The organism is Streptomyces sp. NBC_00663 (assembly GCF_036226885.1).
Lineage (GTDB): Bacteria > Actinomycetota > Actinomycetes > Streptomycetales > Streptomycetaceae > Streptomyces.
Genome location: NZ_CP109028.1, coordinates 55,353 through 113,023 on the forward strand (window position 1 = coordinate 55,353; position 57,671 = coordinate 113,023).

A 57,671-nucleotide genomic window follows, 5' to 3' on the forward strand; every position below is an offset into this window, starting at 1 on the left:
CTGCTCGACCGCAGTGCGGCGAGCGCGCGCTCGGTGCGCCGGGTGATGTCGCGCTCCACGTGGTCCACCGCGCCGACGTCGGTGATGACGGCGCGCATCGCGGTGAGCTCGTCGTCGGTGATCGGGGTACCGATCTTCGTGCGGAGGAACTTCGCGGCGTCCGGGTCGCGCTGGTCGGCGTACTTCAGCGCCGCCGCGAACAGCACGGTGCGCTTGCCCTGGATGAGGTCGCCGCCGGACGGCTTGCCGGTCTCCTCGGGGGTGCCGAACACACCGAGCAGGTCGTCGCGCAGCTGGAAGGCGATGCCGATGTCGCTTCCGAACGCGCGGTAGGCGGCGATGAGTTCGGCGTCCGCGCCGGCGATGGCGGCGCCGATGTGCAGCGGGCGTTCCACCGTGTACGAGGCCGTCTTGTACTGGTTGACGCGCTGGGGCGTGTCGATGTCCTCCTCGCCCGCCGCCTCGGCCGTGACGTCGAGCAGCTGGCCGCACAGCACCTCGGTGCGCAGGGCCGACCAGACCGGGACGACCCGGGCCAGCGCCGGTGCTGGCAGCCCGGAGGTGTGGACGAGGTCCTCGGCCCAGCCCTGGGCGAGGTCTCCGGTCAGGATCGCGGCGCCCGTGCCGAAGAGTTCCGCGTCGCCGTTCCAGCAGCGGTCCCGGTGCAGGCCCGCGAACATCACGTGGGCGGCGGGCGCGCCGCGGCGGGTGGGGGCGGCATCGACGACGTCGTCGTGGATCAGGGCGGCGGCGTGGAACAGCTCCAGGGCGGCGCCGACACGGGCCACCGACGCGGCCGTGGCACCGCCCGCCGTGCCGTCGGCGTTCTCGTCGCCTCCGGCGCCGAGCCAGCCGAGCCAGGCGAAGGTCGGGCGGACGCGCTTGCCGCCGCGCAGTACATACGTCTCCAGCTCGGTGACCGCGTCGACGCAGGCCGGGCCGATCGCCGCGGCCTCGTCCCTGCGGTCGGCGAAGAACCGGCGGAGCGCGTCCTCGACGGCCTGAACGGGGCTGGTTCGAGTGCTCGTCATTGCGTCAACTTCCCTGAGTGCCATTGGAGTTTGAATCCCGAGTATTGGTGGATTCCCTTGAAATGCGGTCGAGTCCCATTGACACGAATGCCGTACGCCCTCCGACAGTGGATCCTCACTGCATTTGAACTCGAACTTCCGCTGCCGGTAGAGAAATCGGCGGTCGGCGGCTCTTACAGTGGGCTGGGATCCCCCCTCCCCCGAGGCGTGCCCGTCCGTCGCTCCCCCCTGACGGCGGGCACGCCCCCCCGGGGCCATTGCCGAGGAGCCGCTGTGCGCAGAGCCGACGAGTTCACGAAGCTGCGGCCCCTGCTGTACGCGATCGCCTACCGGATCCTGGGCGACACACGTGCCGCCCAGTACGCGGTGCAGGCGGCCTGGCTGCGCTGGATGGCCGCGCCGGCCGAGCCCGCCTCCGTCGAGGGGCATCTGGCGGCCGAGGTCACCCGGATCGCGGTCAGGTCCCTTCAGTCGGCGCGTGTGGCGCGCGGCGAGGTCGTCGGGCCGTTGCTCGCCGACAGCGGGCTGGCGGACCCGGACCGGCCGGCGGAGCTGGCGGACTCGCTGTCGCTGTCGGCGCTGATGGTGCTGGAGCGGCTGTCCCCGCTGGAGCGCGCGGTGTTCGTGCTGCGGGAGGCGTTCGGGTGCGGTGACGAGCGGATCGCGGCGGCCCTCGGGTGTTCCGAGGAGGCCTGCCGTCAGCTGCTCGCCGCGGTCGCGACGGTCAGCGACGGGGGGCGTGAACCGCTGCCGTGGCCCACGTGTGTGGCGGGTGCCGAGAACGTGGCGCGGATACTCGCGGCGATCGTGCCGCCGCTCGGGCGGGTGGGCATCACCCTGGACGAGTCCCTGGTGGGCGACCGGGCCGGCTGGGTCTTCCGCGACCGGGACGGCACCGTGCTGCACGCGCTGGTGCTCGACGTCCAGGACGGGCGGGCGCAGCGTCTCCATCTGGTCGTGCACCCCGGTGGGCATGCCGATCCGGTGGCCGAGGCCTGCGCGATCCTCCGCGAGGCCGACCGGGCACGCTGAGCGGTTGCGACCCGGGCATGCGCCGGGCCGGACACCTTCCTGAAGGTGTCCGGCCCGGCGCTTTTCGTGTGTCGGGGCTCAGGCCGCCGTGTTCTGTTCCGGTGGCAGGACCAGGGTGGGTTCGAGGACGACCCGGGGCGCGGGTTCGGTGACGGGGCGGACCAGTTCGGGCCGTACGCCCCGCTGCTGGCGCCAGCCGGCCTGCGCGGCGACGACCGCGACGTACGGGATGAGGACCCCGCCGGCCAGGGCGCAGACCGCGACGGCCGGCCAGCGGTTCCAGGTGAGTGCCATCACGACGACGCACGCGGTGCGCACCAGCATGGCGGTGACGTAGCGGCGCTGACGGCCGCGCAGGTCCTGGGACAGGCCGGGGCGGGCCCGGGTGATGGACTCGGCCCGGGGCTCGTCCCGGTGCCGCGGCGTTCGGCTCATCGGGCCTCCGTGGATGCTCCGGCACGGCGGCCGGAGGACAAGGGCGGGAAAACAGCGGCGGCGCGGGTGATCCGTCCCCTGATCACCCGCGCCGCCATCTCGTACCGACCCGGTGCTCCGCTCGTGCGCCGGGTCAGTGGACCTGTTGGTTCTGGTGCCGGTCCTGGTCGCGCTCTTCCAGGGCGGCGTGACCGTTGGGTGAGGGGGCGTGGTCGGGGTCGAGGTGTTCCAGGGCGTGCCGCATCTCCTCGCGGGTCGGCTTGGCGATCTGGCCGCCGAACAGCCAGCGGCTGAGCAGATGGCGCCGCTTCTCCTCGCGGACGTTGGGGTTGGGCACGCCGTCGGCGTCGGTGGCCTCGGGAGCCGGCAGGATCTCGGGCATCTCCCGGGACAGCAGGGTGTACTCGGTCTCGCGGTCGAGCCGCTCGTGGACCTCGACGAACTCGCCGTGCGGCAGCCGCTTGATGCGCCCGGTCTCACGGCCGTGGAGCAGCTTGTCGCGGTCGCGGCGCTGGAGGCCGAGGCAGATCCGCCTGGTGATGATGTACGTCAGTGCCGGGACGGCGAAGAGGCCGATCCGTACCGCCCAGGTGATCTGGTTCAGGGACAGATGGAAGTGCTCGGCCAGGACGTCGTTGGCGCCGCCGAAGAACAGCACCAGGTAGAAGCTGACGAAGGCGAGGCCGAACGCGGTGCGGGTGGGCTGTTCGCGGGGCCGGTCCAGCAGGTGGTGTTCCCGTTTGTCGCCGGTGATCCAGGCTTCCAGGAACGGCCACGCGGCGAAGACCTTGATCATGACGGTGGGCAGGATGACCGCCGGCAGCAGGACGCCCATGTTGACGGTGTAGCCGCCGGGCAGCACGAACTCCCAGGCGGGCATGGCACGTAGGGCGCCTTCGAGGAAGCCCATGTACCAGTCGGGCTGGGAGCCCTGGGAGATCTGGTCGGCGCGGTAGGGGCCGTAGGTCCAGATCGGGTTGATCTGGGCGATGCCCGCCAGCAGCGCGAGCACACCGGAGACGAGGAAGAAGAACCCGCCCGCCTTGGCCGTGTAGTGCGGCATCAGGGGCTGGCCGACGACGTTGTTCTCGGTGCGGCCGGGGCCTCGGAACTGGGTGTGCTTGTGGTAGAAGACCAGGATCAGGTGGGCCGCGGTGAGCGCCAGCACGATGCCCGGGATCAGCAGGATGTGGATGCTGTAGAACCGCGGGATGATGTCGGTTCCCGGGTATTCGCCGCCGAACAGGAACAGCGTCAGATAGGTGCCGACCACCGGGATGGCGAGCGTGACGCCTTCGGCGATGCGCAGGCCGGTGCCGGAGAGCAGGTCGTCGGGGAGTGAGTAGCCGACGAAGCCTTCCAGGGTGACCAGGACCAGGATGATGAAGCCGATCAGCCAGTTCAGCTCGCGGGGCTTGCGGAACGAGCCGGTCAGGAAGTGCCGCAGTGTGTGTGCGCACAGCGCGGCGATCATGATCAGGGCCGACCAGTGGTGCAGCTGCCGGATGAACAGGCCGCCGCGGATCTCGTAGCTGATGTCGAGGGTGGAGGCGTACGCCTGGGACATCGGGATGCCCTGGAGCGGGACGTACGACCCGTGGTAGACGGTCTCGCTCATGCTCGGGTCGAAGAACATGGTGAGCCAGGCGCCGGTGAGGATCAGCACGATGAAGCTGTAGAGCGCGATCTCACCGAACATGAACGACCAGTGGTCGGGAAACACCTTGCGGAGCAGGAACCGGAGGCTGTAGATCCCGAGCCGCCCGTCTGCCCAGTCGGCTATCCGTTCGCCCTTGGCTGGTGTGGTGCGCACACTGTGTGGCGCCCTCTCGGTCGTGCTCATACCCGCGCGCCCTCCCGTCGCCGCTCGGCCGTCACAGGCACACCCGGTACGGCCGGCGACCGGCCGTTCATGGAGGTGGCCTGCCGCGGCGCAAGCGGGCCCGTGCCCTGGAGCTGGTGAAACGCTATCGACGCGCGGCAAGGGCGAACAACCGCGCTCAAGTGATACTCAAGTGGCAACTCAAGGGATCCTTGAGAGAGTTGACGGATCTGTGGCCGCAAGTGCTCTGCGTGGTCGGCTGGTTGCTCCGCCTCAGTCACCTCAGTCATGAGGCCGAGCGTATGAGTGCGCGATGTCGTCCGCGACGGCATTGAACGCGCCAAGTGGCTTGAATCCAGGCCCAGTTCACGGTCGCCGCCGCTCTCCCGCCGGGGCCACGGCGGGCCAGTGGGCGGAGGAGCCGGTGGGCCGGGGCCGTACGGAGCCGGTGGCGACGCCGATGACGGGTGCCGTCGGGGCGGCGGGGCGGCGTCGGCGGGCGTCGGGGCCGTGGGTGGCGGTGGGCGGCGGCGGTGCGGCGGTCTCGCTCCGGGGGCGCAGTGTGGCCCACAGGGCGCGGGCGGCGGGTGGGGCGAGGGTCTCGTGCGCGGTGAGCAGTTCGGTCGCGGCCTGCCGGTCGGTGGTCGCGGCGACGGCGAGCCGGGAGCCGTACCGGCTGCCGAGCCGGGCGCGCGGGCCGTCCGGCGGATCGAGCGGGCCGGTGGCCGGCCGCCAGGCGGGGGCGAGGCGGTGGGCCAGCGCGCGGCGCAGCCGGCGGCTGATCCCGACGGCGGTGCCGTGTGCGGTGAGCACCTGCTCCAGGACGAGGGCGCACTCCACGGCGAGGGTCATGCCCTGGCCGTGGGCCGGGTCGAGGGTGGCGAGGGCGTCACCGACGACGAGTAACTGGTCGGGGAACCGGCGCAGTTGCTCGTAGTGCCGTCGGCTGCTGCGGGTGCGGCAGGTGTAGACGGGGCCGAGCGGGGTGGCGTTGGCGATGAGGTCGCGCAGCAGCGGGTCGCGCAGCGAACCGGCAGCGTCGAGGAGTTCGGCGTGGTCGGTGGGCGGGGCGCTGCTGTCGCCGGTGCTGATCGTGACCGACCAGCGGCCGCCCTCGACGGGGCTGAGCACGGCCCGGCGGGGGTCGCCGGGTGCGGGCATGAGCAGCACGCCCTCGAAGTCGGCGACATGGCCGACGGGTGGGGCGTAGAGGGTGGTGGCGTGGGTCGTCGCGGCGGCCGACACGGTCTCGCGCGGTGGTTCGTAGCCGAGTTCGGTGAGCCACTCGGGGACGCGGGAGCCGCGGCCGGAGGCGTCCACCACGAACTCGGCGGACAGCAGCCGCCGGGGTGCGAAGCCGTCCGGTGAGCGCCGGTCCCGGGCGCGGACCCACACGCCGGCGACGGTGTCCTGGGGGCCGGCCTCAAGGGCGACGGCCTCCTGGTCGGGCAGGAAGGTCACCTTGGGGTCGGCGCGCACCCGGTCCCGTACCACCGCGTCGATCAGGTCGCGGCCAGCGCTGAGCCGGGACAGGCCCGTGTCGAAGCGGGGCAGCCAGCCGGCCGGGCCGAGTGTCAGCAGGTCGGCGGGGACGCGGACACGGACCGCGCCGGCCCGCACGAGCTCGTGGCGGACACCGGGGAACAGCCGCTCCAGGCCTTCGTGGGCGGTGGTGGTCAGGGTGTGGGTGTGGCGTGCCTGGGGCACACCCCGGCGGCGGCCGGGGCCGCGGGGCAGCCAGTCGCGTTCGATGAGGGTGACCCGGTCCATGAGGTTCGCCAGTGCCCGCGCCGCGGTGAGCCCGGCGAGGCCGGAGCCGATCACCACGGCGTGGCCGTGGCCGCCGCCCCTGTCGACAACACGCGCGTCCAGACTCAACTCGGCCGCCTCCCCTGTGCGTTGTGTTTGCATCATGCGCCGCGCGGGAGCCGACGCGACCAGGTTCGACGGCGGCTCAAGTCGCATTCAAGGGGGGCTTGAGGCGGGACGCTGATATCGCGGTGCACCGATGGTGCGTACGGCGTCGCCCGCGCCGTACGCACCATCTCGTTCCCGCCGTCAGGGCGACGGGGTCGGGGCGTGGGCCGGGGTCGTCAGGGCCCGGTCCACGAGGGGGCCGGCGAGGCCGGTGTAGCCGGCCGGGTCGAGGAGGGCGGTCGCCTCCTCCCGGGTGAGGAGGCCGGCGAGCTGGGGCAGGTCGGCCAGGACATCGGCCAGGGGAAGGCCGGTGCGGGAGGCCAGCATCGAGGCCTGGGTGAGCAGTTCCTTCGCCGCCGTCTTGCCCAGGCGCGGCGCGAGGACGGCCGAGACGCGTTCGGAGACGAGCTGTCCGCCGGTCGCAGCGAGGTTGGCCCGCATCCGCTCCGGGCGCACCATGAGCCCGCGGGCGAGTTCGACGGCCGTGTGCGCGGCGCCTCCGGTCAACCGCAGGGCCTCGCGCAGGGGCTGCCATTCCGCGTGCCACATCCCGGCCGACCGTTCGTCCTCGGTGGGCAGGGCCTGGAGCAATACGGTGGCCAGCGCGGGGACTTGGAGCGCGGCCGAGCGGATCAGGGTGGCGAGCACGGGGTTGCGTTTGTGCGGCATCGCCGAGGAGACGCCGCGTCCGGTGACCGCGGGTTCGGCGACCTCGCCGACCTCGGTGCGGGTCAGGATCAGCACATCGGCGGCGATCTTGCCGAGGGCGCCAGTGGTGTGGGCGAGCGCCGCGCCGAGGTCGGCGACCGGGGTGCGCAGGGCGTGCCAGGGCAGGGCGGGTACGGCCAGACCGGTCTCGTCGGCGAAGGCGGCGCCGAGTTCGTCGAGCAGCGTCGCGGGGTCGGCGCCCTCACCGGCGTACTGGAGGTAGCCGGCGAGGGTGCCGGCCGCGCCACCCAGCGCGACCGGCAGCTCGATCCGTTCCAGGCGCTCGACGGAGTCGAGGACCAGTTGCCGCCAGCCGGCCGCCTTGAGCCCGAAGGTGGTGGGTACGGCGTGCAGGGCCAGGGTGCGGCCCGCGGTCACCGTGTCCCGGTGGGCGGCGGCGAGGCGGCCCAGGGCGTCGGCGACCGACCGCAGATCGCGGACGATCAGCCGCAGTGCCCGTTGGGCCACCAGCATCGCGCCGGTGTCGAAGACGTCCTGGCTGGTGGAGCCGCGGTGCACGTACTCCGCGGCCTGCGGGGAGTGTTCGGCGACGACCGCGGTGAGCGCCTTGACCAGGCCCACGACCGGGTTCGCGGTCTCCCGCGCGGCCAGGGCGAGTTCGCGTACGTCGAGCAGGTCGGCGCGGGCCGCGGCGGTGATGGCCGCGGCGGCCTGGGCGGGGACGGTGCCGCAGCGGGCCTGGGCGCGGGCCAGGCCCGCCTCCGCGTCGAGCATCGCCTGTAGCCAGGCGCCGTCCCCGACGGCCGCCTCGGCCTCGGTGCCCGCCCGGACCGGGGAGAGGAGCCCCGCGTCCAGGTGGGCGGAGAGGGTGTGCGCGCGTGAGGTCTCATAGGGGGGCGTCATGCGATCGCCTTTGTGTGAGGTGCGGAGGCCAGGGTCACCGTGGCTGACTCCCCTGTGTGCGCGGGCAGTTCGGGCTGGGCCAGGACGGCTGCCGCGATGGCGTCCGAGTCCTCCAGGGTGACCGAGCCGACGCCCGGCCGGATGCCCGCGGCGGTCACCCAGTGCACCGACTCGGTGGGCACGCCGTAGGCGAACCGCCGTGGGTGCGGGGTGCCTTGGGCGTCGAGGAGGTGGTAGGGCCGCTCGGACACCGCCAGGCCGCCGGTCTCATAGGCTCCACCGGGGCCGGGGACACGGAACGACTGACACTGGCCGGTGTCCAGCAGCCGGCTCATCAGCGGGTCCGCGGTGCGCCGCAGGTCGATCTCGGGCAGCCGTGCCTCGATGAGGACGGTGGCCCGGATCGACACGTCCGGTATCGCGGTCGACGTGGCGGTGAAGCAGGGGCCCAGCGGGTCGTCCGCGTCGGCGGTGACACGCAGGCCGGGGCCGGTCACGTCGAGGATGCCGGCGTCCATGAGCGCGGCCATCTCCTCGATGCGGGAGGCGGGCGGGCCGATGGAGAGATAGGCGTTGAGTGGGGTGTACCAGCCGTCGAGGTGGTCCCGGTGGGACTCGGCGGTCAGGCCCGCGTGGTCGACGGCGAGCCGCAGTTCATTGCGCAAGTCCCGCAGGACGTCGAGGGCGGCCTTGACGGGTCCGCTGACGTTGCCCTGGCGGGCCAGGCGCACATCGTCGTCGAGGTGCCCGCGCAGCCAGGCCCGGAAGGCGGACCGGTCGGTGAAGACACGGTCGCCGTAGGGGCGGGCGACGCGCTCCCAGTCCCAGCGTTCGGCGGCCGCGATCCCGGTGGCGTCGAGGAGGTGGTCCTCCTCGGGGCCGGGTTCGGCGTGCAGATAGGCCTCGACGAAGGTGTCGACGGCGGCCGTTGCCTCGCCGCGTGCGGTGAGCAGTGCCGCGTAGTAGACGCCGCACACCTCCTTGGACACCAGCGGCCACAGGTCGGCGGCGAAGTCGATGGCGCCGCTGTGCGGGGCGCGGGCGCGCAGCTCGGCGATGTAGCCGGTGGTCAGCAGCCGGGGGTGGTGGCGGCCGTGGGCGCCCTTCTCGTTCTCGCCGCGCGCCTGGTAGGGCACGCCGCGCCGGGAGCCGGCGTACAGCCGGGGTTCGCGGCCGGAGGGCCGGTAGACCAGGCGGCCGTCGACGCGGGTGAAGACGCCGCCCCTGCCGTAGGTGAACAGGGCGAGGTAGTCGAAGAAGTTGAGCCCGAGTCCGCGCAGCAGTACGGGTTCGCCGGGGCCGATGCCGGACAGGTCGACGTCGGCCGGGTTGGAGGGGGCGAGGTAGATCAGGCCGTTGTGTTCGGCGTAGGCCGACAGCCCGGCTTCCGTGTCGGAGAGCCGGACCGGCACATGGCCCTGGGCGAGGACGACGGCGGACAGGCCGGTGAGCCGGGTGCCGTCCTCCAGGACGACGGTCTGCGGGCCGGTCCGGACGGTCTCGTCCTCAAGGGCGACGGCGCGCACCGGGTGCGTCAGCACCGTCACATGGGCGGCGGCGTCGGCGACGACCTGCTGGAACGCCCAGGTGAGATAGGAGCCGTAGAGGGCCCGGGTGGGGTAGCTGTCGGGGCCGAGGCGGCCGGCCTCGGCGAGGGCGGCCTCGTCGTAGCCGCACTCCGCGCCGGGCTCCAGGGTGCTGGAGGCCAGGGCCTTGGCCCATTCGTACAGGCTCGGCCCCTCGTCCAGCGGGCCGTCGATGCGGACGCTGGCGTCGGTGTAGACCGTGACCTGCGAGGCGACGGTGTTCATCAGCAGGTGCCGGGACTGCGTCGGGCGCCACACCCGTCCCGCGCCCGGTGGGTCCGGGTCGACGACGTGGACGGTGACGGCGTCCCAGCGCGGCGACTTCCGCTCCTGGGCGCAGAGCCGTTCCAGTACGGAAAGGCCACGCGGCCCGGCTCCGACGAGACAGACCTTCAAGTGACCGGTACCTCCGCTCTCGACGGGCAGGACAGGGTCGCGCTGGTCCAGGCGGCCGGCCGGGACCGGGTCCCCCGGAACCCTCGGACCGGCCACCGATGTGCGCGGCCTTGCGGTGAGTCCGACGCTTACTGCGCGTTCGCCTGCATGCGTACCGTCCACAGCGCCTCCTTTCTCCGCAACGGTCGGGGCAGCCGCTCAACCAATGCTTAGATCCGGGTTGAACCCCGCTTGAGAAAACGGAAGCCGGTCTCCTGATCAGGTCTGTCCTGGCTCCCTGGCGAGCCGCGAAGAGGGCTGTATCGGGACTCCAGCAGGCCTCGGTCAGCCCTCGGTACGTTCGTCGAAAAGCGTCACCGATTCCGCTTCGGACGGAATCGCACCGACTCTCCGGGGATATGGATGGGAATCTGGAGTTCCCCTGAAGAAACGATGGTCCGTGAGCGCCCCACGCGCACGCGGGAGTTGGGAAATCGACGGGGGTACGGGACATGGAAAACACATGGAATTTCACGGAGGCCGCGGACGGCGAGCCGCCTCGTGAGGGAGATTCGATGAATACCGACCCGTGCCCCAGGAGCCATGACCACGAGCGGCGCGCCTGCACCGGGTCGCTGCTGTGCGCCGACTGCCTGGGTCAGGTGGAGCGCGATCTGCGCGCGTTGCCCGGGCTGCACCAGGAGAGCCTGCACCATGTGTCGCCGATGCCCCGGCGCACCAACCCGACGAAGGTGTCGGGCAGTTCGCGGCGGGACTACCTGAACATCTCGGTGCTGGACGCCCGGCACAACCTCCTCGAGACTCTCGTTTCCTGGTCGGAGATCGTCGTGGAGCAGCGGGGAGTCCCGGCTCCGGCGCAGTCCGTTCCGCAGCTGTCGAGGTTTCTGGCACGGCATCTGGAGTGGCTCGCGGCACAGCCGCCGGCCGCCGATTTCGTGGACGAGATCGAGGGCCTGGTCGCCGAGTTGCGCGGCACGATCGACCCGGATCCCAGCAGTGTGAACGGCCTCGTCCGAAAGTGCGCCATGGACGACTGCGAAGGAACGATGAGGCCCGCGCTGAATGGCGGGGTCACCGGTAACGGCAGCATCGAATGCTCGGCCGGACATTCCTGGGAAATGCACGAATGGCTGAACCTGAGGCGGCTCATGGAGCAGCAGCGAAAGGGTGTCACCGCATGATGAAACCGCCGCGTCACCGGCTCGTCCCCACGAATGTGGCGGCGCTCGCCGTGGGGGTGTCCGAGGCGACCATCCGTAAATGGGTGAGCCGCGGGAAGATCACCCGCTACGGCGCGCCGAACTGCCGCTCGGAGTTCGACATCGACGAGCTGACGGAGATCGCCTTGCAGCGCCGTCCGCGCACCTGCCCATGAATGCCGCACCGGTTGACGGGCGGCCCGGCGCCGCCCTTCGCACGTCCTGTTCGTCCAGCCGTTCTTCCAGCAGAAACGACAAGGGGAGCTGAGTGGGTTGACACTACCGACCTCATTGGAAGGAGTGCCGGGAAGCCGCCGGGCTCGCTCCGTGGGCATCGGCCGCGCCCATGCCAAGGCCATCCTGCTGGGAGAGCACGCGGTCGTGTACGGGGCGCCGGCGCTGGCGCTGCCGATTCCGCAGCTCACGGCCACGGCGAGTGCCGGATGGTCGACGCCGGCCGGTGAGGTGCAGGGCGAGTTGTCCTTCACCATGACCGGTTCCGCGTCCCGCGCGGTGGTGACGTGGGCCTCGGACGGTCTGCGTCAGCTGACCCATGCCTTCAAGGAGCGCATGGGCATCACCGGCACCCGGCACCTTGACGTGATTCTCGACGGTGCCATCCCGCTCGGTCGCGGGCTCGGTTCCAGCGCCGCGCACTCGCGGGCGATCGTCCTGGCCCTGGCCGACCTCTTCGACCGCGAACTGGACGGCAGCACGGCGTTCGAGCTGGTGCAGACGGCCGAGAACGTGGCGCACGGCCGGGCCAGCGGCGTGGACGCCATGGCCGTCGGCGCGGCGGCCCCGCTGCGCTTCCAGGCGGGCCGGGCCCGGGATCTGGCCGTGGGCTGCGAGGGCCTGTTCATCCTCGCGGACAGCGGCACGGCCGGCAGCACCAAGGAGGCCGTGGAGTTGCTGCGGTCCGGGTTCCAGCGTGAGTCCGGGGCCCAGGAGCGGTTCCTGGGCCGGGCGACCCGGCTCGTCGACGACGCCGAACTGGCGCTCGCCGAGGGCGAGTCGGAGCGGCTCGGGACCGTGATGACGGACTACCACGAGCTGATGCGGGCCGCCGGTCTGAGCACCGACCGGATCGACGCGATGGTCGAGGGCGCGCTGAAGGCGGGCAGCCTCGGCGCCAAGATCACCGGCGGTGGTCTGGGCGGCTGTGTCCTCGCCCTGACCCAGCCGGAGCAGGCCCGTGAGGTCGCCCGGCAACTGCACGAGGCCGGCGCCGTCCAGACGTGGGTCGTACCGCTGAGGAGGCTCGCCGACCATGCCGGCTGAACGAACGGACCAGCAGACCGTGCGGGCCAAACAGGCGACCGCACTGGTGGACGTACAAGAGACCGCCACCGCTGTCGCGCACCCGAACATCGCGCTCATCAAGTACTGGGGCAAGAGCGACGAGCGGCTGTTCCTGCCCCGCACGGACAGCCTGTCGATGACCCTGTCCGTCTTCCCCACGACCACCCGCGTCCGGCTCGCCCCCGAGGCGGAGCAGGACACGGTCGTCTTCAACGGGCAGCCCGCGACCGGTGAGGCCGAGCGCCGCATCGTGGCGTTCCTGGACCTGGTGCGGGAGCGGGCGGGCAGCCCGGTGCGGGCCGTCGTCGACACCGAGAACACGGTGCCCACCGGGGCGGGTCTGGCGTCCTCGGCCAGCGGGTTCGCCGCGCTGGCCGTCGCCGCGTCCGCCGCCTACGGGCTCGGTCTGGACGCGCGGGGCCTGTCCCGGCTGGCCCGGCGCGGTTCCGGCTCGGCCTCGCGGTCGATCTTCGGCGGCTTCGCCGTCTGGCACGCGGGCACACCCACCGGCACCCCGGAGGAGGCGGACGCCAGCTCGTACGCCGAACCGGTGGACGCCGCCCGCCTCGACCCGGCGCTGGTCGTCGCCGTCGTCAACGCGGGCCCCAAGGAGGTGTCCAGCCGTACGGCGATGCGCCGCACCATGGACACCTCCCCGCTGTTCGAGCCGTGGGCGGAGTCCAGCAAGGCCGACCTCGTCGACATGCGGGCGGCACTGGGGCGCGGCGACCTGGAGGCGGTCGGCGAGATCGCCGAACGCAACGCGCTCGGCATGCACGCCACGATGCTGGCGGCGCGCCCCGCGGTCCGGTACATGTCGCCGGCCTCGCTCACGGTCATCGACAGCGTGCTGCGGCTGCGCCGGGACGGGGTTCCGGCGTACGTGACGATGGACGCCGGTCCGAACGTCAAGGTGCTGTGCCGGCGCGCGGACACCGACCGGGTTTCGGCGGTGGTGCGCGAGGCCGCCGCGGGCGGTTCGGTGCATGTCGCCGTGCCCGGGCCGGGCGCCCGGCTGCTGGACGAGGGCGTGTGATGGCCGGTCAGCGGGCCGTGGTGCGGAGCGCTCCGGGCAAGTTGTTCGTCGCGGGCGAGTACGCGGTGGTCGAGCCCGGCAACCAGGCGATCCTGGTGGCCGTCGACCGGTACATCACCGTCACCGTGTCCGAGTCTCAGGCCGCCGACGCCGATGTCGTCGTCGACTCCGACCTCGGCTCGCGCGCGGTGCGTCTGCGCTGGCAGGGCGGCCGGCTCGCCGGGGGCGACGGGCGGATGCCGCATGTGGTGTCCGCGGTCCAGACCGTGGCCGAGCTGCTCACCGAACGCGGGCTGCCCGTACCGCCGTTGAACGTGTCGATCAGCAGCACCCTGCACGAGGCGGGCCGCAAGTACGGCCTGGGTTCCAGCGGCGCGGTGACGGTGGCGACCGTCGACGCGGTGACGTCGTACTGCGGTCTGCGGCTCACGACCGAGGAGCGGTTCCGGCTGGCGCTGCTCGCCACCGCCCGCATCGAGCCCAAGGGTTCGGGCGGTGACCTCGCCGCCAGCACCTGGGGCGGCTGGATCGCCTACCGCGCCCCCGACCGGACGCAGGTCCTCGACCTGGCCCGCGCCCGGGGCGTGGCGGAGGCGCTGCGGGCGCCCTGGCCCGGTTTCTCGGTACGACGGCTGCCGGCACCGGCCGGACTGTCCTTCCAGGTCGGCTGGACCGGAAGCCCGGCCTCGACCGAGGCCCTCGTCGCCGACCTGCACCGGCGGCGGTCCTGGCGGGGCAGCGCCTCGCACCAGAAGTTCGTGACCACCACCGCCGACTTCGTCCAGGCCGCGGTCACGGCGCTGGAGGACGGCGACGGCCCCGCGCTGCTGCACGAGATCCGGCGGGCCCGGCAGGAGCTGGCCCGGCTGGACGACGAGGTCGGCCTCGGCATCTTCACGCCCGAACTGACCGCGCTGTGCGACGCGGCCGAAGCGGTCGGCGGCGCGGCCAAGCCCTCCGGGGCGGGCGGCGGCGACTGCGGTATCGCCCTGCTCGACGAGCGGGCCGCGCACGACATCTCGCAGGTACGTCAACGGTGGGCCGCGGCCGGGGTGCTGCCCCTGCCCCTGCGTCCCGCCCTGGAAGGGAACCAAGCATGAGTAGCGCTCAGCGCAAGGACGACCACGTCCGGCTCGCCATGGAGCAGCAGCACGCGCACAGCGGACGCAACCAGTTCGACGAGGTGTCGTTCGTGCACCACGCCCTGGCCGGTATCGACCGCCCGGACGTGTCCCTGGCCACGAGCTTCGCCGGCTTCACCTGGCAGGCGCCGCTCTACATCAACGCGATGACCGGCGGCAGCGCCAAGACCGGCGCCATCAACCGGGATCTGGCCACCGCCGCCCGGGAGACCGGGGTGGCCATCGCCTCCGGTTCCATGCACGCCTACTTCAAGGACCCGTCCTGCGCGGACACCTTCCGGGTGCTGCGCAGCGAGAACCCCGACGGGTTCGTCCTGGCGAACGTCAACGCGACGGCGTCGGTCGACAACGCGCGCCGCGCCATCGACCTCATCGAGGCGAACGCGCTACAGATCCACCTCAACACGGCGCAGGAGACGCCCATGCCGGAGGGCGACCGCTCCTTCGGGTCGTGGGCGGCGCAGATCGAGCGGATCGCGGCGGGCGTCGACGTCCCCGTGATCGTCAAGGAGGTCGGCAACGGCCTGAGCCGGCAGACGATCCTCGCGCTGCCCAACCTGGGCGTGCAGGTGGCCGACGTCAGTGGCCGCGGCGGCACGGACTTCGCCCGGATCGAGAACGGCCGGCGTGAGCTCGCCGACTACGCGTTCCTGCACAACTGGGGCCAGTCCACGGTCGCCTGCCTCCTCGACGCACAGGACGTCGGCATTCCCGTCCTGGCCTCCGGCGGGGTCCGCAACCCGCTGGACGTGACCCGCGCCCTCGCCCTCGGCGCCCGTGCCGTCGGCTCCTCCGGCGGGTTCCTGCGGACCCTGGTCGACGGTGGGGTCCCCGCGCTCGTCGCGCAGATCTCCACCTGGCTCGACCAGCTGGCCGCCCTTCAGACCATGCTCGGCGCGCGCACGCCCGCCGAACTCGCCCACTGCGACCTGCTGATCCACGGCGAGCTCCGCGACTTCTGTGTCGACCGGGGCATCGACACCCGGCGGTTCGCCCAGCGCTCCAGCTCCATCGACGCCCTCACCGAGATGACAGGAAGCTCACGATGACCGAAGCACACGCGATCGCCGGCGTCCCCATGCGCTGGGTCGGCCCCCTGCGCATCTCGGGGAACGTCGCCACGACCGAGACCCAGGTTCCGCTGGCCACCTACGAGTCGCCGCTGTGGCCGTCGGTCGGCCGCGGCGCGAAGGTGTCCCGGCTGGCCGAGAAGGGCATCGTCGCCACCCTCGTCGACGAGCGGATGACCCGCTCGGTGCTCGTCGAGGCCGTCGACGCCCAGACCGCCCTGACGGCCGCGCGGACCATCGAGGCCCGTATCGACGAGCTGCGCGAGGTGGTGCGCGGTTGCAGCAGGTTCGCCCAGCTCATCGGCATCCGGCACGAGATCAACGCCAACCTGCTGTTCATCCGCTTCGAGTTCACCACCGGCGACGCCTCCGGCCACAACATGGCGACGCTGGCCTCCGACGCCCTGCTCGCCCATCTCCTCAAGACGATCCCGGGCATCTCCTACGGCTCGATCTCCGGCAACTACTGCACGGACAAGAAGGCCACCGCCATCAACGGCATCCTCGGCCGCGGCAAGAACGTGGTCACCGAGATCCTCATCCCGCGTGACGTGGTGAGCGACGTGCTGCACACCACGGCCGCCAAGATCGTCGAGCTGAACATCCGCAAGAACCTGCTCGGCACCCTCCTCGCCGGCGGCATCCGCTCGGCCAACGCGCACTACGCGAACATGCTGCTCGCGTTCTACCTGGCCACCGGCCAGGACGCGGCCAACATCATCGAGGGCTCGCAGGGCGTCGTGATGGCCGAGGACCGCGACGGCGACCTCTACTTCGCCTGCACCCTGCCGAACCTGATCGTCGGCACGGTCGGCAACGGCAAGGGGCTCGGCTTCGTGGAGACGAACCTGACCCGGCTCGGCTGCCGGGCCGAGGCCGCGCCCGGCGAGAACGCCCGCCGCCTCGCCGTCCTCGCGGCGGCCACGGTGCTGTGCGGCGAACTCTCCCTGCTCGCGGCGCAGACCAACCCGGGCGAGCTCATGCGCGCACACGTCCAGCTGGAACGCGACAACAAGACCGCAAAGGTTGGTGTCTAGGGCATGTCCATCTCCATAGGAATCCACGATCTGTCGTTCGCCACGGGCGAGTTCGTGCTGCCGCACACCGCGCTCGCCGACTACAACGGCACCGAGATCGGCAAGTACCACGTCGGTATCGGCCAGCACTCGATGAGCATCCCCGCCGCCGACGAGGACATCGTGACCCTCGCCGCGACGGCCGCCGCGCCGATCATCGCGCGGCACGGCAGCGACCGTATCCGCACGGTCGTCTTCGCCACCGAGTCCTCGATCGACCAGGCGAAATCGGCGGGCGTGTACGTCCACTCGCTGCTCGGACTGCCCTCGGCCACCCGCGTCGTCGAGCTGAAGCAGGCCTGCTACGGCGCCACGGCCGCCCTCCAGTTCGCCATCGGCCTGGTGCGGCGCGACCCCGCCCAGCAGGTCCTGGTGATCGCCAGTGACGTCTCCAAGTACGAGCTGGACAGCCCCGGCGAGGCGACGCAGGGCGCGGCGGCCGTGGCCATGCTGGTCAGCCTCGACCCGGCCCTGGTGCGCATCGAGGACCCCTCGGGCCTGTTCACCGCCGACGTCATGGACTTCTGGCGGCCCAACTACCTCAACACCGCGCTGGTCGACGGCCACGAGTCCATCAACGCCTACCTCCAGGCCGTCGAGGGCACCTGGAAGGACTACAGCGAGCAGGGCGGCCGCGGCCTGGAGGAGTTCGCCGCGTTCTGCTACCACCAGCCGTTCACGAAGATGGCCTTCAAGGCCCACCGCCACCTTCTGAACTACTGCGGCCAGGACACCGACAAGGACGCCATCGCCCAGGCCATCGGCCTGACCACGGCCTACAACACGGTGGTCGGCAACAGCTACACGGCCTCCGTGTACCTGGCCCTGTCGGCGCTGCTCGACCAGTCCGACGACCTGACCGGCAAGTCCATCGGCTTCCTCAGCTACGGCTCCGGCAGCGTCGCCGAGTTCTTCGCCGGTACGGTCGTCGCCGGCTACCGGGACCAGCTGCGCACCGAGGCCAACCACGAGGCCATCAACCGGCGCAAGCCGGTCGACTACGCCGGCTACCGCGACCTGCACGAGCGGTCGTTCCCCACGGACGGCGGCGACTACGCCACCGAGGAGCAGACCACGGGCCCGTTCCGGCTGGCCGGGATCAGCGGTCACAAGCGGATCTACCAGGCACGTTAGCGCTTCGCTGGAGGGGCCGGGCGGGGCGGTTGTTCGGCTGCGGCAGCGTGGGGGCTGGTCGTGCAGTTCCCCGCGCCCCTTTGGGGCGTTGCCGGACCGAAGTCGGCCTACCCACCCGGCCCCAGTCGCACAGTCATTCGAAAACCACTTGAGGGGCGGGCACTCGCATGCAGGATGTCAGGATCATCGGTACGGGTGCCTACGTACCGGACCGGATCGTCTCCAACGACGAGGTCGGCGCACCGGCCGGAGTCGACAGCGACTGGATCATCACCAAGACCGCCTTCCGCGAACGGCGTTGGGCCGCCGACGACGAGGCCACGTCGGACCTGGCGACCGCCGCGGCGCGTGCCGCGCTGGAGTCGGCCGGCATCACTGCCGCGCAGCTGTCCGTGATCGTGGTCGCCACCTCCACGCCCGACCGGCCCCAACCCCCCACCGCCTCCTACGTCCAACGCAACCTCGGCGCGACGGGCGCCGCCGCCTTCGACGTCAACGCCGTCTGCTCGGGTGAGGTGTTCGCCCTGTCGGCGGCGGAGAACCTGCTGGCCCGCAAGGGCGGCCACGCCCTCGTCATAGGCGCCGACATCTACTCCCGCATCCTCAACCCCGCCGACCGCCGCACCGTCGTGCTGTTCGGCGACGGAGCCGGCGCCATCGTGCTGGGCCAGGCGGACAGCGGGCCGCGGATCCGGCACCTGGACCTGCACACGTTCGGTGAGCTCTCGGATCTGATCCGGGTGCCCGGCGGCGGCAGCCGTGCCCCGCTGACCGCCGAGTCCCTTGAGGAGGGCCAGCAGTACTTCACCATGGACGGCAGGGGCGTACGCCGCTTCGTCGCCGACCATGTCCCCCAGCTGGTCAAGCAGTTCCTGCACGAGGCCGGTGTCGTCCCCGACGACATCCGCCACTTCATCCCGCACCAGGCCAACGGCGTCATGCTCGACGACCTCTTCACCGAGCTGGCCCTGCCGAACGCCACGATGCACAAGACCCTGGAGACCTACGCCAACACCGGCGCCGCCTCCATCCCCATCACCCTCGACGCGGCCCACCGTGAAGGCGCCCTGCGCCGGGGTGACCTGGTTCTCCTCGCCGGCTTCGGCGGCGGCATGGCCGCAGGACTCGCCCTCATCGAATGGTGAGTCAGGAGCTGTGAGTCAGTTGGTGTCGCGGACGCGCTGTTCGTAACCGGGCCACAGGTCCCGGGCGAGCAGCCGTTCCTGCGCCGTCAGCGGCAGATCAGCGCGCAGTCGCTCGGGGTGGGCGGGCGGTGGCCCACCGACCCCCGGCGGCAGCACCAGGAACCGTCGCCAGAGCTGCCCCGCGAGGAAGCCGCGGGAGCCGGTGGCGGAATCAGCCATGCCCATGCCCATGTCCTGGTCCGGGCCCTGGGGCGCTCCGGTGCCGAGATGCATGGCTCCGAAGGCCGCCAAGGACCGCCAGAGCGGCCACAGGCAGCGGTTCCTCAACCACCGCGCACCGCCGCGCAGCAGACCGTTCATGTCCGCACCACCTCCGCATCGCCGCTCGTGGGAAGCTGCCAACGGCCACTCGTGGACCGGTGGAGCAGGGCGGCGTCAGTCGATGCCGCGTATGACGTGGGGCTCCCAGGAGTCGTCCTCGTCGATGCCCGCGAGCCGAAGCGGTGGGGCGAGGACGTGGATGTCCTGGGACTGTCTGCCGTCTTCCTCCGGGGTGTCGTACACCTGCTCCTCCTGCTCAGCTCTCTTCGGATCGGTCGGCCGTGCCGTGGACCTCACGCCGTGACGCGGGTCGCCGCCAGCACGTTGCGGTGGATGTCCAGGGCGGCCGTGGACTTGTTGAGGGTGATGTAGTGCAGGCCGGGGGCGCCCTCGGCGAGGAGCCGCTCGGCCATGGCGGTGGCGTACTCGACGCCGATGCGGTGACCGTCCGCCGGGTTGTCGCGCACGGCGTCCAGGCGGTGGGCGAGGTCCTCGGGGAAGGCGGCGCCGCTGAGTTCGGCGAAGCGGGCGATCTGGCGCACGTCGGTGGCCGGCATGATCTCCGGAATGACCGGGGTGTCGCAGCCGGCCGCGGCGACCCGGTCGCGCAGCCGCAGATAGTCCTCGACGTGGAAGAACATCTGGGTCACCGCGTAGTCGGCGCCCGCCTTGCACTTGGCGACGAAGTGCCGGATGTCGGACTCCCAGTCGGCCGAGCGCGGATGCCGCTCGGGAAAGGCCGCCACCCCGACGCTGAACTCCCCCGACTCCTTGACCAGGCGCACCAGTTCATGGGCGTGGGTGAAGCCTTCGGGGTGGGCGATCCAGGGCGCGTTGGGGTCGCCGGGCGGGTCACCGCGCAGGGCGAGGACGTCCCGGACGCCCGCGTCGGCGTACTGGCCGATGATGTGCCGCAGTTCCGACACCGAGTGCCCGACCGCGGTCAGATGGGCGACCGGGCGCAGAGTCGTCTCGGTCGCGATCCGCTTGGTCACCTCGACCGTACGGTCCCGGGAGGAGCCGCCGGCCCCGTAGGTGACCGAGACGAAGGTCGGGGCCAGCGGTTCGATCCGACGGATCGCCTCCCACAGCGTCCGCTCGCCCTTGGGTGTCTTCGGCGGAAAGAACTCGAAGGAGAACGACGGGGTTCCCCGGTCGAGCAGGTCGCGCAGGGTCGTCGTCACTCCCGGCCTCCGGCGTTGAAGTAGCTGGCTTCGGGGTGGTGCAGGACGATGGCGTCCGTGGACTGCTCGGGGTGCAGCTGGAACTCCTCGGACAGGTGGACGCCGATGCGCTCGGGCTGGAGCAGGTCGGCGATCTTCGCGCGGTCCTCCAGGTCGGGGCAGGCCGGGTAGCCGAAGGAGTAGCGGCAGCCCTGGTACTCGGTGCGGAACATGCCGTCCAGCGAGCCAGGATCACCCCCGGCGATACCGAGTTCACCGCGCACGCGTGCGTGCCAGTACTCGGCGAGGGCTTCGGCCAACTGCACGGACAGCCCGTGCAGTTCGAGATAGTCGCGGTAGGCGTTCGCCTCGAAGAGCCGGGCCGTCTCCTCCCCGATCCGGGAGCCGACGGTGACTACCTGAAGCCCAATGACGTCCGTCTCCCCCGACTCCTCCGAACGGAAGAAGTCGGCCAGACACAGCCGACGGCCACGGCGCTGCCGCGGGAACGCGAACCGGGTCAGCTCGGACCCGTTCTCGTCCAGCAGGATCAGGTCCTCGCCCTTGGACACACAGCGGAAGTAGCCGTGCACGACGGCGGCCTCAAGGAGGTTCTCCGTCTGAAGCCGGTCGAGCAGCCCGCGCAGCCGCGGCCGCCCCTCGGTCTCCACAAGCTCCTCGTAGGTCGGCCCGTCACCCCGGCGCGCCTGCTTCAGCCCCCACTGCCCCTTGAACAGAGCCGCCTCGTCCAGCCAGGAGGCGTACTCCTTGAGCTGGATGCCCTTGATGACACGGGTGCCCCAGAAGGGCGGCTCGGGGACGGGATGATCGACGGCGACATCGGAGCGCCCCCCTTCGTCAGGACTCTCCGCGACGACGACGGCACTCGCGACAGGCTTGACCCGGCGCTGCTTGAGCTCGGGCAGGACCGCGCCCGGAACGCCGCGCTTCACGCCGATCAGCGCGTCCATCAGGCGCAGACCCTCGAACGCGTCGCGGGCGTAACGGACTTCACCCTCGTAGATCTCGTGCAGATCCTGCTCGACATACGCCCGCGTCAGCGCCGCACCCCCCAGGATGACCGGGTAATCAGCGGCCATGCCACGGGAGTTGAGCTCCTCCAGGTTCTCCTTCATGATCACCGTGGACTTCACCAGCAGCCCGGACATGCCGATCACATCGGCCCGGTGCTCCTCAGCCGCCTCCAGAATCGCCGAGACCGGCTGCTTGATGCCCAGGTTGACCACGTTGTAGCCGTTGTTGGACAGGATGATGTCGACGAGGTTCTTGCCGATGTCGTGGACGTCACCGCGGACCGTGGCCAGCACGATCGTGCCCTTGCCCTCCGCGTCCGACTTCTCCATGTGCGGTTCGAGATAGGCGACCGCCGACTTCATCACCTCGGCCGACTGCAACACGAACGGCAACTGCATCTGACCCGAGCCGAACAGCTCGCCGACGACCTTCATGCCGTCCAGGAGCGTGTTGTTGACGATGTCCAGAGCCGAAGTCGTCTCCAGCGCCTGACCGAGGTCGGCTTCCAGGCCGTTCTTCTCGCCGTCGATGATGCGGCGCTTGAGACGCTCCTCCAGCGGCAGCGCGGCCAGTTCCTCAGCCTTGCCCGCCTTCAACGACTTCGCGGTCGCGCCCTCGAACAAGGCCATCAGCTTCTGGAGCGGGTCATAACCCTCGGCACGACGGTCGTAGATCAGATCGAGGGCCGTCTGCACCTCCTCCTCGGAGAACCGGGCGATCGGCAGGATCTTCGACGCATGCACGATCGCCGAGTCCAGACCCGCCTTCACACACTCGTCCAGGAACACCGAGTTCAGCAGGATGCGGGCCGCCGGGTTCAGACCGAAGGAAATGTTCGACAAGCCGAGTGTCGTCTGCACGTCCGGGTGGCGCCGCTTGAGGTCACGGATCGCCTCGATCGTGGCGATACCGTCCTTGCGGGACTCCTCCTGACCCGTGCAGATCGTGAAGGTCAGGGTGTCGATCAGGATGTCCGACTCGTGGATACCCCAGTTCCCGGTCAGGTCATCGATCAGCCGCTCCGCAATCGCGACCTTCGTCTCGGGCGTGCGGGCCTGGCCCTCCTCATCGATGGTCAGCGCGATCAGCGCCGCACCATGCTCCTGCGCCAGCTTCGTCACCTTCGCGAAGCGCGACTCCGGACCGTCACCGTCCTCGTAATTGACCGAGTTGATGACCGCACGCCCACCCAGCTTCTCCAACCCGGCCTGGAGGACATCGACCTCGGTCGAGTCCAGCACGATCGGCAGCGTCGACGCGGTCGCGAACCGTCCGGCCAGCTCCTCCATGTCCGCCACACCGTCACGGCCCACGTAGTCCACGCACAGGTCCAGCATGTGCGCGCCCTCACGGATCTGGTCCCGGGCCATCTCCACACAGTCGTCCCAGCGGCCCTCCAGCATCGCCTCACGGAACTTCTTCGACCCGTTGGCATTCGTCCGCTCACCGATCGCCAGATACGACGTGTCCTGACGGAACGCCACCGTCTGATAGAGCGAGGCCGCACCCGGCTCGGGACGCGGTTCCCGCTCCCCCGGTGCCATGCCCCGTACCCGCTCGACGATCTGCCGCAGATGCTCGGGCGTCGTACCGCAGCAGCCGCCGATCAGGGACAGGCCGTAGTCGCGTACGAAGTTCTCCTGCGCGTCCGCCAACTCCGCCGGGGCCAGCGGGTAGTGGGCGCCGTCCTTGGTCAGTACCGGCAGGCCGGCGTTCGGCATGCAGGAGAGCTGGATGCGGGAGTGGCGGGCGAGGTAGCGCAGGTGCTCGCTCATCTCGGCGGGGCCGGTCGCGCAGTTCAGGCCGATCATGTCGATGCCGAGCGGCTCCAGCGCGGTCAGCGCGGCGCCGATCTCCGAGCCGAGGAGCATGGTGCCGGTCGATTCCACCGTCACCGAGACGATCAGCGGCACGTTCAGGCCGAGGGCTTCGAGGCCGCGGCGGGCGCCGAGGACGGCGGCCTTGGTCTGGAGCAGATCCTGCGTGGTCTCCACCAGCAGCGCGTCGGCGCCGCCCGCGATGAGGCCCTCGGCGTTCTGCTGGTAGGCGTCGCGCAGGAGGGTGTAGGGGGCGTGGCCGAGGGTGGGGAGCTTGGTGCCGGGGCCCATGGAGCCCAGGACCCAGCGCTGGCGGCCGTCGCGGACGGTGTACTCGTCGGCCGTCTCGCGGGCCACGCGGGCGCCGGCCTCGGACAGCTCGTGGACGCGCTCAGGGATGTCGTACTCGCCGAGGGCCGCGTGGTTCGCGCCGAAGGTGTTGGTCTCCACGCAGTCGACGCCGGCGCCGAAGTACTCCTCGTGGACGGAGCGGACGATGTCCGGGCGGGTGACGTTGAGGATCTCGTTACAGCCTTCGAGGTTCTCGAAGTCCTCAAGGGTCGGGTCCTGCGCCTGGAGCATGGTGCCCATGGCCCCGTCGGCGACGACCACGCGGGTGGCGAGCGCCTCGCGGAGGGCGGCGACGCGGGCTTCGTGGGTGGCGGCGGCGCGGGCTTCTTGGGCAGCGGCGGCGACGCGGGTTTCGTGGGGGCCGGTCATGACAGCTCACTCAGGACGGAGGCGAGCGGCTGGGCCGCGTCGGGGCCGTAGGTGCGCTCGACGATGCCGGTCAGCTGCGCCCGGTCGATCTCGTAGGACTGCGAGCCGACCGCGCCAAGGACGACGGAGGCCAGCGCACAGCCGAGTCGGGCCGCGGACTCCAGCGGGGCGCCCTGGCCGACGGCGGCCAGGAAGCCGACGCGGAAGGCGTCCCCGACGCCGGTCGGGTCGGCGGTCGGGGCGTCGGGAACGGCGGGGACGACGAGGGGTGCCTGACCGAGGCGTTCGAGGCGTACGCCCTTCTCGCCCAGGGTGGTGACCCAGGTGCCGACCGTCGCGAGGACGTCGGTGCGGCTCCAGCCGGTGCGCTCCTTCAGGAGCGCGGCCTCGTACTCGTTGGTGAACAGCCAGGTGGCGCCGTCCACGAGATCGCGGACCTGGGGGCCGTCCAGGCGGGCCAGTTGCTGCGAGGGGTCGGCCGCGAAGGGGATGCCGAGGTCGCGGCATTCCGCGGTGTGGCGCAGCATCGCCGCCGGGTCGTCGGGCGAGATCAGGACGAGGCCGGGGCGGTCGGGTCCGGTGACGAGCGGGCGCAGGTCGATGTCGGACGCCTCGGCCATCGCGCCCGCGTAGAAGGCGGCGATCTGGTTGGCGTCCTCGTCGGTGATGCACATGAAGCGGGCGGTCTGCCGTTCCCCGGAGACGTGCACGCCCCCGGTGTCGACGCCGTGCTCCTTCAGCCACAGCTCGTACTCGGCGAAGTCCGTGCCCACCGCTCCGATCAGCAGCGGTGCGAGGCCGAGGCCGCCGAGCCCGAAGGCGATGTTCGCGGCGACACCGCCCCGGCGCACCTCAAGTCGGTCGACGAGGAAGGAGAGCGAGACGTGGGCGAGCTGCTCGGGCAGCAGCTGGTCCGCGATCCGTCCGGGGAAGACCATCAGGTGGTCGGTGGCTATCGATCCTGTCACCGCGATGCGCACGGGCACTCCTTGGGTCGCTTCGGTCGCTGATCACCGGTGGTGCGTGTGTCGGCCGATAGCGCCGGGCCCGGCCGTCGGGAAGTCGGGCTCAGCCGCCCGCGGCTGCCTTGAGCTGCTGGGCGCGGTTGGTGTGTTCCCAGGTGAAGTCGGGGAGTTCGCGGCCGAAGTGGCCGTAGGCGGCGGTCTGGGTGTAGACCGGGCGCATCAGGTCGAGGTCGCGGATGATGGCGGCGGGGCGCAGGTCGAAGACGCTGGTGATGGCCCGCTCGATGGCTTCGACGGCGACCGTCTCGGTCCCGAAGGTCTCCACGAACAGCCCGACCGGTTCGGCCTTGCCGATCGCGTACGCGACCTGCACCTCACACCGTTTCGCCAGCCCGGCCGCGACGACGTTCTTCGCCACCCACCGCATCGCGTAGGCGGCGGAGCGGTCGACCTTGGAGGGGTCCTTGCCGGAGAAGGCGCCACCGCCGTGGCGGGCCATGCCGCCGTAGGTGTCGATGATGATCTTCCGGCCGGTCAGGCCCGCATCGCCCATCGGTCCGCCGATCTCGAACCGGCCCGTCGGGTTGACCAGCAACCGGTAACCCTCGGTCTCCAGCTTGATCCCGTCGGCGGCGAGTTGGGCCAGCACCGGCTCGACCACATGCGTCCGGATGTCGGGGGTGAGCAGGGCGTCGAGGTCGATGTCGGCCGCGTGCTGGGAGGAGACGACCACGGTGTCCAGGCGGACCGGCTTGTCACCGTCGTACTCGATGGTGACCTGCGTCTTGCCGTCCGGCCGCAGATAGGGAACCGTCCCGTCCTTACGCACCTGGGTGAGCCGGTAGGACAGCCGGTGGGCGAGCTCGATCGGCAGCGGCATCAGACTCGGCGTCTCATCACTCGCGTACCCGAACATCAACCCCTGGTCCCCGGCCCCCTGACGGTCCAGGAGATCCTCCTCGCCCTCGACCCTCGACTCATACGCCGTGTCGACGCCCTGGGCGATGTCGGGGGACTGCGCCCCGATCGACACCGAGACGCCGCAGGAGGCGCCGTCGAAGCCCTTGGCGGAGGAGTCGTAGCCGATGTCGAGGATCGCGTCGCGCACGAGCTGCGCGATGGGGGCGTAGGCGGTGGTGGTGACCTCGCCGGCGATATGCACCTGACCCGTCGTGATCAGGGTCTCCACCGCCACCCTGGACGTCGGGTCCTGGGTGAGCAGGGCGTCCAGGATCGTGTCGCTGATCCGGTCGGCGATCTTGTCGGGATGTCCCTCGGTCACGGACTCCGAGGTGAACAGACGACGGGACATGACACTCCAGTTGATTGCGGCCCAAGCACGGACGGCGTCACAGACCGGGCGAAGTGACCCGTGTCACGGCCACGATGGACGACGTCGAACGAGGAGCGCTTGAAGTGCGGCGGAACCAGGGTCGAGGGGCGGCCCTCATGGAGCTGACCTCTAGAGACTGTCCGGTGTACCGGCGTTCCGCATCCCGGCGTTCTTGAGGGCGCGGGCGAGTTCGCGGGCGCGTTCCTGGTCGTCCGCGGAGACTCCGGCGACCACCACCCTCGCTCGCGGGCCGCCGTCGGCCGCGATGCGCCGGGCGAGGTCGCAGGCGAGGCCGCCGGCACCGGAGAAGCCGCCCAGCAGGAGGTGCCGGCCGGTTCCGTGGGCGGCCAGGGCGGAGTGGGCGTTGTCGGCGTCGGTGGTGAGCACCAGCAGCTCGTCGGAGCCGGTGTAGGCGCGGGACAGCAGGTCGTAGCAGGTCGCCGGGGTGCCCGGCGGTGGGATCAGGCAGATCGTGCCCGCCGCCTCGCGCCGGGCCGCGCGCAGGGTGACCAGCGGGGTGCTCCGGCCGGGGCCGGGGGGCTCGGTCATACGGGGCACGGTCCTGCCCTCAAGGAGGCTCAGGATCTCCGCGACGGTGGTGGACTCCCCTGTCCTGGAGGGGAGTTCGCGCAGCAGCGTGGCGCTCTGCACCAGCAGTTCGGCCGCCGCCTCCTCGTCGAGTACGTCGCGGTCGTGGACGCGGGTGAGGACGAGACGGCCCGCGCTGTCGTGGTGGGCGAGCAGTCCGATGGGCAGGACGGAGCGGGCGGGTACGGTGCCCGGGAACTCGGCCTTGATGCCGTGGGCGGCGAGTTCGGCCTCCAGGCCCTTCACCGGGTGCGGCAGATCCTCGAAGACGATGACGGTGTCGGCGTGTCCGCCGCCGGGCTCGGCCTCCTCATGGGCCCGGAACCAGCCGACGGGGACCCATTCGTAGGCGGCCATGTCCAGGGCGCGGTCCCGCAGTTGGCGCAGCAGGTTCGGTACGGTGCCGGCCGGGTCCACCTCGACGGACATCGGCAGGGCGTTGCGCAGCGGTCCCAGCATCCGGGCGGCGCCGTCGAGGGGGATGCCGCGTCCGGGGGCGGTCACCGCGAAGCAGACGGGGGCGGGGCCGCCGGTCGCGTCGGAGGCGCGGTAGATGAGCATCGCCCAGACGGCCTGGAGGACCGTGCTCTCGGCGATGCCCCAGCGGCCCGCCCACAGCGCCAGACGGATGGTTTCTGCGGGGGTCAGCCGGAGCCGGGCCCGGCCCACGCCGGTCAGTGCCGCGGTGCCTCGGACGGAGCGGCCCGGCCTGGAGGCGGCCGCGTCGGGCGGTGCGGAGCGCGCCCAGAAGTCCCGGGTGGTCTCCGGGTCCTGGGCCGCGATCCAGGCGGCGTAGTCCCGCAGGTCAGGGCGGCGTTCGCCGCCGGGCAGGCTGCCGCCGGCGAGGTAGGCGCGGTAGAACTCGCGCAGCAGGATGTGGGCGCTCCAGTTGTCGAGCAGTGCCCGGTGGTAGGTGAGCACGATCCGGGTGGGTGCGGAGGGGGCGCCGGTGCGGTGGCTCCCTTCGGTCTCCAGCAGGGTGAGGCGCAGTGCTCCGGGGCAGCGCAGGTCGAAGCCGCGCAGTCGGTCGCGCTCCAGGAGCGGCGACCAGTCGTCGCCGCGGTGGACGCGGCGGGTGATCTCGGGGGTGACCCGGCTGTGGACCATGAGCTGGGGCTCGGGGCCGCCGGTGAACGCGGTGCGCAGCACGGTTTCGCAGTCGAAGACGGCCTGCCAGGCAGCGGTGAAGCGCTCCAGGTCCAGCGGGCCGTGCCAGACCCATACGACCTGCTCGACATGGCGTCCGGTGCCGGGCTGTCCGTCGCCTCCCAGGTACAGCGCCGCCTGTTGGGGGGTGGCGCGGAAGACGGACGGAATCGGGGCGTCGGAGGCCTCCGCCAGCTCCGCCAGCACTTCGCGCAGCAGTTCGCCGAGGGCGGCCACGGTGGTGTCGGTGAGGCCGTCGGCGGGGTCGGGCATCCAGTCGAGGCCGAAGTACAGCCTGCCGTCGGCGATGTGGGCGCATGCGTGCAGTCGGTGCGAAGCCTGGCGCGCGGCGCTGCTGCCGTTGTCGCGGTCGATCGGGCCCCCAGGTACCGGGCGGGCGGCGGGCGGCAGCAGTTCGTCCGGGCCGTGCAAGGTCAAGCAGGCCTGGGCGGGCGCCAGTTCGCGCAGGGCGGTGCGCAACAGTGGGTCGGGGCTCCACTCCCGGCAGGCCCCGAATCCGGCGCCGCCCGGTGCGTGCCCGGCGGCGGCCGCCAAGGGACCTGCCACGGCGGCCAGTTGTCCCAGGGTGGTGAGGCCGCGGTCCAGGGTGAGATGGACGGGGTGGACATCGGTGAGGCGGCCGACATGGCGACGTAGACCTGGATGACCAGTGCGCGGGTCGCTGCGGACGTCGAAGGTGACGTCGTCGATGTGCTGCCAGCGGGCCAGGGCCAGCGCGAACGCACCGGTCAGCACCTGTCCGACGGTCAGCGCGAGCCGCTGGGCCAGGCCGTGGGTGATCCGCTCGGTGGCCGCCTCGGGCAGGGCGAAGCCGGTACGCCGTACGCCGACCGGCCCCGCGTCGGGCGCCACTCCCGCCGGCCTCGCATCGGGCGCCACTCCCGTCGGCCTCATGTCGGGCACCGCCCCGGCCGGTCCGGCGTCCCGCGTCTCCGGCAAGGCGGTGTCGGCGGTGTCAGCCATGTCGGCCGTGTCGTTCGCGCGGGCCACGTGGGCCGAGGTGCGGGAGTCGGCGCCCCCGGCCCTGCGCTCGGCGACGGTCGACCAGTGGCGCATCTCGGCGGGATCGCGGGCCAGTTCGCGCAGTTCGGTGACCCAGTCGGCGAGCCCGCCCGGCGCGCGTCCCGGCCGTACCGGAACGTCCGCCGTCACCGTGCCGAGGGCGGCGATGAGGTCGTCGACGACGATCCGCCAGGACGCGGCGTCCACCGCGAGTTCATGGGCGACGAGGACCAGCCGGTCGGCACGCTCCCCCGCCGGGCGGCGGTCCCGGGCGAGCAGCGCCCGCAACTGGACCCCGGCGTACGCGTCGAGGCCGCGGCCGACGGAGTCGACGGCGGCGTTGAAGCCTGCCTCGTCGGTGAACTCGCCCTCGACCAGCAGCCCTTGCTCGACCGAAGACGGAGTCCCCTCCCGGTCCATGACCGTGTCCGCGCCCTGTCCGCTCAGCCGCCCGCCCCTGCTGTCCAGGCGGAAGCCCAGCTGCGGATGGGCCGTCAGGACGGCGCGCAGCGCCTCACGTACCGTGTCCGCGTCCAGCGGAGCGGCCGGTTCGAGGTACACCGCCTCGTAGCGGGCATCGCCGCCGGATGCGAGGGCGGCGCACTGGGCGGGCGCGAGGGGATGGTCGGCGGCGGACCGCTCGGTGAGCAGGTCGGCGAGACGGCCCACCACCAGGGCGGCGGTCGCGTCCTCGGAGGGGGTGAACCGGAGCGTGTGGTGGTCGGGGCCGTGCCGCAGCAGCCGGTGCTGCCGATCGGCCCGGTCGGCCTGGTCGTTCCCGTGGGCCTTGTCGGCCCGATCGGCCCGGTCCGGTTCGCCGTCGGCGAGTTCGCCCAGGACGCCCGCCAGCGCGGCAGCGTCGAGCGGCCCGCGCAACTCGAGGTCCCACGGGGTGTCGTGCGGGACGGGTCCGGGGTCCACGACCACGGACATCACCGCGTGCGAGGAGCGAGGAACAGTCATACGCGTCCAGGGACGTGCGCTCCGCCGTGACCGGCGCGGTCCCCTCTCTCCTCTCGGTAGCTGGTGGATGAGCTGCTGGTGGCGCTCACTCAGCTCTTGCGGGAGCCGGGCGCCGTGCCTAGGACGAGCCGCCTGCGGCCCCGGTGGGGGCCGGCCGTAAGGAGTGCGTACGACGTCGGCGGCACCGGCCGGGACGGACGAGGCCCGGGGCCCTGCCGTACTGCCTCGCTTCCATGACCCCTCCTGGTCCGCCGAAATCGACAACGGTCGTGCTCAGCACGCTAAGGGCAGCAGGTGCCCGGCGTCCGATTTCCCAAGCGGGTGTGGAGCGCTGCCCGAGTCCCGCAGAGGTCATCCGTGAGCCCGGCCCCCCGTTTCGCGTTCACGCGCCGGTCACAGCATGCGGACGGCGCTCTCCGCGTGCGTCTTGGCGTGGGCGAGCAGGACGCGGCTGTTGCGGCCGAGCGCCTCGCGCACATGCCGGCGGGCGTCGGCGACGGTCGCCTGCTCGCCCAGTACGTCCGCGATCTGTTCCTCGCTCAGTACGACGCTGTGCTGCGCGGTGACCGTGACGCCTCGCTCATCCGGGACGACGGACCATTCGCCGGTGTGGGCCTCAAGGAGGGGCAGCGGAGCCGTCTGCTTGTAGACGATGCGTTCGGCGTGCGGGAAGCAGATCCGTACCGAGGAGGTGGTGTGGGTGCCGTACTCGGTGTGCGTGCGCATGGTCATGTGCTGCACGCCGGGGACGCTCTCGGTGAGGTCGACGTGCTGGACGTGGGGTGCCAGGTCGGGCCAGTCGCCGGCCCGGTAGAGGAAGTCGTAGACGAGTTCGGCGGGGCCCTTGATGTGGACCGTGTCCTCGAAGGACAGGACGAGTTCGTCCAGGCGCGTCCAGCGCTCGGCGAACGCCTTGAGGTCGGCGAGCTGGGCGCGGGAGTGGGCGTCGGTGGCCCGCTGCGCCCATTCCAGGTCGCCGGGTGAGTCGGCGCCGACGCTGTAGTCGTAGCGCAGTTCGAGCTCGCTGTCGTGCGGGCCGTCCGGGCGGGCGCTCAGGATGCCGCCCGCCGTACGGAAGGGGGGTGCGGCGATCTCCTGCCAGAACTCCATGCGGCGTGCCACGGGGTCCAGATGCCGCTGCGAGGTCCATGCCTTGACCTGGCCGTCCAGGAGGGTCCAGGTCCGCATGCGCTCTCTCACGCCGTCGAATTCCAGTTGTTCCACATGGATGATCGAGGAGAAATAGAGCGGCCAGCTCGGCGCGTCGGCCATCAGCGCGTAGGCCACGCCGGCAGGTGCGGATGCGTGCACTGTGCGGGACCTCTTGTCCGCATGCTCAGCAATCATTTGAGCTCCCCTCCTCTTATAGCGCCGACGGGAACATGAACGGGATTTGTGGCGGCCCTCCGAAGACCATTCCGAAGGCCCTTCCGAAGACCACTCGGAGGATCATTCAGAAGACCATTCGGAAGACCGCTCGGAGATGAACAGAGTCCGGGTCGATCCGGGCGCGACCGGGGTAGTGGTCGGCCCTCACCGACGTGTATTTCTGGAATTCACGGGGTGGGCGGGCGTCGTATGCCCGCGCCGGTTGTCCGAATGCACTCGCTCAGCCGACCGGCACGCTCTCCCGGGCGAGGCGGCCGGTGACCCGGCAGGCACGGCCCAGCAGGCGGGGCAGTTCACGGCCGCGCGCGAAGAAGTGGTGCTGGGGGACGGTGCGGAGCCAGGAGGGTCCGTCGGTCCACTGCCGCCAGCCGTCCGCGATCGTGGGCGGCGCCAGCGGGTTGCCCTGCGAGGCGACGATCAGCATCGGGGTGGTGAGCGGCCCGGCCGGAGAGGGTGTGGCGGCCGCGTCCTCGAGGGACTGGGCGAGCTCCAGGTCGGCGCGGAGCACCGGCAGCATCGCGTGCAGCCAGATGCCCTCGTCGCTGGTGGGCGGCACGGCACCGTTGGCGCTCAGGGCGTCGAGCAGCTCGGCGTCCGTCGCGGTGCGGGCGTCCGGCAGTACGGGGGCCATGCGGGGCGGCGGGCAGGCGGCGAGGGCGAGCAGCGCCGGGCCGGGCAGGCCCGCCTCGTGCAGGACGCGGGTCACGCTGAAGGCGACCATCGCGCCGAGGCCGTGTCCGTAGAGGACGTACGGGCCGGGGTCCGGGTCGGTGAACCGGGGCAGCACGTCGGCGAGCAGGGCCTCGTAGGCGGTCGCGGTCGTACGGGTGTCGGATCGATGGCGTGGTCCGCCCGGCGCGGGGACCGGGACCACCTCCACTCCGGGGCCGATGTTCTCCGCCCAGTGGTCGAAGACGGAGACGCCTCCTCCGGAGTGCGCGAAACAGTGCAGGCGCACCGGCCGTTCGTCCGACATGACATCCTCCTCTACCCCGACCTGCGTCGCACGGGGTGGGATTCGAGGATTGCCGGACCCCCTCAAGTGCCGCTTGAACCTGATCGGAGGACCCGGACCCCCTACCACTGGCCCCGCGCGCCCTCTTGCACCGACTCCCTACGTCACGTCCCGACCCGGGGACCACCGGACACCTGAGCCACAAACGCTCGCCGCGGCCGACCGCCGGGAACGGCCGCGATGGTCAGTCACCGCAAACGGCCGCGATGATCGCTCCCCCGGGAACAGCCACCACGGTCGCTCGCCACGAACGGCCGCGGTAGCCAACCGTTGCGGTCGATCGCCCTGGTCAGTCGCCATAGTCGATCGCCGCGCCGAGGAGTCCGGGGCCAGGTCACCCGGCCTCCTCGGCGATCCAGTGCCCGCATCCGCATCCGCATCCGCCTCGCGTCCGCCCGGCTGGGCCGACTCCGCGACCTCATGTCCCGGCCCCAGAACCGGACACCCGGCCGCGAAACAGTTGCTGCGGGTCGTCCGGCGCAGTCGGCCGCCGTGGCCGATCGCCGCGCCGAGAAGTCCAAGGCCAGGTCACCCGGCCACCTCGGCGAACCCGTGCCCGCATCCGCATCTGCCTCGCGTCCGCCCGGCTGGGCCGACTCCGCGACCTCATGTCCCGGCCCCAGAACCGGACACCCGGCCGCGAAACAGTTACTGCGAGTCGTCCGGCACAGTCGGCCGCCGTGGCCGATCGCCGCGCCGAGGACTCCAAGGCCAGGTCACCCGGCCTCCTCGGCGAACCCGTGCCCGCATCCGCATCCGCATCCGTCAGGTCGGCCGCAACCACACGTCCCGACCGCCGGACCGGATGCCGGTCGCGAACAGCCGTCGCGGTCGGCCGCCACGAACAGCCGCGATGGTCAGTCGCCGCAGACGGTCACCACGGTCGATCGCCGCGCCGAGGAGTCCGGGGCCAGGTCACCCGGCCTCCTCGGCGAACCTGTGTCCGCATCCGCATCCGCATCTGCCTTCGCGTCCGACGGGCCGGCTCCGCAACCGGTCCGTCGTGCGACGGTGGTCAGGCATTGAGTACGACGGGGCCCCCGCTCCGGCCGGCCTCAGGCGGCGAAGAGATCGAACGTCGAGGAGCGCCGTTCACTGGCGACGACGTCCAGCTGGGGGTCGACGGCCAGCATGGCCTGGTGCAGCCGCTGTACCTGGGGGGACGGCTCGACGCCCAGTTCCTCGATCAGCCGGATGCGCAGCTTGCGGTAGACGGCGAGGGCCGACGCCTGTCGTCCCGACCGGTACAGCGCCACCATGGCCTGCGAGTGCAGCCCTTCGTGCTGCGGGTAGCGGGCCGTCAGTTCGGCGAGCTCGGCGATGAGTTCGGAGTGCCGGCCGAGCCGCAGATCGGCGTCGATACGGCGCTCCACGGTGCCGAGCCGGCTCTCCTCGAGCCGCATGACCTCGATCCCGAGGATCGGTCCGACGCGTACGTCGACCAGGGCGGGGCCGCGCCACAGCTCCAGCGCCTTGCGGAACCGGTCGGCCGACATCTCGTCGTCGCCCGCCTCGAAGGCCGACCGCCCTTCGGTGACCATGCGCTCGTACTCGTGCACGTCCACACTCTCGGGCGATATCTGGAGCAGATAACCGCCGTGCCGGGTGGCGAGCACCTCCTTCGCCGCGTCAGGAGCGCCGGGGCCCATCGCGGTGCCCAGACGCCGGCGCAGCTGGAGTATGTAGGTCTGCAACGTGGTGAGTGCGCTCTGCGGCGGCTCGGTCCCCCAGATTTCCTCCATGAGCATGGGAACGGGCATCACCCGCCCGGGGTAGAGGGCGAGCAGGGAAAGGATCTGCCGCGGCTTACCGGCCGTTGGGACGATCGATCCCCCGTTGACCTCGGCACTCAACGGACCCAGAACCTGAATCTTCACTGCTTTCCTCCGTAGCTCGTCGAGTTCCTCTCGTGGCTGAATTCCGTCGCCATAAGCACACTAGCGGGAATCGCGCCAGACCCGCCTTTCCTCGACCAGGGCTTGAGGACGCTTCAACTTACCTATTCTGTCTGCAAATTGATCGCCTCAAAGGCAACCGCGCCAATTACTTCGCTCTTTTTAATTCCGTTGCGAAGAAAGCAAATTGCGGAATGCTTGATGCCGTTTGTCGAGATGGGGCATCTCGCCTCTCAACGCACGCCTCTACAAGCCCCGCACACGCAGCAGGCCGGCCCGAGGGACCCGGTGTCCCTACAGTGCCGGCCCGTCTGATGCGCGCGCTCAACTCGTGGGAACCAGGCGCTCCTTGGCCGTACTGGGGGCCGCCGGCGCGGTCTCGGGGTTGGCCGTGAGGATGGACCGCTGAAGCCGTCGCAGCCCCGCAGAGGGCTCCAGGCCGAGGTCCCGGACGAGGGTCGCGCGCAGCCGCTGGTAGACCTCCAGGGCCTCGCCGCGGCGCCCCGAGCGGTAGAGGGCGAGCATGAACTGGGCGTGCAGGCTCTCGTGGGTGCGGTAACGGTTCACCAGCACGGTCAGCTCGGAGAGCAGCTCGCGGTGGCGGCCCAGTCGCAGGTCGGCTTCGATGCGCTGGTCGAGCGCGCACAGCCGGGTCTCCTCAAGGCGCCTGATCTCCATCTCCAGCTGGCTCCCGGCCTGGACGTCCGCGAAGGCGGTGCCGGACCACAGCGCCAGCGCCTCGCGCAGATGCCGGGCCGCGTCGGGGAAGTCGCCCGCGTCCATGGCCCGGTAGCCGGTGCCCGCGAGGCGCTCGAAGGTGCGGACGTCGCTCTGTCCGCCGCCGGCGGCCAGCATGTATCCGCTGGGCATCGTCATCAGCACGTCCTTGGCGGTGCGCTGCCTGCCGCCCTCGTCCGTGCCGTCCTGCGCGTCCTTCTCCAGGGCCACGGCGATGAGTTCGCGCAGCTGGAGGACGTACGTCTGCAAGGTGGTGCGGGCGCTGCGCGGCGGCGTGGCGCCCCACAGCTCCTCGATCAGTGTGGAGACCGGCACCGCCTGGTCGGCGTGGAGTGCCAGCAGAGCCAGCACCTGCCGCGGCTTGGGGGCCGTCGGCGTGATGGAGACCCCGTTCTCCTTTACGGCCAATGCGCCGAGTACCTCGATGTCCACGCGAACTCCCCTGTCTAGTGCCGAGTGCTCCGGTCGTTTCCGTAACCGTCGTCAGATGCCAGTCCGGCGCCATGGACCAGACTAAAAACAGCGCACGCGGTCTGTCAATATCAAACCGCATGCCCTGTATTTTCCAAGCGAGGATCTAACGGTGCGCTAGGCTTGACCTGCGGCGATGCAGAATCTCCAGCAAAGTTCAAGGACCCCTGGAGAGGATCTCCAGGGGTCCTTGAAGCAAAGAAGGGGGTACGGTCGGCAAAGTTGATCACTAAACAGACCGGAAGGTTTGCTATTGCTCGGTGCTCGTCCTCAGGGAGGACCGGTCCTGCGCGGGGATGCCGGCCTGCGGCCAGGTGCCCGCGCTCGCCAGTCCCGCCAGCTTCCGCCGGTCGGCGAGCCGGGGGAGGATCACGTCCCAGAAGCGGGTGACGTTCTGCCGGGACAGCCAGGAGGCGTCATCGCCGCCGAGCACCTCGAACCCCGCGGTCGCGGCGACGATGACCCGGGCGCTGTCCGCCCAGGACACCCCTTCCGCCAGAGCCCCGTTGCGCGCGGCCCCGCGGAGGGTGTCCTCGATCCACTCCTGCCACTGCGCCCGCAGGGAGCACTCCCCCCGGTACGCGCAGTCGCCCGCGAGCTCGAACCCCCCGCGGACCACGATGTCGTGGGCGAGCGCCCCCATCAGCTCGTGCGTGGCGTCCACCACCGTCTGGAGCGAGTCGCCCTGCCGCGCCGACGCCGCCTCGGTGATGTCGCGCACGGCCTTGGCGGCCTCCGCCTCGACCGCCTCGGCGAGCATGCTCTTGTTGGCGAAGTGGAAGTGCAGCGCCCCGTTGCTGACACCGGCCCGCCTGCTGATGGTGCTCAGCGACGCGGTGACGAAGCCTTCCTCGGCGAAGACCGCGGCGGCGGCCTGGATCAGTGCATGCCGGGTACGGGCCGCCCGCTCCTGTTTGACCATGTGGTGTCTCCTGAGAACCGGGACGTCGAGGGCCGGCACCGCGCCGACGTCCCAAGTCCCTCGGAAAGTGCTGCTACTGCGGGGGGTTGCCGTGCTTGCGGGACGGCAGGTCGGCGTGCTTGCTGCGGAGCATGGCCAGCGACCGGACGAGGACCTCGCGGGTCTGCGCCGGGTCGATGACGTCGTCGACCAGGCCGCGCTCGGCCGCGTAGTACGGGTGCATCAGCTCGGACTTGTACTCCTTGACCATCTTCTGCCGCATGGCCTCGGGGTCCTCGGCCTCGGCGATCTGACGGCGGAAGATCACGTTGGCCGCGCCCTCGGCGCCCATCACGGCGATCTCGTTCGTCGGCCACGCGTAGGTGAGGTCGGCGCCGATGGACTGGCTGTCCATGACGATGTACGCACCGCCGTACGCCTTGCGCAGGATCAGCGAGATCCGCGGCACGGTCGCGTTGCAGTAGGCGTAAAGGAGCTTCGCGCCGTGGCGGATGATGCCGCCGTGCTCCTGGTCGACACCCGGAAGGAACCCGGGGACGTCCAGCAGCGTCAGGAGCGGGATGTTGAAGGCATCGCACATCTGGACGAAGCGCGCGGCCTTCTCCGAGGCCTCGATGTCGAGCACGCCTGCCAGGCTCTGGGGCTGGTTGGCGACGATGCCGACGACCTGGCCGTCGAGGCGGGCGAGCGCGCAGATGATGTTGCGGGCCCAGCGCTCATGCACTTCGAGGTACTCGCCGTCGTCGACGATCTCCTCGATGACCTTGGCCATGTCGTACGGCCGGTTGCCGTCGGCCGGCACCAGGTCCAGGAGCACCTCGGAGCGCCGGTCGACGGGGTCGTCGGCCAACGTCCGCGGCGGAGCCTCCTGGTTGTTCTGCGGCAGCAGCGACAGGAGGTAGCGCACCTCCGCGATGCAGGTCTCCTCGTCGTCGTAGGCGAAGTGGCAGACGCCCGACGTCTCGGCGTGCACATCCGCACCGCCCAGGCCGTTCTGGGTGATCTCCTCGCCCGTCACCGCCTTGACCACGTCCGGGCCGGTGATGAACATCTGCGAGGTGTCACGGACCATGAACACGAAGTCCGTCAGCGCCGGGCTGTAGGCCGCGCCACCCGCGCACGGGCCGAGCATCACGCTGATCTGCGGGATGACACCGGACGCCTTGGTGTTGCGCTGGAAGATGCCGCCGTACCCGGCGAGGGCGGAGACGCCCTCCTGGATACGGGCGCCGGCGCCGTCGTTCAGCGACACCAGCGGAGCCCCTGTGGCGATGGCCATGTCCATGATCTTGTGGATCTTGGTGGCGTGGGCCTCGCCCAGCGCGCCGCCGAAGATCCGGAAGTCGTGCGCGTACACAAAAACGGTACGCCCTTCAACCGTTCCCCAACCGGTGATCACCCCGTCGGTGTACGGCTTCTTCACATCCATGCCGAAACCGGTTGCCCGGTGCCGACGCAGCTGCTCGACCTCCTGGAACGAGCCCGGGTCGAGGAGCAGTTCGATGCGTTCCCGTGCGGTCAGCTTGCCCTTGGCGTGCTGCGCCTCGGTCGCCTTCTCACTCGGTCCGGCCAGCGCCTGCGCACGGATGTCGTCCAGTTCGGCCACTCGCCCGTACATGCCGGTCGGCTCCAGGTCGATCGACGCCGGGGCGGTTGTCATCGCCATACCAGGTCCCTTCTGGGGCGAAGCCGCTGAAAAGTCCCGCCCCAGGTCCATGTAGATCAGATTAACAAACCGCCCATGCGGTTTCCAGTTCGGGGTGCAACTTTTCTGAACGCCTGTCAGCGCCAGCTGCCGGGCGCCCTGTAGGCCCCCGGTGACCGCCAGCCGCCGGAGCCCTCGCGATGCGGCGGCTCGGGCTGCTCCTCACCGGCCCCCTGCAACGCGAGAAGGACGACCGCGAGCGCGGCGAGTTCCTCCGCGTCAGCCTGTCCGCGTACGACACGCAGCATCGGTTTGCCGTTGCCCATGGCCCCCACTTCCCTTCTCAGGCATGTGGACACGGTCGGCGGAACAGCTCAAGAACCGGTCTCGTCCCGCTTGAAGTCCTCTCCCGGGCCACTCCTGGACGGCTCCGGGACAACTCCGGTCCGACCGAGGGCAGATGGCCGGAAGCACGAGGACTCCGCAACCCGGACGGGCTACGGAGTCCTCTGTTCCGGCAGGTGGGGCTGGTTCACCCCAGCCGCACGGGCAGCTCCCGGTAGCCGTTGATGATGAAGGAGTCGATGGGGGCCAGGTCCCCGGGCTCGACCGCCAGCTCCAGCTGTGGGAAGCGTGCGAAGAGCGCCGGCAGGGCTACCCCGACCTCCACCACGGCCAGCGGTGCGCCCAGGCAGCGGTGTGGTCCATGGCCGAATCCAAAACCGTCGCGGCGGTCTGTCCGAAGTACGTCAAATTCAGCCGCCTCCTGTCCGTAGCGGTCGGGATCCAGACCGGCCGCGGCGAACGAGACGAGGATCGGGTCGCCCTTCTTGATCAGGACGCCGTCCAGGTCGATGTCCTCCACCGCGAAGCGCATGGGCGAGTAGGCACCCGGGTTGTGCGTGCGCATCGTCTCGGCCATCACGTCGTCCCAGTCCGCCCGTCCCTCCCGGACGTGCGCGAGCTGTTCGGGGTGGGCCAGCAGCGCTCCGACGGCGTTGGTGATCATCGTGCAGGTCGTTTCCTGCCCGCCCGCTATCAGGAGGTTGAGACTGCCGAGGAGTTCCTCCTCGGTGAGGCGGTCGTCCTCGTCCCGCGCCTCTATCAGCGCGGATGTCAGGTCGTCACCGGGCCGGGCCCGCTTGCTCACCACGAGCTCGGCCAGCAGCTCGAAGACCTTCATCTGGGCCGCAGCCATCTCCTGCGCGGAGACGGACGTACTGAACACGGTGTCCATGGCGGTGCAGATCTGGTCGCGGTCTTCCCGCTCGATGCCGAACAGCTCGCAGATCACCCGCATCGGCAGCAGCTTGGCGAACGCGGCCCGCAGATCGACGACCTCGCCCGCGGGGCGGGCCGCCAGATCGTCCAGCAGTTCCGCGGTGATCTCCGCGACCCGGGGCCGCAGCAGTTCGGAACGCCGGGCGGTGAACGCGCCGGCGACCAGGCGCCGCAGCCGGGCGCGCTTCTCTCCGTAGGTGAAGAGCATGTTCTCGTTGGCCACCCAGGGATACAGCGGCCAGTCCTCGGTGATCCGCCCGTCGATGAACGCCGGCCAGTGCATCCGGGCGTCCTTGGACACGCGGGGATCGACCAGCAGTCGCTTGACCTGCTGTTCACGGACCACAGCCCAGGCGCGCACGCCACCGGGCAACTCCACCTCTACGGCGGCCCCCCGGGCCCGGAGCATCGCGGCTTCCCCCGCGAGGTCACGCGCCGAGACGTCCAGCCGATAGGGGCAGACAGCAGTTTCCATTGGTGCGCTCCATCCGAATCAGTCGCTTCTGATACGTGCCGAGGGGGTTGCTCCGTACAACCCCCTCGCATCCCCCGCGATGGATCGCTGCGAGGTTGTCGTCAAGCAGTCATGGCGGTTTCCTCGGTTGCGGCTTGACGTTCCTTCATCACCGACTCGTACACCTTCGCCCCTCGCTCGGGCGAGAAGTCGAGCTGCACGAGGACTCCGGGTACCGCGGCGGCCGTGAGCAGGTACATGTACAGGTCACAGACGCGCGCCATCATGTCCGAGCGGTTCTCCATGATGTTCGACAGCATCTGAACACCGGTGAAAGCGCCGACGGACAGTCGTGCGATGGACTCCAGGTCGACGTGCGGGAGCAGTTCCCCGGCCGCCTTCGCCTCGGCGAACAGCGACTTGCTGTAGTCGATCCACAGGCGCATCGGAATCTTCTGGTCCAGCCCGGCCGCGCCCACCGCCGGGTCGATGGTGAGACTCACGCTGCCGCGGATGATCGGATCACCCGTCTCCTTCTGCAACAGCATGGTCAGCAACAGCGCCTCGTCCACCGCCTGTTGCAGCTTCAGCGGCGGCACCTGGACCGGCGGAAGCGCTCTGACCTGCTCCGCCAGTACGGCCTGGGCGAGCTCCTCCTTCGATGTGAAGTGGAAGTAGAGCGCACCCTTCGTCACTCCGGCCTCTCTGAGGATCGCGGAGATGGTTGCCGCGTCGTATCCGACGTCGTCGAACACCTTGGCGGCGGCAACCAGGATGGCCTGCCGTGTCCGGATGGCTCGATCCTGCCGCGCCACAACACACCTCCACACCGCTCTGCGGTATCGCTCGGTCTACCGGCCCGGAAAAGAGACCGACAGGTTCGATTCTAGTGGCACCACCTCTGGATACGGGACGGTCAGCTTCAGCCTCTTGCCCTGTCAGGCGCTCTGGTGCATCCCCCGAAGGGACAATAAAACCTGCCATCCGGTTTTTCAAGGCCCCTGAGGCCGTACTTCCCCTCGCCTCCGCCTTGAGCAGCGACGGAGCCACAGACCCACTTTGCCATGTCTCACCTGGAACGCAGCCGTCCGGATCCCGTAGGTCAAGCGTTGCTAAAGAGCCTTGAGAAAGAAACCGGTGGGTTTGTATTTTGCTAGTCCGGCGCTCCTCTCCCCCCACATCACAAACCCCACATGCGGAGAGGGTTATGACCCTGCTGACCATGCAGAGCCAGGCTTCCAGCTCCAACGGAGCCGCGGAAACCGCCCAGAACCGGGCGGTCATCAGCGAGTTGACGCACCAACTGTTCGACGCACACGAACGTGGCCGACTGCACGGAACCTGGCGGGATCTCATCGGGAACGAGAAGTTCCGATACCGGCCGGGGCTCACCTCGGAAGAACGCATGGCGCTGTCCTACGAGCGGCTGCGGCTCGTCAACGAGACGATCGACAACGCGGCCTCTCTGGCCCGCGATCCGCAACTGCTGGCAAGCCTTCACGAGTGGACGGGGGTGGTGGACGGAGCACTCGGCACGCTGGCCGGCATCCACTACAACCTGTTCCTGGGCAGCCTGCTGGACCATGACGACAGCGAGAGCCGCCAGTTGACCGAGTTCACCTCGATGCAGCGCACAGGAACGTTCCTGTGCACCGAGCTGGACCACGGCAACGATGCGGCGGCCTTGCAGACCACATGCGAACTGGACCGCACCACCAATGAGTTCGTCCTGCACACCCCCACACCGGGCGCCCGGAAGTTCATGCCCAACACCAGCCTGATCGGCGGCCCCAAGAGCGGGGTCGTGGCGGCACGGCTCCTGGTCGACGGCCAGGACCAGGGCGTCTTCCTCTTCCTGACTCCCCTGACCGACGAGAACGGCCCGCGGCCCGGCATCTCCATACGCCCGCTGCCCGAGCGGCTCGGCAGCCCCGTCGACCACTGCCTCACCAGCTTCGACCAGGTACGGCTGCCCCGCGAGGCCCTGCTGGAGGGAGACCACGGACGCCTCACCCCGGAGGACGGCCTCACCAGCAGCCTGGGCAATCCACGCAAACGTTTCCTCCATTCGATCAAGCGGGTCACCTGGGGCAAGCTCTGCATGAGCGGCGCCGGGGTCGGGGTCTCCCGGGCCGCCCTGACCATCGCCGTGCGGCGCGCACATCTGCGCACCATCAGCGGTCCGAAGGTCGGCACCCGTGTTCCGCTGGCCGCCCACCGCAGCCACCACAGCCGGCTGCTGAACGGGGTCGCCTCCACGTACGCCATGACCTTCCTGCACCGGGCGGTCCTCGCCCGCTGCGTCGACCACACCGAGACCGAACGCGAGGAGGTGGAACGGCTCGTCGCCATCGCCAAGGGGTGGATCACCTGGCAGAGCCGCGAGGTCGCCATCGAGTGCCGCGAACGCTGCGGCGCGCCCGGGCTCTTCCCGCTCAACGCCCTGGCCGACATCACCCAGAACCTCGAGGGCGCCATCACCGCGGAGGGCGACAACCTGGTCGTCTGGGCCAAGGCCGCCGCGGAGATGGTCTTCGGGCACCAGGCCGACCAGGTGTCCTCGCCGACCGTGCCGCTGGAGCTGCAACCGCTTACCGAACTGGAGTTCCTGCGCGGGCTGTTGGCCAGGGTGGAGCACCTGTGGCAGGTCCGGGCCCGGGCGGCGCTGCGCGGAGGTCCCTCGGGCAATCCGCTGGCCCGCTGGAACGTGGCCTCCAGCGCGGGCATCGAGATGGTCCGCGCCCACGCCCGGCTACAGGCCGCCGACGCGTTCCTCGCCGCGGTCGAGCGCACCAGGGAACCGGAGGCGCGGGCACTGCTGGAGGACCTGTGCCGGCTCTTCCTGCTCCAGGAGCTCACCCCCCACACCGGCGACCTGCTGGCCGAGGGCCACCTGGCTCCCGCCCACGTCCATGAACTCCCCCTCGCCGTCGACCTGCTCATGGAGCGCCTCGCGCCTCAACTGCCGGTCCTCGTCGAGGCGTTCGATCTGCCGGAGGAGTTCCTGTCCCGCATCCCGCTGGCCAACGCCGATCATTCGCCGATGCTGGACGACTTCCTGACCCCCGAGGCCGAGACGACCCCACCCCTGGACCTCACCGCCTGCCTGCCCAGGCAGCGCCAGTCCCCGGGGGCAGCCGACAGGAAGCTCGCGCTGCTGACGTAGGCCTTGGGGCGCCGGACGTAAGACACAGGGCACAGACACGGTAAGCAGCGTGCACGCGCGGTGTGGCCGCCTTCTCCGGGGAGGGGCGGCCATGCCGCGTTGGGCGTCGCGAGGACTCGGGGACGCCGGGACGCGGAGCGGACTCAGGGCGAAAGGGTGGACGCAGTTGCCCGTGACGGCGTGCGTGCCGTTGTCCACCGCTACGGATGACGTCTCCTTCCCCGGCCACGGCGACAGGTCGCCTTCGGTGCAGCGCGCGTGCCCGGGCAGGAGATGCTCGGCCTGCGCTGGCGGCCCTCTGCCGACAGTGCAACGGCGCGGGCCCCAGCGGGCGGTCAGCTCCTGCCGGTTCCAGCGCGAGCCTGGCGGCCATGGCGGCTATGGCCCCTCGATGATTCTCAGAACCACCGAGGGGCCCGCGCCGAGTGCACGGGCCCCTCAAAAGGGCGTCTGGGCCAGTTCCGGCCCGTTGCTCAGAGGCTGCGGGCGGTGATGTCGCCCTGGGAGGTGGTGGCTCGGATGGTGAGGTCGGTGGTGCCGTCGTTCTTGAGGGTGTTGCTGATCCGGCCGTAGCCGCTGTCCGCGTCGAGGGCGGCGGAGACTCCGTTGGCGGCGGAGACCGCGATGTTGCCGGACTGGGTGCGGAGCACCACCTCGCCGCGTACGGCCTCGCCGATCCGGATGTCGCCCCGCGCGGTGCTGATCTCCGCGGGGCCGCCCAGCCGGCGGACCTCGACGTCACCGTCGATCGCCGTGAGCCGGACGCTCGCAGCCTCGTCGATGCTGATCCGGCGGTACGCGCCCTCGAAGACGAGGTCGCCGAGACGGCCGACGCTTTCCAGTTCGGTGCTCGCGGTCCTGGCCTCGACGCGGGAGCCGGTGGGCAGTTGGACGGTGATCTCCACGGATCCGGAACCCCGCAGCTGGCTCTTGGGCTCGGCGGTGCGGATCCGCAGGACACCGTCGGCGTAGTCGACGGAGGTCCGTTCCGCGGTCTGCACGTCACTGTTCTTGGCGGGGTCGGCGGGCAGGACCTCGACGGCGGTGTCGGCGCGGTCGGCGGCGACGAAGCGGACGCGTCCGGCGGGGATGTCGAGGACGGCGGAGATCGGGGCCGGGGTGTCGAAGTTCTGCATGGTGTTCTCCTGTATGCGCTGCTCGTTTCTGATGACAGAAACGCTACGTTGCTTTCCAGTTCCAGGCAACGCATTCGTTGCGTGAGATCTACGTATGTGCAGGCAGAAGCCTGGAAACTGTTGCAACGACTCTGACGGTAACGCAACACAGCGAGCCCGATCATTGCAATGGATGAGAAGTGAACGCTATAGTCGGCGTGCACGCGGATGACGTTACGAGGGACCAGCGAGGAGATCGCCATGCCGGGAGGCAGACTCACCCAGCAGGAACGCCAGCAGATCGCGCTGGGACTGGCCGACAGCCTCCCGTACGCCGAGATCGCCCGCCGCCTCGACCGCCCGACCTCGACGGTCACCCGTGAGGTGATGCGCAACGGCGGACCCACCGCCTACCGCGCCGACCTCGCCCACCGCGCCACCGAACGCCGAGCTCATCGACGTCGTACCCCCGCCCCCGCACGCGGCGCAGGGGCTGCCTCCCAGCGCGACGGACGTGACGCGGAGGCCGTGGCGGAGTACGAGGAGACGCTCACCACCGTCCTCATGGGTTCGGGTCTGCCCAAGATGACGGCCCGGGTGCTGACGTGTCTGTTCACCACCGACGCGGGCAGCCTCAGCGCGTCCCAGCTCGCCCAGCGCCTCCAGGTCAGCCCGGCGTCCATCTCCAAGGCGATCGCGTTCCTGGAGAGCCAGAGCCTGGTCCGCCGGGAACGCGACGAACGCCGCCGCGACCGCTACATCGTCGACGACGAGCTCTTCTACCAGGCCACCATCGCCAGCGCCCGGGCCAACGACCAGCTCGTCGCGACCGCGCGGCAGGGCGTCGCCGTCCTCGGCCGCGACACCCCTGCCGCGGCGCGTCTCGAGAACGTCGCCCGTTTCCTGGACTTCATCAGCGAGAGCATCGTGCGCGCGGCCGAGCAGGCCCGTGAAGTCCTGCACACCGCACCGGAGATGGCCGAGACCGCACCGGAGACGGCTGAGGACGACAACACCGTCCAGCCGGGGCAGGACCGCGGATAGAGTCCCAAGCCGCCGTCAGGAGTCCCCTGTCAGGACCCCGCTGTCACGGCTGGAGCTGTGCCACGTCCGACGACAGCGGGCCGCCCTCGGACCGCTCGGTCTTGCGGCCCTTGCTGCCCGGCGCCAGCGTGCGCGGGTCTATGGCCTCGGCGGGCGCGCCCGTCGTGTACAGGCCCTCGGGGTCGGTGTCCCGGTCGTGCGGCAGCAGCCAGAAGACCCGGCGGCGGAACGTGCCCGAGGAGCGGGAGGGCTTGGCGCGGGTGCCGAGCACCGCGTACCCGACCATGCGGCCGTCACGGTGGTAGGCGGGCTTGCCGCGGCGCGTCGGCAGCCGGTCCAGGCTCTGGCGCACGTAGTCGAGCGTGCTGATGTCCTCGAGCCAGACCAGGTCGTCCTCGTGGACGAGCTCGTCCTCGGCGATGAGGGCGCTCATGCTGTCTCCTCGTCGGCGACAAGTCCGATGCCCGGGTAGTACTTGCGCTGGTTGGACAGGATCATCTCCTTGGGTGATTCCAGTCCCACCACCTCACGGACCCGCGCCGCGAAGGCCCGGGACGAGAGCGCCGGGGCCCCCTCATTGTGACACCAGCTCTTATATACCGCGTAGAGCTGTGCCTGTTCGGCCCTCAACTCCGGGGCAAGCCGGCAGGATTCCGACAGGAAGCGTCCCGTGTGGTCCTCGGTCTCCGCGTACGCCGTCGTGGCGATCCGTACCCGCTCGGGGCCGTTGAGGTCCTTTTGGCCGCCCAGGTAGCGACGGGCGCCCAGGATCAGCCAGTTGAGGATGCCGGGGCCCTCCTCGGTGACCAGGATGTCCGCGAGGTTGTCGACCTTGCGGTCGTCCGGCACGACCCGCTCGAACGGGATCAAGCGCATGCGGCGCCAGAACGCGAAGCCGCCGGTGCCCACTTCGGGCCGGTGGTTGCCCAGCAGCCAGAGTTTGTGGGTGGGCTGGAAGCTGAAGAAGTCCTGGCGCATCCGGCGGGCCTTGATCCGGTCGCCGCCGGTCAGGAGCTTGACCCGGGCCTCGTCGAAGCGGTCCCCCGGCTTGACCTCGCTGCACACGATGACGCGCCGGCCGTGCAGTTCGGCCAGGTCGGTGGGGTGCCCCTCGTAGGGGCGGGCCATCAGGAAGCCGGGCGGGGCGGCGTCGGCGTAGTCCCCCACCAGCTTGATCAGCACGTCCAGGAGCACCGACTTACCGTTCTTGCCGGAGCCGAACAGGAACGGCATGACCTGTCCGCCGACGTCGCCGGTGATGGAGTAGCCCAGCAGCAGATGCAGGAAGTCGATCATCTCCGCGCCTTCGGGGCCGTCGCCGAAGGTGTCGGTGAGGAAGCGGTCCCAGCGCGGGGTGGGCATCGCCTGGGGGGCCGCGGTGGTGGAGCGGGAGTGGAAGTCCTTGTCGGGGTCGGGGGTACGGATCAGCCCGGTGCGCAGGTCCACGACTCCGGCCGGGGTGCACAGCGCGTACGGGTCGGCGTCGAGGCGGGCCGCGTTGAGGACCATGCCGGGCGCGGACTTGGCCTGCGCGAGCATCGCGTTCATGCCGCTGGTGCTCAGGGCGCGGCGCCGGTGCTGCTGGAGGGCGAGGGAGGTGTACACGCCGCGCGGGTCGTTGCTCGCGAGGGACTCGGCGAGGTCGCCGGCGGCCCACATCACGGTGTCGTCCTCGTCCATCTGCCAGCGGGTGCTGTCCCAGCGGAACCAGCCGAGTCCGGGGACGTGCCGGTAGTCGTTGGAGTAGAGCCGGACGAACAGTTTGGCGTTGCCCCGGTCGCTGAGGGTGTCGGGCAGCAGCCCGTCGGCGGTGGCCTCGGCCTGCACGGGGTCGGCCTGCACGGGGTCGGCCTCGTCGGGGCAGGGGGCCGGCGCGGAGGGGCGCTGGGCGAGGATCTGCGCGGCGACGGCCTGGGCGTCGAAGAGGGCGTCTTCCTGGCGGGACGTCATGCGCGACCTCCCGGCAGCAGCGGGCGGGTGCGGCCGGCGCTGAGGCCGCTGCGGATGATGGCCGTGTAGCGGCGTTCCTGGCCCGGCCTGGCGTGCTCGGCGGCCTCCCTGAGGGCGTGCTCGGCCTCGTCCACGGCGAGCTGTCCTCCGGCCACCAGACCGCCCGCGGTGAAAGCGGCCCGGTTCAACTTCTCGGAGAACGCGGCTCCTTCGCTTACGGCGGCACAGGCGGCCACCTCCGCGAGCAGCGCGGCCAGGACGCGGCTGGCGGCCCCCTGGGCGCCTCCGGCGGCGAGGACGGCCTGCCGGGCCCGTGGCGGCACCGGCCGGGGCGCGGGGACGTACGCGGGCGGCAGATGCCCGGTGCGCTCCAGTTCGCGGGCCAGCCAGTCGGGCAGGGGCGCGGGCTCCCGGGCGGGGCCGACGGGCTCGTACAGCCCGGCGTCGGTCACGGTGCCGGGGGCGACGATGTAGCCGCCGTACGCCCGTACGTCGACCTGCCAGGCCAGCGCGCGGGCGCCGGAGCCGGTGGAGCACTGCCAGCGGTGCCCGCTGTGCGCCCGGTACCAGACGTGCAGGCCGCCGGAGGGGGTCCTGACGCGCAGGGTGGTCTCGTCGTCGGCGGGGCTGGTGAAGCCGCGCAGGGCGGCGAGCACGCCGATGGTGTGGAAGCCGTTGGCCAGCCCGGTCAGGTCGATGCTGTCGGCGATCGCGATGCCCGGCAGCAGGCGGTCCCGGCCCGGGAGTTGGCGTTCGTGCGCGTCGATGTCGACGACCAGCAGGCCCGCGGGCCCGCAGGAGATGCCCACGCCGAAGCCCGGGTTGGCGCCCCACCACTGCTCGATACGGGCGAAGTCCAGCGTGGCGGCGTGGAATCCGTGGCACCAGCGGCCCGCGGCAGGGCAGCCGCAGCCCGTGTGGTGATGGCCGGGCCGACGGCAGTCCTCGCAGTTGCCCGCGGGGGTCTTGCGCCCCGGGGCGAGGGGATGGACAGGCCATCCCCGGCTGGCACACCACCGAGCTGTCACCAACGGGCCCGCGACTGGGGCGGACAGAGATGAGTAGCTACGCGAGTTGTGCAGCTCAGAGGCCATGCGCACCCCCCACCAGCGACCGAAGCGACTGAGCGACCGGAACAGCCTAGCGAAGCAAGTGGGAACCGAGAGTCCCCTGTGGAAAACAAAGATTCGATTCGCTTCGGAGGCCTCAGCGACTGAGCGACTGAAGCGCAGCGACTGAACGTCTTCGGTAGCTACTCAGTCGCTGCGAGAAAACCGCAGGTCAGCGATAGTGAAGAGACTAAAACAGCGACTGAAGCGACTCAGCGACTGAATATATGACGCGCACACGCGCACACGCACGCACGCGCCAATGTCTTCATATACCTGGTCGCTGAGTCGCTTCAGTCGCTGTTTTCCGGGACAGAACCCCTCTGACCTGGTACTTCTTCACAGCGACTGAAGAGCTACCGAAGCTGCTTCGGTAGCTGGTCTTCAGTCGCTGGTCGCTTTTCGGGCCGATCGAGGGTCAGCGACCGAAGCGGACGCCGCCTGCGGGCTAAGCGACCGAAGCGACTCAAGCGACTCTGGATCTGACGTGAAGTCGACCGGAGCCACGCCGTCCGAAAAGCACCGGTGCGGGCATGCCGTCCCCGCCAGGTCTCCGACTTTGCATCGCTTCAGTCGCTGTCCCCCACCGAAGCCGCCTTGACCTGGGCCGCCTTGGCAGCGATCGGGAGCGACCCGGGCTCTGCCACGCCAGGCCCTGGCCACACGGCAACACCGCCACCCCGTACGGCGAACTTCACTCCCTCCTGGCCCATACTGATCTCCTGCACGACAGACCGGGGCGCGGGAGGAGACGAAATGCCGGATCGCACTCATCAGTTCGGCATGTACGGCGCCCGCGGCATCAAGGGCCACGAGGCCGTGGCTCGTCGCCTGGATGCCCTCGCCGGGTACATCGCCACCCCCATCACCGCCCGCCGCGGCCTGCTGGCCCGCCTGCACTACCTCACCCGCACCGACCACGCCCGGGCCGCCGCGCGTGCCGCGGGCCTGACGGTCACCGACCGCACCCTGAAGGCCTGGCTGGACGGCAAGCGCAGCCCCACCAAGAAGAACCTCGACCGCATCGAGCAGGCCTACCGCACCGTCCGCCGCCACAACACCGCCCGCTACCTCCTGGCCCGCCTCAACCGCGAGGGCCGCGGCACCCGCGTCGAGATCCACCCCCTCAACCAGTCGCAGGTCCCCCGACCCCGGCAGCGCATGGTGGAGTTCCGCACCCTCAACATCCGCCACTGGGACCGCATCGTCGACGCCTGGGCCGCCGACAACCTCCAGGCCCTCGACGACGCCTGGGTCGACCAGATCGTGGACCTGGGCTCGCAGTGGGGGCAGTACGAGTACGTCACCAACATCGGGTTCGCGGCCTGAGCCGTCGGGCGTGCCACGCAGACGGCCCGCCCGCGTCGTCAGCCAGCCTCACCGCATGCGCCCCGCGTACGGGCCCGAGCGGCGGCCACAGCGCCTGGAAGACGGCCGGGTCGTGGGAAACGCCGGCTTGAAAAGAACCCGCCCCCTCGGCGAACCCTCTCCCTACCTGAACCCGCCCGGAACCCCGCTCGTTCTCGTGATGACGACCTGACCGCCGACACGGAAAGAGAATTCGCGGCCCATGAGCCTCCACGAGCAGTGCCCCCACCAGGACACCAGAACCGTCATCGACGCCGCCTTCAAGGCCGACGCCCCCGCGCGGTACGCCAAGCTGCGCGAACTCGGGCCCATCCACCCGGCCGAGTTCCACCTCGGTCTCAAGGGCTGGGTGATCGTCGGCTACGACCTGGCCCGCGAGGCGCTCACCCACCCCGCGCTGCTCAAGGACCCCACCCCCGCCGCCGAGGCCCTGGCCGCCGCCGGTTACGTACTCAACAAACCCTCCGTCGGGCTTGGCGCCCAGATGATGGAGGCCGACCCGCCCGAGCACACCCGGCTGCGCCGCCTGGCCTCGGCCGCGTTCACCCCACGCCGTACGGCTGAACTGGCCCCGCGCATCGAGCAGATCGCCCACGACCTGGTCGACGCGCTGCCACCGACCGGCGAGACCGACCTCGTCGAGGCGTTCAACGCCCCGCTACCAGGCACGGTCATCGCCGAACTCCTCGGCATCCCCGAGGAACACCACCAGGACTTCCGGCGCTGGTCGGCCCAGGCGCTGCGGGTCGCCTCTCCCGAACACCGCCCGGCTCTCACCGGACTGCACGGGCTGCTGGCCGACGTCCTGAAGCAGAAGCGCCGCCGCCCACAGGACGACTTGCTGTCCGCCCTGGTCGCCGTACGCGACGAGGAAGACGGCCGGCTGACCGAGGCGGAACTCGTGGGCACGGCCATGATGCTGGTCGTCGCCGGCCACGAGAGCAGCGTGAACCTGCTCGGCAACGCCGAGCTCGCCCTGCTGCAACACCCCGACCAGCTGCGGCTGTTGCGAGAGCACCCCGAGCTGTTGCCCGGCGCGGTGGAGGAGTTCCTGCGCTACGACCCCTCCGTCGAACGCTCCACCAGCCGCTACGCGGCCGAGGACCTCGAACTCGCCGGGGTAGCGATCCCCCGGGGCAGCATGGTCGTCGTGGCCCTGGGCGCGGCCGGGCGCGACGCCCCGCAGGCCGAGAACGCCCACCCCGCCGTACTCGACGTGACCCGCCCCGCCGCCCGGCACCTGGCCTTCGGACACGGCATCCACTACTGCCTGGGCGCCCCGCTGGCCCGCCTCGAGGCGACCATCGCGCTGCGGGTCCTGCTCGCCCGTGTCCCCGTACTCGAACTCGCGGTGCCCGCCGCCGAGTTGGAGTGGATCGGCTCCGGCATCATCCGCGGGGTGCTGGCGCTTCCAGTGCGGTACCGCGTCGGCTGACCTGGATGTTGCACACGTATGAGCCGGGCCGATCGCCGCTGTTAGGCTGCGAGAGACGTTGACCGTGTATCGAGGAGTCACAGACGTGGTGGGTGAAGACGACATCTCCGGGTGAGACCCGGAGCTGACGGCCACCGGCCGGCGCACAGGAGCGCTGCCGAGGTGGTCCGTCTCGTCGTACCCCTTTTCCCACGTCTGCCCAGGGCAGAGCTCTCTTCTCCGCCCTCGACCCACCCGAGGTCATTCCATGTCCGACGCGTCCGTCGTCTGCTCGAACCTCTCCTTCGCCTGGCCCGACGACACCCCCGTCTTCCAGGACCTGTCCTTCTCCGTGACCCCCGGCCGCACCGGCCTGGTCGCCCCCAACGGCTCCGGCAAGTCCACCCTGCTCAAGCTGATCGCCGGTGAACTCAAGCCCGCCACCGGCACGGTCTCCGCCACCGGCACCCTGGGCTACCTCCCGCAGAGCCTCCCCCTGACCGGCACCCTCACGGTCGCCGAGGTCCTCGGCGTCGCCTCGGTGATTCGCGCCCTGGACGCCGTGGAGTCCGGCGATGTCGCCGAGGAGCACTTCGCCACCATCGGCGACGACTGGGACATCGAGGAGCGCACCCGCGCCCAGCTCGACCGCCTTGGCCTGGCCGACCTTCCCCTGGACCGCAGCCTCGGCACGCTCAGCGGCGGCCAGGTCGTCTCCCTCGGCCTCGCCGCCCAGCTCCTCAAGCGCCCCGACGTCCTCCTCCTCGACGAGCCCACCAACAACCTCGACACCGAGACCCGCCACAAGCTCTACGACGTGCTGACGGACTTCACCGGCACCCTCCTCCTGGTCAGCCACGACCGTTCCCTGCTCGACCGCATGGAACGCATCGCCGAACTCGGCAGCGACGAACTGCGCCTGTACGGCGGCAACTTCACCGAGTACGAGGAGGCCGTGCGCGCCGAGCAGGAGGTCGCCGAGAAGAACGTCCGCAACGCCGAGCAGGAGCTCAAGCGCGAGAAGCGGGAGATGCAGCAGGCCCGCGAGCGCGCCGAGCGGCGGATGAGCAACGCCTCCAAGAACCTCAAGAACGCCGGGCTGCCCAAGATCTTCGCCGGCAACATGAAGCGCGGCGCCCAGGAGGCCGCGGGCAAGTCCGGCACGATGCACGCCTCCCGGGTCAGCGAGGCCAAGGCCCGCCTCGATGAGGCCGGCCGCGCCCTGCGCGACGAGCAGCGCCTCACCCTGGAACTGCCCGACACCCAGGTGCCCGCGGGCCGCAACCTCTTCCACGGCGAGGGCATGCAGGTCAGCCTCGGGGACAGCCCGGTGTTCACGGACGGCGGCGTCGACCTGACCGTCCGCGGCCCCGAACGCATCGCGCTGACCGGCCCCAACGGCGCCGGAAAGACCACCCTCATGCGCCTGATCACCGGCGAACTCACCCCGGACAGCGGTGAGATCAAGCGCAACGACGGCCGGATCGCCTACCTCTCCCAGCGCCTGGACCTGCTTGACCTGGACCGCACGGTCGCCGAGAACTTCGCCGCCTTCGCCCCCGAACGGCCCGAGGCGGAGCGCATGAACCTCCTCGCCCGCTTCCTCTTCCGCGGCGCCCGGGCCCACCTCCCGGTCGGCGTCCTGTCCGGCGGCGAACGCCTGCGCGCCACGCTGGCCTGCGTCCTGTGCGCCGAACCGGCGCCGCACCTGCTTCTGCTCGACGAGCCGACCAACAACCTCGACCTGGTCAGCGCGGGCCAGCTGGAGAGCGCGCTCAACTCCTACCAGGGCGCCTTCATGGTGGTCAGCCACGACGAACGGTTCCTCGCCGAGATCGGTGTGAACCGCTGGCTGCGCCTGGCCGACGGCACGCTCAAGGAGACGGGGGCGCCCGAGGTGTGAGCCGGTGACGTGTGCCCTGGCCCGCGTCCGAGGCGCCGTGCGCCCGGCGGGCCACCCACCGCTCACCCTTGAGGGGACACCTGTGTCCGCACTGATCGCCCACGACCTCGTCCGCACCCTCGGCGACCGCCGCATCCTCGACGGCATCTCCCTGACCGCCTCCCCCGGCCACCGCATCGGACTCATCGGCGAGAACGGTGTCGGCAAGTCCACCCTCCTGCGGCTCCTCGCGGGCCTGGACGACCCCGACGCGGGCAGCGTCACCCGCCCCGCCGACCTGGGCTTCCTCCACCAGGAGATGCCCTACGACGCCGACTCCACGATCGCCACGGTCCTGGACGAGGCCCTGCGCGAGGCCCGCAGGGACCTCGCCGAACTGGACCGCCTCGGCGAAGAGCTGGCCCGGACCCCGGAGGACCCAAACCTCCTCGACGCCTACGGCAGGCGCCTGGAGCAGGCCCAGCACCGGGAGTCCTGGGACGCCGACCGCCGAGCCGCCCTGGTTCTGGCCGGCCTGGGCCTCGGCACGTTCGCCCACGACCGCGCCCTCGGCTCACTCTCCGGCGGCCAGCGCGGCCGACTCACCCTGGCCGCCCTCCTCGTACGCCGCCCCTCCGCCCTGCTCCTCGACGAGCCGACCAACCACCTCGACGACAACGCCGCCGCCTTCCTGGAGGAACAGCTCCGCGCCCTGCCCGGCACGGTCGTCGTCGCCAGCCACGACCGTGCGTTCCTCGACGCCGTCTGCACCGATCTGATCGACCTCGACCCGGCGGTGGACGGACCCGTCCGCTACGGCGGCAACTACTCCGCCTACCTGGCGGAGAAGCGGGCCGAGCGCGAGCGCTGGGAGCGGCGGTTCGCCGAGGAGCAGGAGGAGTTGGCGGCGCTGCGGAAGTCCGCGGGGGTGACCGCGCACCGGGTCGCGCCGGACCGGGGGCCCACCGACAACGAGAAGATGGGATACAGCCACCGGGCGGGCCGGGTGCAGAGCCAGATCTCCCGCCGGGTCCGCAACGCCACCCGGCGCCTGGAGGAGCTGGAGCGCACCCGGGTCGCCGAGCCGCCCCGCCCGCTGCGTTTCGCGGCCGGGAAACTGGCGGCGCGCAGTGAGGAGGGCTCGCAGCCTCTGGTGTCGCTGAGCGAGGTGCGGGTGCCGGGGCGGCTCGCGCCGGCCGATCTGGAGGTGGCGCCGAGCGACCGGCTGCTGGTCACGGGCGGCAACGGGACAGGCAAGTCGACGCTGCTCGCCGTACTCGCCGGACAGCTGCCGGCCGAGGGCGAGGTGGTCCGGCGCCGCAGGCTCACGGTGGGGATGCTCACCCAGGACACGACCTTCGAGCGGTACGACCGCACGGTCCGCGACACCTACGAGCAGACGGTGGGCATGCGGCAGGCGGAGAAGGTACCTCTGGGCTCGCTCGGCCTGCTGCACGAGGCGGACCTCGACAAGCCGGTCGGGCACCTGTCCGTGGGCCAGCGCCGCCGTCTGGCCCTGGCCCTCCTGGTGGCCCGCCCACCGCAGCTCCTCCTGCTCGACGAGCCCACCAACCACCTCTCCCCCACCCTCTGCGACGAACTGGAGGCGGCACTGGGCCCGGGCCCCGGCGCGATCGTCGTGGCCAGCCACGACCGCTGGCTGCGCCGACGCTGGCAGGGCAGGGAGCACCGTTTGGGACGGTGACGCTTCTTGCCTCCGCGCAGAGTCACCCGTCAAGATGGTGATGTGAACCTTGACCATGTCTTCGTATGCGGACACCCGGCCCTCGACTTCGCGGCCACCCTCCGGGCCCGGCGCTCGACCCGGTTCGAGATGTTCGTGACGCCGGACCGGTTGAACGCCTGGTACCTGGAGTCCGGGTTGGTGGACACGATCACTGCCGGCAAGGAAGACGACGTCCAGGAGGCCACAGCCGTCCGCGAAGCCATCTACCGGCTCGTCACCGACCGCCGCCTCGGCGAGGAGTACGACGAGGCGGCCCTCGACCTGGTCAACACCGCCGCACGCAAGACTCCCGTCACCCCCCAGCTCACCGCAAACGGGCGCCTCAACGAGGCGACGCCCGAGCAGGCCCTGGCGACCGTCGCCCGCCAGGCGGTGGAACTCCTCAGTGGTCCGGACGTGCCGTTGATGAAGGAGTGCGGCAACCCCGAGTGCACACGCGTCTATATCGACCGCTCCCGCGGCATGCGCCGCCAGTGGTGTGGCATGGAGTCGTGCGGCAACAAGATCAAGGCCGCCGCGTACCGGGCGCGCAAGAAGTCCGCCCCCGCCGCCGCACACTGACTCCCTCTCCACACACATGAAATGTGTGTTTCTCGGTCCTTCGCAGGTTCTCCAGGACCTTTGAGGTCAAGTAGAGTCCACGCTCCCGACACGTACAGGTACATCAGAGCCTATGGTGACGAGTGGACATGCTGGACGAGCCACCTGGCGCTGACACCTATCCGCGAGCCAACCTCGGCCTGGGAACCATGCGCAGCGTCATTCATATGGAGGGAGTGAACGGTTGTGACCAGCCAATCAGCTGCCACGCTCCGATCGCGGTACGTAGCGCAAGCTGCGTCGGATCTGGAGGAGAACCGCCAGGAACAACGGGAGTTGGCGGCGAGGATCGCCGTGCTGAAGCAGGAGGAAGCCCTCCTGTCGGACATCCTCAACCTCGCCGAGCGACATGAGAGCTCCGCGGAGACACCCCGTGTCCCCGAGCAGTTGCAGGACGAACCCGCCAACACAAAGGCGAAGAAGACCACAGCCGGAACAGGCACCCGCCGTTCCGCGCCCAAGACCACTCCCCCCGCCAAGACGGCCAAGGCAGTCACGAAGGAGAAGTCGCGCCAGCCCCTGCTCGGTGACCTGCTGGCGGAACTGCTGGACCGATACGAAGAGCCGCGTCTGGCGAAGGAGTTGCGCGACGAACTCCTCGAGAAGCATCCGGACCGCAACCCCACCCCGCAGGTGGTGCGCAACACCCTCGAATCGCTGGTCGCCAAGGGCCGTATCCGACGCCACAAGCAACAGCGTTCCGTCATGTACACCCTGGTCAAGCAGGACGAGACGAACACCGACTGACACCACGCCGCCGACGTTCACTCGGCCCACGGGGGCCTGGAGGCCACATGGCCTCCAGCCACGTCATCACATCAGCCAGTCATACGCCTCAAAGCCCGCCCCCCCTTCCAGGACATGCGCTCGACGGAAACATGGGCGCCGCGATCCGAGCAACGTTGCCGAGCGATCCGCGCATACGTGTGCGTCATGGAAGCCATGTCATGCCATCGCTTTCCGGTCGGCGAATCGGTGGCGGCCTTCGAAGCCTGGCAGCCAGCCGGCCGGACGTTCGACACGGTTATCGCCGCCCAGTCGTGGCACTGGGTGGACCCGGTCGCCGACACCGTGAAGGTGGCACGTGTGCTGCGTCCAGGGGGACGGCTGGCGATCTTCGGACACGTGTACGAGCCGCCTGCCGAGGTGGCCGAACCGTTTGCCGCTGCCTTCCGGCGGGTGGCGCCAGACTCCCCGCTCAGCAGTCAACCGGCCCGACGCCCGCTCGACCTCTACCAGGCGGGATACGCGAAGTTCGCTGACAAGATCCGGGAGACCGAACAGTTCAACGCTCCCGAACAGTGGCGATTCGACTGGGAACAGTCCTACACGCGCGACCAATGGCTGGACCTGCTACCCACCACCGGCGGCCTCACCCAACTCCGTCCCGATCAACTGGCCGAAATACTGGACTGCGTCGGGACGCCATCGATTCCCTGGGCGGACGCTTCACGATGAACTACACCACCCTGGCCGCGACCGCCGTGCTCGTCGGCACCCCCTGAGTCCATCCGCCAAGTCGCCGCCGACCTAGGAATCCGCGCGGCCGTTCGAGGCTCCGCCAGGCGCGCGACACTCTGCACGCAGAAGACCCGGTCCGCACGCGCCCGCGCGGCGGCCACGATCCGCTCGATACGGCCCGGGGGCTCGATGCGGTCACTGCGGCACTGCACGAGCAGGGCCTCGCGCAAACGGTCCTCCACCAGTTCCACCGGGCAGACCGCATCAGCGAGCCAGCCGGTCAGCCACTCCTCATCGGCCCGGGCCGCCGGGCGAAAATCCAGGGCCTCGCGGATCTGCGTACGGTGGCCCTTCGCCGAGCGGGACGACAGGTCGTACGCCAGTACGGGCAGATCTGGTGGGTGCCGCCGGCACCGCAAACAACCCCGAGCAGTTGCTGGCTGTCGGGTGGGCCGCATGTTTCCTCGGAGACGACGGCGAGTTCTCTCTCGCCGCGGTCCTCAACCCCGTCCTCGGCGGCGTGACTGGTGCTCCCATCTGGGTCGAAAACCCTTCGGACGCCGAGCGGCCGGATATTTGATCCGTCACCAGTCAAACCGGTGCTTCGCGAATCCACGAAAGGACGCTCAGCACCCGGTGCCCGCTCCGCTGGCCTCGCAGGTCTCTCCGGGAGAATCGCTCTGAGCGAAGAATCGAACTGTTCGAGTAGCGTCACGTCATTGCGCGACCCGCACTCCTCCACTCCCTCACACTCCCGCTCGCCGACCTATTACGCCGTAATAGCGGAAGACGCCTGTGGCCGGCACGAGACGATGCTCGTGCCGGCCACAGGCGCGATGAGAACGACGAAGGACGCCAGCTCAGGCGTGGGCCCCAACTCGCTGGCTCTGATGCTCATTGAGGATGTCCAACATCTTGTCGAACTCGGTGTCGCTCATCTTCTGGATGAGGTGCATGGCGATGAACGCGCCGTCGTCGTAAGGAAGCCGGCGGGCTGTCCCCGGATCGGCTTTGGCCTGGTCCCTCTCTCCGCCCG

The 57,671-nt window shown here is 70.6% G+C and carries 45 protein-coding genes and 1 pseudogene (2 of these 46 cut by a window edge); 19 read left to right on the plus strand and 27 right to left on the minus strand.

Features of this window, described 5'->3' with window-relative positions:
• Nucleotides 1–1,031 carry the 5' portion of a polyprenyl synthetase family protein gene (locus OG866_RS44850; protein ID WP_329344743.1) on the minus strand. It extends 67 nt beyond the left edge of the window, so 1,031 of the gene's 1,098 nt are visible here — the first part of the coding sequence; its start codon is at nucleotides 1,029–1,031; its stop codon lies beyond the left edge, outside the window.
• 273 nt (nucleotides 1,032–1,304) lie between these two features.
• Here OG866_RS44850 and OG866_RS44855 point away from each other — a divergent pair, with 273 nt between their 5' ends.
• Nucleotides 1,305–2,063 (plus strand): sigma factor-like helix-turn-helix DNA-binding protein, encoded by a 759-nt coding sequence (locus OG866_RS44855; RefSeq protein WP_329344744.1) that lies wholly within the window; start codon nucleotides 1,305–1,307, stop codon nucleotides 2,061–2,063.
• A gap of 78 nt (nucleotides 2,064–2,141) precedes the next feature.
• On the opposite strand, the gene OG866_RS44860 is transcribed toward OG866_RS44855, so the two are convergent.
• The 5 genes from OG866_RS44860 to OG866_RS44880 all read right to left on the minus strand — a co-directional run bounded on the left by OG866_RS44860 (nucleotide 2,142) and on the right by OG866_RS44880 (nucleotide 9,791).
• Complete coding sequence (locus OG866_RS44860; protein WP_329344745.1) at nucleotides 2,142–2,498, minus strand: DUF3099 domain-containing protein; 357 nt, start codon at nucleotides 2,496–2,498, stop codon at nucleotides 2,142–2,144.
• A 133-nt stretch (nucleotides 2,499–2,631) separates the two neighbouring features.
• Nucleotides 2,632–4,341 carry a cytochrome bc1 complex cytochrome b subunit gene (gene qcrB / locus OG866_RS44865; RefSeq protein WP_329344747.1) on the minus strand — a complete coding sequence of 570 codons (1,710 nt, stop codon included), beginning with the start codon at nucleotides 4,339–4,341 and terminating at the stop codon, nucleotides 2,632–2,634.
• A gap of 345 nt (nucleotides 4,342–4,686) precedes the next feature.
• Nucleotides 4,687–6,198, minus strand: a complete 1,512-nt coding sequence (locus tag OG866_RS44870) for an NAD(P)/FAD-dependent oxidoreductase (RefSeq protein WP_329344749.1) — start codon at nucleotides 6,196–6,198, stop codon at nucleotides 4,687–4,689.
• Nucleotides 6,199–6,378: 180 nt separating this feature from the next.
• Nucleotides 6,379–7,809, minus strand: a complete 1,431-nt coding sequence (gene pcaB / locus OG866_RS44875) for a 3-carboxy-cis,cis-muconate cycloisomerase (RefSeq protein WP_329344751.1) — start codon at nucleotides 7,807–7,809, stop codon at nucleotides 6,379–6,381.
• Nucleotides 7,806–9,791 (minus strand): FAD/NAD(P)-binding protein, encoded by a 1,986-nt coding sequence (locus tag OG866_RS44880; RefSeq protein ID WP_329344753.1) that lies wholly within the window; start codon nucleotides 9,789–9,791, stop codon nucleotides 7,806–7,808. Before OG866_RS44880 ends, pcaB begins: the two co-directional genes overlap by 4 nt.
• Nucleotides 9,792–10,345: 554 nt before the next feature.
• Between OG866_RS44880 and OG866_RS44885 the strand changes: the two genes are divergently transcribed.
• The 9 genes from OG866_RS44885 to OG866_RS44925 all read left to right on the plus strand — a co-directional run bounded on the left by OG866_RS44885 (nucleotide 10,346) and on the right by OG866_RS44925 (nucleotide 18,895).
• Nucleotides 10,346–10,972 (plus strand): hypothetical protein, encoded by a 627-nt coding sequence (locus tag OG866_RS44885; protein WP_329344755.1) that lies wholly within the window; start codon nucleotides 10,346–10,348, stop codon nucleotides 10,970–10,972.
• Nucleotides 10,969–11,166: a hypothetical protein gene (locus tag OG866_RS44890; RefSeq protein ID WP_109499984.1), complete on the plus strand. Its 198-nt coding sequence runs from the start codon at nucleotides 10,969–10,971 to the stop codon at nucleotides 11,164–11,166. The genes OG866_RS44885 and OG866_RS44890 overlap by 4 nt, the downstream gene beginning before the upstream one ends.
• 151 nt (nucleotides 11,167–11,317) lie before the next feature.
• Entirely contained in the window at nucleotides 11,318–12,271 is a 954-nt protein-coding gene (mvk, locus tag OG866_RS44895) for a mevalonate kinase (RefSeq protein ID WP_329344758.1), read from the plus strand.
• The gene (gene mvaD / locus OG866_RS44900; protein ID WP_329344760.1) at nucleotides 12,261–13,328 is read left to right on the plus strand and encodes a diphosphomevalonate decarboxylase; all 1,068 of its coding nucleotides are present in this window, start codon (nucleotides 12,261–12,263) and stop codon (nucleotides 13,326–13,328) included. The genes mvk and mvaD overlap by 11 nt, the downstream gene beginning before the upstream one ends.
• Nucleotides 13,328–14,428 carry a phosphomevalonate kinase gene (locus tag OG866_RS44905; RefSeq protein WP_329344762.1) on the plus strand — a complete coding sequence of 367 codons (1,101 nt, stop codon included), beginning with the start codon at nucleotides 13,328–13,330 and terminating at the stop codon, nucleotides 14,426–14,428. Before mvaD ends, OG866_RS44905 begins: the two co-directional genes overlap by 1 nt.
• The gene (fni, locus tag OG866_RS44910; RefSeq protein ID WP_329344764.1) at nucleotides 14,425–15,519 is read left to right on the plus strand and encodes a type 2 isopentenyl-diphosphate Delta-isomerase; all 1,095 of its coding nucleotides are present in this window, start codon (nucleotides 14,425–14,427) and stop codon (nucleotides 15,517–15,519) included. The genes OG866_RS44905 and fni overlap by 4 nt, the downstream gene beginning before the upstream one ends.
• Entirely contained in the window at nucleotides 15,516–16,577 is a 1,062-nt protein-coding gene (locus OG866_RS44915; protein WP_329344766.1) for a hydroxymethylglutaryl-CoA reductase, read from the plus strand. Before fni ends, OG866_RS44915 begins: the two co-directional genes overlap by 4 nt.
• A 3-nt stretch (nucleotides 16,578–16,580) precedes the next feature.
• A complete protein-coding gene (locus OG866_RS44920; protein WP_329344767.1) occupies nucleotides 16,581–17,750 on the plus strand; it encodes a hydroxymethylglutaryl-CoA synthase in 1,170 nt (389 codons plus the stop codon).
• A 167-nt stretch (nucleotides 17,751–17,917) separates the two neighbouring features.
• Nucleotides 17,918–18,895 (plus strand): 3-oxoacyl-ACP synthase III family protein, encoded by a 978-nt coding sequence (locus tag OG866_RS44925; RefSeq protein WP_329344769.1) that lies wholly within the window; start codon nucleotides 17,918–17,920, stop codon nucleotides 18,893–18,895.
• Between the two features lie 15 nt (nucleotides 18,896–18,910).
• On the opposite strand, the gene OG866_RS44930 is transcribed toward OG866_RS44925, so the two are convergent.
• The 16 genes from OG866_RS44930 to OG866_RS45005 all read right to left on the minus strand — a co-directional run bounded on the left by OG866_RS44930 (nucleotide 18,911) and on the right by OG866_RS45005 (nucleotide 40,594).
• Nucleotides 18,911–19,255, minus strand: a complete 345-nt coding sequence (locus OG866_RS44930) for a DUF6059 family protein (RefSeq protein WP_329344771.1) — start codon at nucleotides 19,253–19,255, stop codon at nucleotides 18,911–18,913.
• A 75-nt stretch (nucleotides 19,256–19,330) separates the two neighbouring features.
• Entirely contained in the window at nucleotides 19,331–19,459 is a 129-nt protein-coding gene (locus OG866_RS44935; protein ID WP_329344773.1) for a hypothetical protein, read from the minus strand.
• A 50-nt stretch (nucleotides 19,460–19,509) separates the two neighbouring features.
• Nucleotides 19,510–20,400, minus strand: a complete 891-nt coding sequence (gene metF, locus OG866_RS44940; RefSeq protein ID WP_329344774.1) for a methylenetetrahydrofolate reductase [NAD(P)H] — start codon at nucleotides 20,398–20,400, stop codon at nucleotides 19,510–19,512.
• On the minus strand, nucleotides 20,397–23,951 hold the full coding sequence (metH, locus tag OG866_RS44945; protein ID WP_329344776.1) for a methionine synthase: 3,555 nt from the start codon (nucleotides 23,949–23,951) through the stop codon (nucleotides 20,397–20,399). The genes metF and metH overlap by 4 nt, the downstream gene beginning before the upstream one ends.
• Nucleotides 23,948–24,931: a carbohydrate kinase family protein gene (locus tag OG866_RS44950; protein WP_329344777.1), complete on the minus strand. Its 984-nt coding sequence runs from the start codon at nucleotides 24,929–24,931 to the stop codon at nucleotides 23,948–23,950. The genes metH and OG866_RS44950 overlap by 4 nt, the downstream gene beginning before the upstream one ends.
• Before the next feature lie 88 nt (nucleotides 24,932–25,019).
• Nucleotides 25,020–26,228 carry a methionine adenosyltransferase gene (gene metK / locus OG866_RS44955; RefSeq protein ID WP_329344779.1) on the minus strand — a complete coding sequence of 403 codons (1,209 nt, stop codon included), beginning with the start codon at nucleotides 26,226–26,228 and terminating at the stop codon, nucleotides 25,020–25,022.
• 150 nt (nucleotides 26,229–26,378) lie between these two features.
• Nucleotides 26,379–29,969 carry a condensation domain-containing protein gene (locus OG866_RS44960; protein ID WP_329344780.1) on the minus strand — a complete coding sequence of 1,197 codons (3,591 nt, stop codon included), beginning with the start codon at nucleotides 29,967–29,969 and terminating at the stop codon, nucleotides 26,379–26,381.
• A gap of 393 nt (nucleotides 29,970–30,362) precedes the next feature.
• Nucleotides 30,363–31,316, minus strand: a complete 954-nt coding sequence (locus tag OG866_RS44965; protein ID WP_329344782.1) for an aromatase/cyclase — start codon at nucleotides 31,314–31,316, stop codon at nucleotides 30,363–30,365.
• A 262-nt stretch (nucleotides 31,317–31,578) separates the two neighbouring features.
• A complete protein-coding gene (locus OG866_RS44970) occupies nucleotides 31,579–32,334 on the minus strand; it encodes a thioesterase II family protein (protein WP_329344783.1) in 756 nt (251 codons plus the stop codon).
• A 1,094-nt stretch (nucleotides 32,335–33,428) separates the two neighbouring features.
• Nucleotides 33,429–34,250, minus strand: coding sequence for an AfsR/SARP family transcriptional regulator (locus OG866_RS44975; protein ID WP_329344784.1), 822 nt, complete (start codon nucleotides 34,248–34,250; stop codon nucleotides 33,429–33,431).
• Between the two features lie 342 nt (nucleotides 34,251–34,592).
• The gene (locus tag OG866_RS44980) at nucleotides 34,593–35,438 is read right to left on the minus strand and encodes an AfsR/SARP family transcriptional regulator (RefSeq protein WP_329344786.1); all 846 of its coding nucleotides are present in this window, start codon (nucleotides 35,436–35,438) and stop codon (nucleotides 34,593–34,595) included.
• 289 nt (nucleotides 35,439–35,727) lie between these two features.
• Nucleotides 35,728–36,399, minus strand: coding sequence for a ScbR family autoregulator-binding transcription factor (locus tag OG866_RS44985; protein ID WP_329344788.1), 672 nt, complete (start codon nucleotides 36,397–36,399; stop codon nucleotides 35,728–35,730).
• A 73-nt stretch (nucleotides 36,400–36,472) separates the two neighbouring features.
• Entirely contained in the window at nucleotides 36,473–38,065 is a 1,593-nt protein-coding gene (locus OG866_RS44990; RefSeq protein ID WP_329344790.1) for an acyl-CoA carboxylase subunit beta, read from the minus strand.
• 116 nt (nucleotides 38,066–38,181) lie between these two features.
• Entirely contained in the window at nucleotides 38,182–38,370 is a 189-nt protein-coding gene (locus tag OG866_RS44995; protein ID WP_329344792.1) for an acyl-CoA carboxylase epsilon subunit, read from the minus strand.
• Between the two features lie 206 nt (nucleotides 38,371–38,576).
• Nucleotides 38,577–39,800: a cytochrome P450 family protein gene (locus OG866_RS45000; RefSeq protein WP_329344794.1), complete on the minus strand. Its 1,224-nt coding sequence runs from the start codon at nucleotides 39,798–39,800 to the stop codon at nucleotides 38,577–38,579.
• Nucleotides 39,801–39,901: 101 nt separating this feature from the next.
• Nucleotides 39,902–40,594 carry a ScbR family autoregulator-binding transcription factor gene (locus OG866_RS45005; RefSeq protein WP_329344796.1) on the minus strand — a complete coding sequence of 231 codons (693 nt, stop codon included), beginning with the start codon at nucleotides 40,592–40,594 and terminating at the stop codon, nucleotides 39,902–39,904.
• 392 nt (nucleotides 40,595–40,986) lie between these two features.
• On the opposite strand from OG866_RS45005, the gene OG866_RS45010 reads away from it, so the two are divergent.
• Nucleotides 40,987–42,945: an acyl-CoA dehydrogenase family protein gene (locus OG866_RS45010; protein ID WP_329344798.1), complete on the plus strand. Its 1,959-nt coding sequence runs from the start codon at nucleotides 40,987–40,989 to the stop codon at nucleotides 42,943–42,945.
• 473 nt (nucleotides 42,946–43,418) lie between these two features.
• Here OG866_RS45010 and OG866_RS45015 read toward each other — a convergent pair whose 3' ends face one another.
• A complete protein-coding gene (locus OG866_RS45015) occupies nucleotides 43,419–44,081 on the minus strand; it encodes a DUF4097 family beta strand repeat-containing protein (protein WP_329344799.1) in 663 nt (220 codons plus the stop codon).
• Between the two features lie 240 nt (nucleotides 44,082–44,321).
• Between OG866_RS45015 and OG866_RS45020 the strand changes: the two genes are divergently transcribed.
• A complete protein-coding gene (locus OG866_RS45020) occupies nucleotides 44,322–45,104 on the plus strand; it encodes a helix-turn-helix domain-containing protein (RefSeq protein ID WP_329344801.1) in 783 nt (260 codons plus the stop codon).
• 43 nt (nucleotides 45,105–45,147) lie between these two features.
• On the opposite strand, the gene OG866_RS45025 is transcribed toward OG866_RS45020, so the two are convergent.
• From OG866_RS45025 to OG866_RS45035, 3 genes are read right to left on the minus strand one after another with little or no spacing between them, the layout of a single operon-like run.
• On the minus strand, nucleotides 45,148–45,537 hold the full coding sequence (locus OG866_RS45025) for a DUF6009 family protein (protein WP_109495787.1): 390 nt from the start codon (nucleotides 45,535–45,537) through the stop codon (nucleotides 45,148–45,150).
• Nucleotides 45,534–47,054: a DNA primase family protein gene (locus OG866_RS45030; protein ID WP_329344806.1), complete on the minus strand. Its 1,521-nt coding sequence runs from the start codon at nucleotides 47,052–47,054 to the stop codon at nucleotides 45,534–45,536. Before OG866_RS45030 ends, OG866_RS45025 begins: the two co-directional genes overlap by 4 nt.
• Entirely contained in the window at nucleotides 47,051–48,082 is a 1,032-nt protein-coding gene (locus OG866_RS45035) for a bifunctional DNA primase/polymerase (RefSeq protein WP_443063687.1), read from the minus strand. The genes OG866_RS45030 and OG866_RS45035 overlap by 4 nt, the downstream gene beginning before the upstream one ends.
• An 837-nt stretch (nucleotides 48,083–48,919) precedes the next feature.
• On the opposite strand from OG866_RS45035, the gene OG866_RS45040 reads away from it, so the two are divergent.
• The 7 genes and pseudogenes from OG866_RS45040 to OG866_RS45070 all read left to right on the plus strand — a co-directional run.
• Nucleotides 48,920–49,492, plus strand: coding sequence for a transcriptional regulator (locus OG866_RS45040; protein ID WP_329344809.1), 573 nt, complete (start codon nucleotides 48,920–48,922; stop codon nucleotides 49,490–49,492).
• Nucleotides 49,493–49,733: 241 nt separating this feature from the next.
• The gene (locus OG866_RS45045; protein ID WP_329344811.1) at nucleotides 49,734–50,966 is read left to right on the plus strand and encodes a cytochrome P450 family protein; all 1,233 of its coding nucleotides are present in this window, start codon (nucleotides 49,734–49,736) and stop codon (nucleotides 50,964–50,966) included.
• Between the two features lie 247 nt (nucleotides 50,967–51,213).
• The gene (gene abc-f, locus OG866_RS45050; protein ID WP_329344812.1) at nucleotides 51,214–52,848 is read left to right on the plus strand and encodes a ribosomal protection-like ABC-F family protein; all 1,635 of its coding nucleotides are present in this window, start codon (nucleotides 51,214–51,216) and stop codon (nucleotides 52,846–52,848) included.
• A gap of 82 nt (nucleotides 52,849–52,930) precedes the next feature.
• Nucleotides 52,931–54,532: an ABC-F family ATP-binding cassette domain-containing protein gene (locus OG866_RS45055; protein ID WP_329344814.1), complete on the plus strand. Its 1,602-nt coding sequence runs from the start codon at nucleotides 52,931–52,933 to the stop codon at nucleotides 54,530–54,532.
• A gap of 42 nt (nucleotides 54,533–54,574) precedes the next feature.
• Entirely contained in the window at nucleotides 54,575–55,135 is a 561-nt protein-coding gene (locus tag OG866_RS45060) for a CGNR zinc finger domain-containing protein (protein ID WP_329344816.1), read from the plus strand.
• A gap of 225 nt (nucleotides 55,136–55,360) precedes the next feature.
• Entirely contained in the window at nucleotides 55,361–55,921 is a 561-nt protein-coding gene (locus tag OG866_RS45065; RefSeq protein ID WP_329344818.1) for a hypothetical protein, read from the plus strand.
• Nucleotides 55,922–56,149: 228 nt separating this feature from the next.
• Nucleotides 56,150–56,679, plus strand: a pseudogene (locus OG866_RS45070) (class I SAM-dependent methyltransferase); the annotation flags it as partial.
• Between the two features lie 816 nt (nucleotides 56,680–57,495).
• On the opposite strand, the gene OG866_RS45075 reads toward OG866_RS45070, so the two are convergent.
• Nucleotides 57,496–57,671, minus strand: partial view of a ParB/RepB/Spo0J family partition protein gene (locus OG866_RS45075; protein WP_329344820.1) — the 3' portion only. Its footprint extends 949 nt past the window's final position; only the last 176 of its 1,125 coding nucleotides appear in the window; the start codon falls outside the window, past its right edge; its stop codon occupies nucleotides 57,496–57,498.

Bases quoted from the DNA above. Each gene is read 5' to 3' on its own strand.
- OG866_RS44860 (WP_329344745.1), bottom strand. From the start codon at position 2,498: ATGAGCCGAACGCCGCGGCACCGGGACGAGCCCCGGGCCGAGTCCATC.
- qcrB (WP_329344747.1), bottom strand. From the start codon at position 4,341: ATGAGCACGACCGAGAGGGCGCCACACAGTGTGCGCACCACACCAGCC.
- pcaB (WP_329344751.1), bottom strand. From the start codon at position 7,809: ATGACGCCCCCCTATGAGACCTCACGCGCGCACACCCTCTCCGCCCAC.
- OG866_RS44885 (WP_329344755.1), top strand. From the start codon at position 10,346: ATGAATACCGACCCGTGCCCCAGGAGCCATGACCACGAGCGGCGCGCC.
- OG866_RS44890 (WP_109499984.1), top strand. From the start codon at position 10,969: ATGATGAAACCGCCGCGTCACCGGCTCGTCCCCACGAATGTGGCGGCG.
- mvaD (WP_329344760.1), top strand. From the start codon at position 12,261: ATGCCGGCTGAACGAACGGACCAGCAGACCGTGCGGGCCAAACAGGCG.
- OG866_RS44905 (WP_329344762.1), top strand. From the start codon at position 13,328: ATGGCCGGTCAGCGGGCCGTGGTGCGGAGCGCTCCGGGCAAGTTGTTC.
- fni (WP_329344764.1), top strand. From the start codon at position 14,425: ATGAGTAGCGCTCAGCGCAAGGACGACCACGTCCGGCTCGCCATGGAG.
- OG866_RS44915 (WP_329344766.1), top strand. From the start codon at position 15,516: ATGACCGAAGCACACGCGATCGCCGGCGTCCCCATGCGCTGGGTCGGC.
- OG866_RS44920 (WP_329344767.1), top strand. From the start codon at position 16,581: ATGTCCATCTCCATAGGAATCCACGATCTGTCGTTCGCCACGGGCGAG.
- OG866_RS44925 (WP_329344769.1), top strand. From the start codon at position 17,918: ATGCAGGATGTCAGGATCATCGGTACGGGTGCCTACGTACCGGACCGG.
- OG866_RS44930 (WP_329344771.1), bottom strand. From the start codon at position 19,255: ATGAACGGTCTGCTGCGCGGCGGTGCGCGGTGGTTGAGGAACCGCTGC.
- metH (WP_329344776.1), bottom strand. From the start codon at position 23,951: ATGACCGGCCCCCACGAAACCCGCGTCGCCGCCGCTGCCCAAGAAGCC.
- metK (WP_329344779.1), bottom strand. From the start codon at position 26,228: ATGTCCCGTCGTCTGTTCACCTCGGAGTCCGTGACCGAGGGACATCCC.
- OG866_RS44960 (WP_329344780.1), bottom strand. From the start codon at position 29,969: ATGACTGTTCCTCGCTCCTCGCACGCGGTGATGTCCGTGGTCGTGGAC.
- OG866_RS44965 (WP_329344782.1), bottom strand. From the start codon at position 31,316: ATGATTGCTGAGCATGCGGACAAGAGGTCCCGCACAGTGCACGCATCC.
- OG866_RS44970 (WP_329344783.1), bottom strand. From the start codon at position 32,334: ATGTCGGACGAACGGCCGGTGCGCCTGCACTGTTTCGCGCACTCCGGA.
- OG866_RS44985 (WP_329344788.1), bottom strand. From the start codon at position 36,399: ATGGTCAAACAGGAGCGGGCGGCCCGTACCCGGCATGCACTGATCCAG.
- OG866_RS44990 (WP_329344790.1), bottom strand. From the start codon at position 38,065: ATGGCGATGACAACCGCCCCGGCGTCGATCGACCTGGAGCCGACCGGC.
- OG866_RS44995 (WP_329344792.1), bottom strand. From the start codon at position 38,370: ATGGGCAACGGCAAACCGATGCTGCGTGTCGTACGCGGACAGGCTGAC.
- OG866_RS45000 (WP_329344794.1), bottom strand. From the start codon at position 39,800: ATGGAAACTGCTGTCTGCCCCTATCGGCTGGACGTCTCGGCGCGTGAC.
- OG866_RS45010 (WP_329344798.1), top strand. From the start codon at position 40,987: ATGACCCTGCTGACCATGCAGAGCCAGGCTTCCAGCTCCAACGGAGCC.
- OG866_RS45015 (WP_329344799.1), bottom strand. From the start codon at position 44,081: ATGCAGAACTTCGACACCCCGGCCCCGATCTCCGCCGTCCTCGACATC.
- OG866_RS45020 (WP_329344801.1), top strand. From the start codon at position 44,322: ATGCCGGGAGGCAGACTCACCCAGCAGGAACGCCAGCAGATCGCGCTG.
- OG866_RS45025 (WP_109495787.1), bottom strand. From the start codon at position 45,537: ATGAGCGCCCTCATCGCCGAGGACGAGCTCGTCCACGAGGACGACCTG.
- OG866_RS45030 (WP_329344806.1), bottom strand. From the start codon at position 47,054: ATGACGTCCCGCCAGGAAGACGCCCTCTTCGACGCCCAGGCCGTCGCC.
- OG866_RS45040 (WP_329344809.1), top strand. From the start codon at position 48,920: ATGCCGGATCGCACTCATCAGTTCGGCATGTACGGCGCCCGCGGCATC.
- OG866_RS45045 (WP_329344811.1), top strand. From the start codon at position 49,734: ATGAGCCTCCACGAGCAGTGCCCCCACCAGGACACCAGAACCGTCATC.
- abc-f (WP_329344812.1), top strand. From the start codon at position 51,214: ATGTCCGACGCGTCCGTCGTCTGCTCGAACCTCTCCTTCGCCTGGCCC.